We start from the raw sequence: 52,711 nt of genomic DNA, 5'->3' as shown, positions 1-52,711 counted from the left end.
GATGTACGGCCGGGCCAACTTCGACCTCCTGCGACGCCGCATCCTCCTGTCACCGTGATCAACAAGAAGGAACCCCTCAATCAGCGACAGAGCCCGGAAGTTGAGCCAGAACCACGAGTCGTGAACAAAGCCAGCGTCACCGTTGTCCGGGGCCGGCACCTGCGAGCGGGCTTCCTCGATCAGCTTCCAGAACTGCTGGGTGTCCATGGCAGCTGAGCATGCCACCGTCCCCTGACAGACCGGTTCGAACCGCGGTCGACGGGCGGACGCGCGCCGGCCGGAGGTGTCGCGTTGCGTGGCTCAGGTTGAGGCCGCGGGGGCTGCACGGAGTTAGGGCAGACATCTGGTCGACAGGATGATCCGCCGTCTTCCCAGGTCGACAGCGAGGATCCGTACACAGACCTCCTGACCTTCCTGGACAGCCTGCCCGGCCTCCTTCGCGGGCGAGCCGGAAGGCTCGGCGGAAGACATGACTCCACCCAGACCCTGCGGATCCTGCGGGGCGACACGACGTGACCGTCCCCGGGGCCTGGCGCGACGGGAGCAGGGTCCGGCACTGCCGGCGGGCTCCCACGCTCCACGGCCCGGAGCCGCGTCCGTGCGGTCCTCCCGCCAACGGTCAGTACACCGCCCTGTACGTGTTCCGCACCGCAGGATTACCAGTGCCTCCGACATCACACGATCAAGCTCAGTACCTGGCAGCGTTCCCGCCAATCTCACCGCCCTCGAAGGCGGGCTTCGCGTGGCGCTCGAACGTGCGAACCTCCGCTTCCCGTGCTCGCGCACGCTCCCGCTGCTCCCACTCGTGGAACCACACCTGCTCCTCGGTAAGGCCGTACTTCGCATCCACGGCAGCCACCAACTCGCAAATGGTGTCGAAGTCGCCATCCGGATACTCCTCCCGCCGGTGACTCGGCCGGTTAAAGAGCGACCTCAGGGCCTGGTGTATGCCCGCCTCCTGGGAACGGGCATCGAGGAGTGGGTCGAGATCCAAGCGTCGGTGAGTCCGTGCCCGTTGCAGTGGTACTCGTTGAGGTGAGTGCGGATGCGGCTGCGAACAGCGCCCGCCGTCCCGACCTTGACCCGCCCGTGCGTCCCCGCGACAGAGAGGACGTAGAGCCGGCTCCCCACGGACTCGCCCGGGACTCGGGTACGGGCCCATGCGCGTGCGAGAACGGCCTCCTCCACGGCTGACGCCAAAGCTGGGAGCCCGTAAGGGGAAAGCTGTCCAGCTCGAAGAAGGCGCACGTACTCTTCGCGCTGCGCCTCGAGTTCAGGTGAGAGCGGTTGCTGTTGAGCCCCGGCCCCATTCTCTCTGCGGCGTGTGTCCCGCGTCCGGTAGACCACTGACAGACCGTCACCATCTTCATCTCGGACACCGTCTTCCGCGTCCTCGACGGAGACGTCGAGCTGTCCGCTCACCCCCCGCGAACCCACCGGTCCGATCTCCCGCCTCCGGCCCCTACCCGAGCAGCGGGGCAACGGGCACTGAGCGCGGTCAGGCGCACATCGAAGGCCGACCGCGGCCCGGCCGAAGAGCAAGCAAGTCCTGCGGCTCAAGCCTCCTCGAGCAGCCCGCAGGCGAAGGAGAAGGTCTCCAATCGTCGATCACTCCCGGCAATGGCTCGCCCCTGACACCCAGAATCTCCTCACAAGGGCTGTGACGTTCAGTAGCGGTGCCGGAGTGAGGTGGATCTACTCGCGGCGGTTGAAGACGCGAGTCCACCAGTATCAAGTCAGTGCCCTTGAGGGCCTCGGCTTCCCGCTATCCGGGATGTGGTGCGACGGGTTTCCGCCTGGCGGTCTCTTCGCTCGCCCGACCGACCACAGCGTGGAGGCCTGGCGTGTTCTCTACCTAGCGTGCAGGCAGGACACCGGACACTCGCGATGTCCGCCGTCCCTCATCGGGAGCCTGGCCGTTCTACCGGGCTCCGTCCGGCCCTCCGGCCACCCTGCTCGTTCACCTGCCCGTCTCCGGCACCCGCCACGGTTTCCCGACCCGCCGCCTTCGAAGGAGTCCTTGTGATGTCCCGCCTCGTCCTTGATCCCACGGGTTACAGCCGCGACGCCGAGGCCGCCGTCCTCCACAGCGCCCCGGCGACCCGCGTCGACATCCTCGGTGTCCAGGCATGGGCCGTCGCCGACCCGGCGGTCCTCAAGGCCCTGCTCATGGATTCCCGCGTCTCCAAGGACGCCCGCCAACACTGGCCCGGGTTTCCCGCGGCGGCCACGACGTGGCCGCTGGCGCTGTGGGTCGCGGTCAGGAACATGTTCACCGCCTACGGCGCCGACCACCGGCGCCTGCGCCGCCTGATCGGCGGCGCCTTCACCACCCGCCGTGTACAGGCGCTGAAGCCCCGGATCGAGGAGATCGTCCAGGACCTTCTCGACCACCTCGCCACCATCCCCGAAGGTGAACCGGCCGACCTGCGCGAACATCTCGCCTCCCCACTGCCCCTCCGCGTGATCGGCCACCTCATGGGACTGCCCGCCAATATGCGACACCAGTTCCGCGCCACCGTCGACGGCCTCTTCGACACCACCCGCACCCCCGAACAGGCCCAGGCCAACGCCACCACCCTCTACGCCATACTCGACGAGCTCATCGTCGCCAAGCGCACCACGCCCGGCGACGACATGACATCCCTGCTCATCGACGCCCGCGACACCGAAGGCGACGGCGACGCCCTGACCGAGCAGGAACTGCGCGACACCCTCCTGCTCGTCATATCCGCCGGCTACGAGACCACCGTCAACCTCATCGACAACACACTCACCACCATGCTCACCGACCCCGACCAACTCGCCCACGTCCACGCCGGCCGCGCCACCTGGAACGACATCGTCGAGGAGAGCCTGCGCCACAACGGTCCCGTCGCCTACCTCCCCCTGCGCTTCGCCATCGACGACATCGAACTGACCGACGCCATCACGATCCTGCGGGGCGAGGCAATCCTCGCCGCCTTCGCCGCCGCCGGCCGCCACCCCGACATCCACGGCGAAGACGCCAGCACCTTCGACTCCACGCGCACCATCAAGGACCACCTCGCCTTCGGCCACGGTGTCCACCACTGCCTCGGCGCACCCCTCGCGCGCATGGAGACCGAGACCGCGCTACGCCTCTTCTTCGACCGCTTCCCCACCACCACCCTCACCCCCAACACTCCGCTGCGCCCGCTGCCGTCCTTGATCTCCAACGGCCACCAAGAACTTCTAGCCGCCCTCGGCCCTCGCGACGGCACGACGGCCCCTGCGTAGTCGACCCGCCTCAACCGGAGCTGTTCGTGCGAACCGGCGGCCGTGAACAGCCCTGCGACTCAGCGCTTCCGAGCCGACACGGCGGCGGTCTTCGGCGCCGCGCTCGCGACTTCGGCGTGGACGCCTTCGTCCACGTTCTCAAAGGCCTCGCGCCACTGGGCGGCCGTCCCCGCGAGGGCAGCCAGGGCCGCGTGCAGCCCGGCGTCGAGGGCGGCGGGTGACCACGGCAGCGAGGTGTGGGGCGGGCAGACGGTGGCGGACAGCACCCGTGGGGCGCCCCGGGGCGAGCCCGCAGCGGGGCGCCTGCTCATCCGGCCGCCTCTCGGCGGCGGGCCGGCCGGACGCCGTGGCGGCGCCGAGCTCCATGATGAGCAGAGTGAACTCGCGGTCCAGGTATGTCGAGGAACTGGGTGACGCCGCTTTGAGCCAGCATCCTGGTGGTGCGGTGCATGAAAGCCCGGTTGCCGCAGGCCGCGACGGGGTATTGGGGGAACCCGGCGAGGGCCTGTTCGGTGGCCACCCGATCCGGTTCGAAGTTGGTCATCCCGCCGGGAAAGTCGTACATCCCCGCTGAGTACGGCCGGCGGATGTCGAGCGCCACTTGACCCCGGGTTCGTCGCACCCTGTCGTGGCCTCGGTCATCCACACCCCCAGCCGCCGTTCCCGACAGCACGCGAGCAAGGCCGTGCGCAGTCCCCCGCCGCCGTGGCGGGGCCTCGGAACGCAGGTGTGGAGGAGGGCGAGCACAGCTACGCCATGCGCTGCCGGATGCCAGACACGGCGGCGCAGCCTCTCGTGACGGTTCTGCTCACCCCGGCCTGGCAGGGCTGGCCCGGGCATACCGCAGACGATCCCCAGCCCGGACGGAGCGGGGCGGCTCCGAAGCCGCTGCCCAACTGGCTCCCAGCATCTCGCCGCGTCAGGAAGGTTCTGTTCAGCGGACAAAGTCGGCCGGAGCGCACCACCGGACCACCGTCCCGTTGGTGGTCCAGCCGGCGCCGAAGGCGGCCAGGAACACGAGCGCGCCCGGGGCGAGGAGGCCGGCGTCGATCGCCCGAGCGGCGGTGATCCCTACAGAGGCCGAGATGGTGTTGCCGTAGTCCTGGACGGTGGTGCATGTCCGTGATATCGGCACGTCCAGGATGTCGAGGACCCCTTCGATCAGCCGAAGATTCGCCTGGTGCAGCAGGATCAGGTCGGCGGCCGCGACGGGCGTCCCGCTGCCTTCCTCCAAACGCCCGAGGAGGGCGGGCACCTCGCGGAGCGCGAAGCGCTTCACCGCCCGCGGATCCATGGCGAAGCTGTGGATGTCGGTTCCGTGAAGAGCCAGGCCCTCGTTGCCGGCAGGGTCGGTCCGGGTCGCGTTGAAGAGGATGCCCGTACCGTCCCGGCAAGGACGAAGGAGCCAGCAGCACGCGCCGTCGCCGAAGATGGTCGTCGGCAGGGCCTCTCCCCTGCGGACGTCGTGCAGCCGCATGAGGCTGCTGCTCGCCTCCGACTGCACGACCGCGACAGTGCCGACGCCCGCTTCGACGAGCCGCGCACCCAGGTGTAGGAGCCCCACCGCGCCGGCGCAGCCCGCACCGACCACGTCGACCGGAGTCATGGCCAGGTTCAGGCCGGCGTCGGCGATCAGGCGCACTCCAAGCCCGGGCATGACGCCCGCCGGGGTACTGGTGGACGTGACGAGGGCGTCGATCTCCCCAGGATCGATGCCGGATCGTCGGCAGGCGTCCATGAGGGCGTGGAGTGCCATGTCCGCTACCGGCTCGCCGGTAGCGCAGTGGCGGCGCTGCTCGATTCCCGTCTTCTCCCTGACCCAGGTGTCAGTCAGCCCGGTCAGCTCTTCCAGATCACTGTTCGACACAACGTTCTCGGGCACATGGGCACCGACACCGAGGATCCCAACGTTCATCGCGCTTGCTCTCCAGTCGTTGGCGGTTCGGGTGACGCGCGGTTGTCAGTGGGCGAGGCCGCACCGGGGGCTGGACCGAGAACCTGGGGACCACCGGACCGTCGAACCGCGGAAGAGGCTGTTGGGCGCCGGCAGAGTTCCTCGCGTGGTGTAGGCGGTGCCGGCGGGCCGGGCTGCCAGTCCGCCCGGTTACAACCGGGGGTGTCCGTCGGGGGTCAGGAGGACGACGCTCTCCTGTTCGTTGGGGTCGGTGCGTGCGAGGACGGCGCGCACCGGTTCGCTGGCGCTGAGGTTGATGGCCTGGTGGGCCATGCCCGCCGGTATGTACACGAAGTCGCCGGCTGCGGCGATGGCCTGGTGGGCGAGGCCCGATCCGTAGCGGGTGGTAGCGGTGCCTTCGAGAATGAACAGGGCGCTTTCATGGTCGTGATGGAGGTGAATCTCCCCTCGCGCGCCGGGTGGGATCGTGACGAGGTGCATGCACAGGCGACGGGCACCGACGGACTCAGCGGAGATTCCGGCGACGATGTCGGCGCGTTGCCTGCCCTCATAGCGTTCGGTGGCGGTCACGACGTGCACGTAAGACTGGGTCTGCGCCCTGGCGGGTGTAGTGGCCATAGCATCTCCTTCGCTGGCAGCGGCTGGTGGGGCGGTCAGGCCCAATCGGCGTCGCGCAGGCGCTGAAGGGCGACCTGCTCGACGTCGAGAGCCGCCCGACGGTCTACGGTTCGGGGGTGCACTGGCAGCCGACGTCATTGACGGCCTGGGTGATCCCGGCCACGTCGGGCTTCTCCTGGTCGATGGGAGGCTAGGTAACGGAGGTGCGCCACTCAACGTTTCCGCCATGGCGGCACGCGAAGTGACCGTCAGCCGGGAAACACTGTGTCGGAATCCCGGTCGACGGGATCGTCGTGAGGAGCGTGCGCCCGCCAGAGCCGGTCGAACGGGCGTTTCCGGCCTAGCCTCGCCACCGGGCGCGGGCCAACCCGGCTGGCCGTCAGCTCACTCGGGCCGTCGGCCCGCTACTGCAGGCGCTCTGTGACTGGAGCGGTTCGGGCGCCGCTGCCCGCCGGACGGCGAGTCACCTGGCTGAGCCCCCCGGCAGCTCGCCGTTTCGCGGTGGCCGACCAACCCCGACGTGTCCTCGACGAGGTCTCCCTCGTACCCGCTTGCGCATCTACGTCGCCTCCAGGAGGGGGACTCTGTGTCGGCTGAGCTGGCAGGCCCAGTCGGCTCCGACCAGCGGGCCGGGGGCCACGGCATCTGCCGTGGCCCATCCGGCCCCCCGTGTGGGCGTTGATCGAATGTGGCCACCCGGGGGGAGGTTTTCGTCTTCCGGCCGACCGATGAACGTCGGCCTTACACACCGAATCCGACTGCGGTGACGTGGGTGTAGCTGTCGTAATCGCTGTCGAGCTCACCGCCGAGACGCTGAAGCCGCCCGCGGCGGAGTTCTTCCACGTCTTCGGCGAGAACCTGACGATCGCCGAAATCGTCGCCCGGCCCGAGTGCGTAGTGGGGAAGGCAACCCTGCGTCAGGGGATCAAGGACGGCATGGACCCGCCGAGAGCCCGCCACCATCATCAAGGCCAGGAAGCCCCAGCCCGCTGAGACCTTCCACGTCCTCGGGGAGGAGCTGACGATCGCCGAGATCGTCGCCCAGCCCGAGTGCGTGGTCAAGCACCAGGCCCTGCGGTCCCGGATCAACACCGACATGGACCCGTAGGAAGCCGCCACCACCCCATCGCGCAACCAGGCCTCCTCCCCCACGGCCAGGTACCACCGTACGCGGCCGGGCGATAACATAGGGTTGCCGAATGCTGACCTTCCCCCGCTCCCCGGCGCTGCGGCTGGCGGCCGGCGCGCTCACCGTGGCCTCCCTACTCGGCGCCGAGGCCGCCGGGGCGCGGCCGCGCGGTCCGGAGGACACCCGGCCGATCATCACCGCGCTCACCCCCGGGCAGCGCGCGGACCTCCAGCACGTGGTCGACGAGCAGCTCGCCGGCGGCCGCGGCGGGTACCAGAGCGCGGCGAACGAGATCACCTACCCGGACGGCGCGGTGGTGGTGCTGCCGCTGCCCGGCGAGGCCCGTGCCCCGACCTGGAGCGGCGACGTCCCACGACGTGCCGCCGCGGACGCGGACTGGAAGGGCTGCCCGCACGACCCGACCTACTACTGCTTCTACCAGGACATCAACTGGGCCGGCCGGCGCCTGCAGTTCGCCGCGGTGTACGAGGAGAAGCCGGTCAGCTTCACCGACTACGGCTTCCAGGACCAGACCTCGTCGTGGGTCAACACGACCCGGAACCTGTCGGTCATCGTGGACAAGTACGGGGGCGCCACGACGTGGCGGATGCTGTGGAAGGAGACGCCCGGCTCGTTGTCGGCGTCCGTCCAGGAGCACGACCAGGCGGACCGGTTCTGGGCGGTGCGCGAGTGAGCGCCGCGCCCGGGTCGTCACGGCGCGGGCGCGGCCGGGCTGGGGGTGGCGGCGGGCGGTGCCGTCGCGGCGGGACTCGGCGGCACGGTGACGTACGTGGGGGCGGGAGCGCTCTCCTGGGCGTCGCGCAGGTAGTAGCCGCCGGCGCCCGCCAGGAGCGCGATCAGCAGGGCGGCCAGGGCCATCGTGACGTACTGAAGCTTCATGAGTGACAGCGTAGAGTGCCCAGACGAACTCCCAGCGTAGTCATCCGTGTTCCGGCCACCGTCCCGGGACGGTGGATCCTGCGGCGACACCGACCCCACGCAGGCCCCCGCCGGTACGACTACTTCCCCGGCACGGGTGAAGCCCCGCCGTGGCGCGGGCCGCCCGAGTCCGCTCCCGCTCGATGATCACCACGACGGTGATCATCGAGCGGGAGGAACGGCGGGATGGGACTCGGACGAGCGGGGTGGCGGGCGGCCGCGGTGGGATCGGTGGCGGTACTGCTGGCCGCGGCGGCGGGGATGCCGCCGGCCGTCGCGGCGGCGCCGGCCCGGCCGCTGCCGATCCGCGCGGCGGCCGGCGAGACGCTCACCGCGCGGTTCACCGAGCTGATCGACGCGCTCCCGGTCGCCGCGGAGGACCGCACCGGCTACGTCCGTACCGCGTTCAGGCACTGGAACGCCGGCCAGGACCCGGCGGACGGGTGCGACACCCGTCGTGAGGTGATCCGCTCCGAGGCGCTGGTGGCACCCGAGGTCGGCCCGAAGTGCGCGCTGGCCGGCGGCGTGTGGTTCAGCCCGTACGACGATCTCACGATCACCGACGCGGCCGGCCTGGACGTCGACCACCTGGCACCGCTCGCCGAGGCCTGGGACTCGGGCGCCTCGCGGTGGAGCGCGGCCGAGCGGGAGGCCTACGCCAACGACCAGGGCGACCCGCGCACATTGATCGCGGTCTCGGCCCGCTCGAACCGGCAGAAGGCCGACAAGGATGTCGCGCAGTGGCTGCCGACACGAAGCTACCAGTGCCAGTACGTTCAGGACTGGACCGCGGTGAAGACCCGCTGGGGTCTGTCCGTCGACCCGGTGGAACTGGCCGCGCTGCACCATGTCGCGGCCGACTGCGAGGACGTCCCGATCACCGTCACCCTTGCCCGCTGACCCGTCCGGCCGGTCAGGTCAGCTCGGCGCGGGCCGGCCGGAATGGGTGACAGCGCCGGCCGCGGCCCCTACTGTGGCTTCCCCTGATCGTTCGTACCCAGGAGGCCACCGTGACCGCTCGCCCCGCCCGCGCCCGCCGCGATTCCGTCTGGGGTCTGACCCGTGACTCCACCTGGGGCGCGATGCCGGACACCATCTGGGAGGCGACCGGGGACAGCAGTTGGGGCACGACACCACGGTGACCCCCCGGGGGTCCCGCACGCCCCGACACGGCGCCGGCCCGGCCGCCGGTCTGCTCGCCCGCGGGGCACTGCGCCGCTCGGCGGCATCGCGTTCCGGTATCGGCCGATCTGGTCGGATGCTGGAGGTATGGCCTCCTCCCGAGGATCCGCGCAGGTCCGGCTGCCGCACATCGAACCGATGCTGGCGACGACCGGGCCGCTGCCGTCCGGGCCGGGCTGGTGGGCCGAGGTGAAATGGGACGGCGCCCGGGCCATCGCCTACCTGGAGGACGAGCGGGCCCGGCTGGTCGGCCGCGCGGGCACCGACTACACCGACCGCTTCCCCGAGGTCGTCGCCGCGCTGGCCGGCGTACCCGGACCGCTGATCCTGGACGGCGAGCTGGTGGTGATGCGGGGCGGGGCGCCCTCGTTCGCCGCGTTGCAGGGCCGCGTCCACCGCACCCGCCCGGCCTCCGTCCAGGCCGGCGCCCGCGCCGCCCCCGCGCTGTTCGTGGCGTTCGACCTGCCGCACACCGACCGGCCGCTGCTCACCGAGACCTACGAGCGCCGACGCGCCGTGCTGGAGGGCCTGGACCTGGACCGGCCGGGACTGCGGGTCCCACCGACATGGACCTCGGTCACCGAGGCCGTCGCGTGGACCCGCGAACAGGGCCGTCGACGCCTACCGGGAGTTCGCCGCCGGGTCCGACGGCCTGTGGCACGTGGCCGTCCCGCTCGCCCGGCTACTGGTCAGGAACGGACAGGCCGGCGAGGCAATCGAGGTGATGCGCGGGCTCGCCGACCTCCCCGGCGGCGCGGAGAACTGGATCGTCGGCACGCTGTGCACCCTGTACGCCGACCACGGCCGGGCCCACGACGCTCTGGCCTACCTCGATGCCCTCAGGGCACGCCGCGGCGGCGAGGAGGAGTGGGAGTTCTTGGGGCCGCGGCTCGCGCTCATGGCCGGCCTCGGCCTGGTCGACGAAGCGCTGGAACTGGCCCGGGCCCACCCCGAGGGCTCCACCTGGTACGCGGCCTGGAGCGTCTCCGAGATACTCGCCGAGGCCGGGCGCACCGCGGAAGCGGTGGCGGTCCTGGAACGCGATGCTGCCACCGCCGGCGCGCGGCTCGCCGGGTACCTCATCGACCTCGGCCGCGTCCAGGACGCGGTACAGATCCTGCAACGACCGCCCGTGCCCGCCGCACCGACGCCGTCCTACTGCGAGGAGCCGCCGTTCTGACGGCACCTCCGAGGGTGGGCTGGCGCGGTCGTCGGCCCCGCTGCCCGGGCCGACGCCGGTCAGGACGACGGTGGTGAAGTGATCCATCAGCGTCTCCTCCGGGACTGTGAGCAGGTCTCGGGTGCTGCCGGCGAAGGCGCGGGCCCGGTCGGAGACCGGTGTGGTTGGGCATGGCTGAGCTCACCCGGGCCGACCTGTCCGAGGACAGCGACGAGCTGGCCGACGTCTTCACCGCAGCCTTGCGCGACGGCCGGGAGCCGGCCGCCACGCACGTACCGGCACCTGCCGACGACCGGAGTCGGGGCCGGTGTTCTCGTGGACCTACCCGTGCTCGGGGAGGTCGACCGCCAGGGCCACGTTCTTCCCGTGCTTCTCCGTAGGTTCCGTGAACGGTGCATCGCCTACGTTGGTCGATCGCCGCGGGTGACCGGCAGGAGCGGGACGAAGAAGAGGGTCCTGTGGCGCCGTCCTGCGGTAGCGGGTCGCCCAGCGTGCGGCGGTGGTGTGGCTGACCTGGAACCGTTCCGCGGCCCTGCGCAGGGGCCAGCCGTCATCGACGACACAACGCGCCAGCCGCAAGCGGCCGGTCTCGGTCAGCGGGGCATTACGGTGGGGCACGAGGGCCTCCTGAACTCGGTCGAGACGTCGCAATCCCCACCGAGCCAGAAGGCCCTCACCTGTTCAAGCACCAACCCCGCGTGTCACCAACGTCCCCGAACAACACACCTAGCGGCGCATGTAATCGGCTGTGACGGCGCGGCGAAGCCGGTCGAACGGCACGGACTCCACCGGGGGCAGCATGTAGGCATCGATGGGCAGGTGCAGGGATGCGGTGCCGTTGGCGATGGTCGGGGTTGCTGCTGGTGAAGCCGGTGGCGAGTCCACCGGGCTGCTGGCGCAGCTGCTCAGTGCCGTGAGAGCGACCAGCATGGCGATCACAGGGCTGTGGCGACACCGGCAGCCGACATGGCAGCCCCCGGGGCGGTGGAGGTGTTGCTTCCGCTCCGTCTGCGAAATGCGAGCCTCGGACTTGTGGCACCGCCTGGCCCTCAAGGAGCCGGCGGTACTACGGCGACGAACGTGCTGTGCCTCGCGTAGTGGGTCTCAGGTGGGCGGGCGGCGGTGGACAAGAGCGCGGCGCGAGTCCTTGTCCGTCGTCACGGGGACGGGCAGGTTGTTCTCCTTCAGGAGCTCCTTCGCCCTGCTCTGATGCAGGCGTTTCCCGCCGGGGAAGGTCCTGACCTCCACTTCGAAGCCGTTGGCCTCGTATCGGCCCGGGCGGGTCCGGCCGAGCGCCGCCAGGTGGTATAGCTTCTCTCTCTTCCACTGCCTCTCCTGTACGGCGGCTTCGGCGTAGCCGAGGGCGTGGGCGACGATGTCGGCGTCGGTACGCACCTCGGCGGCCTGGGCCGGCTCGGCACCCGGCCAGCACATCGACATGAACGGGCAGAAATCACAGGTGAGATCCAGGCCAGGGCCTCGGTGTGCATCGCGCGGCGCGAACGCGGGCGCCTTGGCATGCCGCAGCAGGTCCCGCACCCGAGCGTCGACGAGGGCCTCCTGCTTGGACCCGAACTCCCCGATCCACACTCCGGAGGTGCCACCGTGAATACGCGACATCGGCAGCACCGCCACCGCCTGGATCACATATCCCATCAGGCGCAGCGCCATGGCGTAGCCGTAGACCTGCAGGAGGCGCGCGCGCGAGGGTTCGTCGCCGTCGTCGCCCTGGTCGTAGCCGTGGGTCTTGAGGTCGACGAGCAGGCCGTCGCCGATGGCGAGGGTGAACAGGTCGAGTCGGCCCGGGATCTGCAGGCCGCGCGCGGTAAGGGTGACGTCGTGTTCGACGAGGGTGAGGTTGTGGCCCAGTTGGGCGGCGAGGCGGGGCAGGACCCAGTCGTGAACGGCCTGGCCGAGGTGGGAGGCGCGGTGCTCCTGGTGGGAGTGGTCGTTGGTGGGGGTGGTGTGGGCGAGTTGGTAGGCGGCGCAGCGGGTGCATCCACCGAGGCCGGAGGTGGAGAGGACCGCGGGGTCGTGGTGGTTGGTGGCGGTGGCGGTGCGGAATACCGCTGCCAGCGCGTCTTCGAGCTTGCGGCGGTGCCCTTCGAGTTCGGGTCGGTTCACTGTGCGGCGTCCGGGCAGCTGTCGCGGTGGTGGTCGACCGGGGTGTCGTCGCAGTGGCACAGGTCGGGCATTTCCGCCCGGGGGGCGATCCGGAGTGGGGTCGGGGGGCTCTGGTCGGGTTCGGATGTGGAGGGTGCGGTCGGCTTGTACAGCTGTCGGTAGATCGCGTGGGAGGAGGCCCCGAGGGTCTTCTGCGCCTCGAGGATGAGCTGTTCGTCGGCGTCCGTGAGTATGCCGTTCGCCTTGTCCTTGGCGATCTTCTTCGTGTTGCCGAGGAGGATCTGGTAGACGCCGTTCGGCTTGAGTGCGTCCGCCATGTCGCGGAGGACCTTCCAGGCGGCCTGGCGGGGTTCCGGGCTCTCGGGCGTGGCCGTCTTCGCGTGTTCGGACTGGCGGGGGGTGGGGTGGGCCCCGTCTGTGTCGGGTTGTGGGGCGGCTGGCGGCGTTGCGAGAAGCGCCGGCGTGGTGCGCTCCGGGATGGCCGTGTGGTCGTCGTGCTCGTTGGTGTCGGTCGGGTTGGTTGTGGGTCGCGCGGTGGGCGTGGTGTCCGGTGGTGTCAGTGCCTTGGTGGGTGTGGAGGCGTCGGCGGACTGCGGCGGGTTGGCAGGAGGAGTCGGATGGATGGGCGCGGGCGTTGAAGTGGTGTCACCGTGCGGCATGGGGGCTTCGTCGCCGAGTTCGGGTGTGGGAACCGGGTCCTGAAGGGGTCGCTCCGCGGTCGGGGCGCTGTTCGGGGTGGGTTGCGGGACGGCTCCGGGGGTCGCGATGGGCAGGGGGGCGGGGTCGGCGGCGAGGAGGGTGCCCCAGCCGCGGGGGGCTCCGCGTACGACGTGCGCGGCGTGGGTGTTGACGGTCAGGCTGGTGACGCGGGCGTAGAGCATCTGCTTGGGGTAACGCCGCCAGAAGTCGGCTCTCGGGCCGCTGGTCAGCTCCGCCACCAGGGCGTCGTGCATGGTGTAGGTGGTGAGGAGCTCGTTCTGGTCCGGCCTGTTCGGGTCGGTGACGGCGACGACGCAGCGGTCTTCGGTCGCTTCGACGATGCGCCAGCCCCAGCCGGCGCGGTGCAGGAGGGCCCGCTGCGTGGAGGCGTAGAGGGCCAGCCCACTCTCCTCGCTGTCGTCCGGGTAGAAGCTGTTGATGGCCTCCCAGGTCGTCAGGCCGAGGTCCTGTCCGGCCAGCAGGACGAGCACGAGGTCGACGGCGTTGCCCTTGAGCCAGCGCGGTAGTCCCCTGGCGTGCGAGAGCATTTCGGCCCTACGGACATGGCGTGCGAACTGCGGGTCGTCGTCGAAGAGGTCGGCGACGTCGGACAGCGCGGGGAACGGTGACGTGATTGTTGCGCTCATGACAGCCTCGTTTCTCGTGTTGCGCTCCGCGGACGGACCGCCGCCGGGCGGAGTCAGCAGCGTTGTCGGGGTGGATCGGGGGTCAAGCCCGCCTTGTTGAACGGGCCGCGGCGGTCAAGCCGCTCTCGCGAGGAGGCGCGCCACGCACGCCACGGCGGGTGCCTTGAGGGTCGGATGCGCAGAACCTCAGGAGACGGATTCCGGGTCACAGGGTGAGAACCAGGGGGCCTTCGATCACCGGGCACCGGCTGGCGATGAGCTCGAGGAACTCGCCGTACCCGTCGAGGTCGGCGACGGCGACGGCGTCGCCGTAGGTGATCTGGACACCCTGCTGGCTCCAGCACGTCCCGTCACTCGCGACGGGGAAGACCAGCGCGGAGGCGAAGCGGCCGTCATCGGCTCGGCCCTTGGGGTGGCCGTGGAAGTGGCCCCAGATCTCGGCTCGGAGTAGGGCCAGTTCCGGGTCAACCGCGGGTCCGTCGTCGCATCGAAGCGGGCCGGCCCCCGGCATCTCGGTGGCCTCCCGCTCCAGGCCGGCGGGCACGGCCTGGCCGAGCAGGACGTGAGAGATGACGTCGACGACCCGGTGTGGTTCGCACAGAGGCGTCAGCGGAAGGGAAACGGGGGTGTTGTTGGTGCCATCGGGACGAAGGGCCGCGGCCTGCCATCCGTGAGTGGCGGTCCAGGTGGCGACAGCGCCATGGGGAAAGCGCTCCGGGTCGAGCCTGGAGTGGCCGGCCGGCCAGGCCAGGACCGCCCCGGGGGGCGCGGTCACGCTGCCGTCGGCGGGCTCGTCGGTCTCGCCCACGGTGAACTTCCCGGGGCGCAGGCCCTCGAAGGTCAGGGCGCCGTCGACGCTGTCCAGGTAGGCCTGCCCCTTCAGGCTGCACCTCCCCAAACGCTGGCGGCTTGACGGGGCTGGCGGCAGTTCTGCCGCTCAGGCGACCCAGACCCTGCAGGACCTGTTCACCGCTCCGGAGGCCTCTGGCCAGTAGCGTTCCGTCGGAGCACTGGGCCCGACGCGCGCACGCGGGCCGAGGTCTCGTCAGCGACAGCCGGGACGGAAGCAGCCGGCAAAGCCCTCGCCCCGGCCGCGGGCCGGGGAGCACCTTATGGTGAGCAATCGTCAAGAGTTGTGGATCGGTTCATTGTCCGCGATCGCTGTCCAGAGCAGTTGGGCAAGCACCTCGGCGGGGAGGCTCCCGTCTACGATCAGGTCGCAGTGATCGCGCAGGGGTTCGATGTGCTGGTCGTGGGCAGCGCGTCGGTGGTTGAGGTAGTTCCGCAGGAGGACATCGAGGGGGAAGCCGTCCCGTAGGCACTTGCGCTCGATCTTCCGGGCCAGGCGAAGATCGGCGGGCAGGTCGACGAAGACATCGAAGCGCGCCCTTGTCGTCCGCGGGGTGACGTGGCGGGCGAACAAGCCGTCGACGATGACGACGGGTGAGTCGGCCAGGGCGGCATCGGTGTCCTCGGCGAGGCCTTCGAGGTCCAGCGAGCGGGGGTCGCCGACATCCAGTCGTTGGACCCCGGACTCATCGGGTACCCACACCCCGTGCTCGGGAGTCCGGAAGTAGTAGTCGTCGCCGTGGAGCACCCGTGCGGGTGCCTGGGGTGTGGTGGCCACCAGCGCCGCGGCGAGCGTCGTCTTCCCCGCTCCAGCTCCTCCGGTGAGCGTGACGAGCATGATTCCTCCGTGCCATCGTTGTGACAGCGAGAGGATCGCATACGGCGTGGTGCTTCATGCCACGAGGTCCGAGGAGCGCTCCGCGGCCGTCGTCCTCGTCCTGGGCGTGGTCGGGGCGGTCGGGGTGCTGGGCGAGGGCGGCGAGCAAGGTCACGCCGGCCTGCCACGCCTCGGCATGCGCGACGGGCTCCGGGACGCCGCTGCCCGGGCGTGCGCCGACAACGATACGGCCGTCCACCAGGGCCACCCAGGCCGTCGACGTCGCGCTCCGGTCGCACTCCGTCCAGCCGCGGGCCAGGCCGGCGCCGTGGTGGAGGGTGCGTGTTTTCACCGGGGTGAAGTAGGGTCTGACCCAGGTTCTGTGAGTCGACTACTCCCTGTGACTGCTTAGCCAGTCCTTTGCCAGATCGGCTCGTTCGGCCAGTTGAGCAGGTCATGCATGTCCTGGTCTTTGCCCGACAAGGCATGGACGAGGAAGGCGACGAAGCGCATGTTGTACCGTCGCCACGCGTCCCCCAGGTCTTTCCCTCGGAACCACGCCACCACCGGCCACTCCATGGGGTCTGGGCCGCTGGTGAGCCAGAAGAACTGGTCGCCTTGTATGGTGCCGCCCCAGTTGAGCAGTCCCCCCGGCTCTGGCAGGAGCGGGTACGGGCACAGGGCCGGGTCCTCGTTACGCATTTCCCGGAACACCGGACCAAGGTCATCGATGGTCCTCGACGTGAAGACGCGGAAGATTGCCCCGTCCTGCGATGTGCCCGGCCATGGCCACGGAGCGTTCACACCCAGGTAGCTGCGGACCTCTCCTGGCCCGAACTGGTCGATGAACTCGCGGTAGTCCGCGGGGAACTCAACTCCGCATGCGTCGCGCGACCGCTCCCACGGTAGCGGTGGCCCGACCGGCTCGGCCGCCAGGTCGGCCAGTTCAGCAAACTGCATCATGTCCGTGCGCATGACGTCACCTCCTTGCGGATCATGCCATCTGTCGCCGACACGTGATCAAGGGGCAAGGAGGACCCTCTTACGTAGCAGACTGAAGCCAGCGCGGCCGTACATTTGACGCTTGATCATTTTGATCCTGTTCACGGCGCCCTCGACGTGACCGGAGTTCCAGTGCGTGGTCAGTCCAGCGTGGACGGCAGGGTAGTCGCTGTTCAGGCCGTTCGCGAAGGTGCTGATCCCGGGCAGTCCCGAGGCTTTGGCTTCGGCGATCCACTCGGGCAGGCGGTCCCCGTCGAGGAGGGTGAGCATCTCGGCGAACGTGGTGACCAGGTGGGCGGTGGTGTCCAGTTCGGGGCAGTGGGCCAGGAGGGCCTTGCGCCGGATGGCATTGTCCGCCGTGAGGCCGTCGGGGTGGCGGGTGAGCCAGTCGGTGGCCTCGCGGACCGTGGGCGGGCGCGGTGGCGGCGGGCCGTCCGGGAGCAGTTCGCGCTGCTTCCATGTGGCGAGCTGGGTGTATCCGCCGCGGTAGCCCCGGGCGGTGATCTCGCCGAGCAGTGTCATGCCGCTGATTTTGCCGCCGGTCTCCTCCCATCGCCGCAGCATGTAGGGCTTGTAGACATCCGATGGGGTTTGCGGGTCAAGCCGCGATGGCCAGTTCGAGTTTGGGCGGGGCGGGGAAGGCGGTGCTCTCGCTGTAGAGCGTGCCGGTGGCCAGGCAGTGGTGAAGGCAGCCGAGGAAGCGGTTGTAGAGGTTGCGCTGGGCGGAGGTGTGGCGGTCGCCAGCCTTGCGTCGGCGGTCGTAGTGGGCTCTGGCGCCGGGCGAGGCGGTGAGGGAGGCGAAGGCCCAGACGTAGCCGACTGCGGCCAGGCGCTGGTTCTTGACCCGGCGGACCATGACGGCATGGCTCTTGCCTGAGGCTCGGGTGACGGGCGCCGATCCGGCGTAGGCCTTGAGGGCCTTGGCGTCGGCGAAGCGGTTGCGGTCGTCTCCGATCTCGGCGAGGACCCGGGCGCCGCTGAGCGCGCCGAGGCCGGGGAAGCTGGTGATGACCGCGGCGTCGGGGTGCTGCTCGAACAGCTCGAACGAGGCTTCGGCGAGGTCGTCCGCGGCGGTGCAGGCGGCCTCGAACTTGCCCAGCAGGGCCAGGGCCTGGCGGCCCATCGCGGTCTCGACCAGCGGGAGCTGGCGCATCTGCGGGACGCGCAGGGCGGTGTGCAGGCGCTCGACCTCGGCGTCGATGCCGCGCTGGCGGCTGGCGCGCTTGAGCACGGCCTTGAGCTGGGTGCGGGTGAGGCGGGCGGCTTGGCCCGGGGTGGGGGCGGCGGCCAGCAGGGTGCGGGCCAGCGGCGCGTTGAAGCCGCCGGTGATCGGCTGGACGGCGGCGAGGTAGCCGGGGAAGTACTCGCGCAGGTGCGAGCGGAGCTTGTTGCCGGCCTGGGTGCGGTCCCAGACGGCGTCCTGCTGGGCGCGGGCCAGGACGGCGACGGCCTGGGCGAGTTCGCTGTCGGCCGGTAGTGCGCGGTGAGCGTCGGCGTCGGTGCGTAGGATGTTCGCCAGCACCATCGCGTCGAGGTGGTCGGACTTCTTGCGCGAGACGGTGTGCCGCTCGCGGTAGCGGGCGGCGGCCATCGGGTTGACCGCGTAGATGGGCCGGCCAGTCGCGCGTAGACAGGCGACCAGCAGGCCACGGGAGGTCTCGATCGCCACCGGTATCCGCTCTCCGGGGTTGTCGCCGTGCTCGGCCAGGAGGTCGAGCAGCTGCTGCAGGCCAGCCGCGTCGTCTCCGATCCTGGCCCTGCCGAGGAGCTTGCCATCACCGTCGACCACGGCAACGTCGTGGTGGTCGCTGGCCCAGTCGATCCCGCAGAACACCTTCACGGGCGCCTCCCCTGTTCTTCCGTCCGATGTGCATATCCGCTGGTCGAAGACCTGCGCGGAGGCACGCGACTCCCTAATGGAAGGGCTCTGGGCCCGTCATCCGATTGGTCGTTCGTGACCCCAGCTGACCGCAGGGGCCTCGGTCTGTGCAGGAGCTCGGAGGCGTCCCGGAGAAGTGAGAGGTGCACCCTGCTGCGGGCTCGGACCACGGACATTCGATCACCCGCTCGACAGCGGCCGTGAGGGTGCCGGGCGCCGGGGCCCGCCGATCTCTTGCTGGAGGTCAGGGCCTCGTGTGTCTGTCAGGAGTGGCCCCGACGCTCGGCACCTTCACGGTCGCGTTCCTCGGCGGCGGTCAGCTGGCGCCCGGGGCCAACTCTCATCCGAGTGCTCAAGGCGCTGGGAGCCATACATGGCTCCCCGGGCGCCAGCTGATCACCGCCGAGATGAAGCCGGCGGCCGCGCTCTACAAGTAGGTCTCGGTGGACCCGGGGTCGAGAAGTGGTCCACCGGCTTCGATCCCCATTAGGGGTCGAGGATGCTGGTGCGTCCCGTCCAGCGGCCGACCAGCAGCTCGTCGGGATCTTTCGCTCTGGCCAGCCGGCGGACGGTGCCGCGGGCCAGGCCCAGTTTGCGGGCGATGACGCGCAGGCTGAACCCGTCCTGCCTGAGTGCGTGGACGGCGGCGTGCTGTTCACGCACCCGGTCGGACAGGCGTCCGGTCCGGCGGGGCTCCGCGGCGATGGGAGGCAGAACAACAGCCCTGGCAGGGCTGGATGGAGGCTGTGGTTCGGGCAGTAGGGCCCGATGCTGGAGCACGGTCTTCTCCACTGCGTCGGCGAGGTTCTGCCACAGGTGGAAGCGGTCGGCAACGTGGATCGCGTCCGGGGCGCCGAGCCGTGCGGCTTCGGCGTAGGAGGCTGAGCGGTCGCGCCAGACGATCTTCACGCCCGGGTGGTCGGCCAGCCAGCACCGGACGCTCTCGACCGTGCGGTCGGGAAGCAGGTCGACGGGGCGGCGGGTCTCGATGTCGACCAGGATCGTGGCGTAGACATGTCCCTTGCGCAGGGCGAACTCGTCGATGCCCAGCACGCGCGGCACCGCCGGCGCCGGGTCGGGAAGGGCACGTATCAGCCGCAGAAGCGTGGAACGGCTCACAGGGACCGCGAAGGTCTCGGCCAGGCGGGAGCCGGCCCGGCCGGCCAGGGCCAGGGCGAGCTGCTGGAGCGCGGCCTGCAGACTCTGAGCAGCTGGGTGACATCGTGCCGGTTGCCGCCGGTCAGAGTGATGGCGAGCGGGATGCCGTGAGCGTCGGTGATGACATGGTGCTTCGAGCCGGGTCGGGCACGGTCGACCGGGCTCGGGCCCGTTTTGGGCCACCCCGACGAGCCTGATGGTGGGAGCCGTCGATCACCGCCCGGGACCAGTCCAGCTTCCCCGCACGGTGCAGCTCGGTCAGCAGGACCTGGTGGAGCCGGTCCCACACCCCGGCCTCGTGCCAGTCCCGCAGCCGGCGCCAGCAGGTCATCCCGGAACCGAGGCCCAGCTCCCGCGGCAACCACTCCCACTGGATCCCGGTGTGCAACACGAACAGGATCCCCTGCAGACAGCCGCGATCATCCAGCGGCAACCGGCCTGGATGTCGAGACCGCCGCTGCCTCACCGGCAGCAGCGGCTCGATCCGAGCCCAGAGGTCGTCCGACACCACCCACGGCGGACCCTTCAGCTTCCCCACGGATGGACCAACGAGCAGACCGACGAGAAGACATGGCCGAACAACGGCTTTGTGTTAGCTCCTCTAAGTACCCTGCGTCCGAAGTTCTGTATGGACAGCTCGGCTCCTACACCCTCAACGCCTACACCGACGACGCGCCGCTGCACGCCCCTGGCGCTGTCAGGGGCGGAGTGGGCAAAGATCGACTGGGCGCGCTCGAACGGTGGGGCCGGCGCGGCCGCGAAGGTGACCGCCGCCGCCGTCGCGGAGGCGATCCTGGCCACGGAGACGACCCGGACACGGCCCTCGCCCGCCTGGGCGCTTCTGGGAAGAATCGCACCCCCGAGTCGGTTCTGTGACCGGCGTGGTTCGCCAGGTCGGACCGGCCCGGGGGTGCGACGGGCTCAGCAGCGGCGCTCAGCCGCGGGTTTATGTCTGGGCGAGTGTCGGGGCCGGGGCGGTCTTCTCAACGGCCGAGGGGCGGCGCAGGTAGACGGCCCAGGTGAGGGCGAAGCAGAGCGCGTACGCGGCCAGGAAGGAGGCGAAGGCGGCCGTGCCGGTCTTGGCGGTGAGGAAGGACTGCCGGAAGGCCAGGTTGATGAACAGGCCGCCGAGCGCGCCGACCGCGCCGATCACGCCGACCGCCGCTCCGGACATCTTCCGCGACCAAGCGGTGGCCGCCTCGGCGCTGTCACCTCCGGCGATCCGGTCCTGGGCCTTGGCCTCGAAGATGCCCGGGATCATCTTGTACGTCGACCCGTTGCCGAGTCCTGCGAAGACGAAGAGCCCGATGAAACCGGTCAGGAAGATCGGGAGCGACTTGATCGAGGAGGCGTAGGTCACCACGCCCGCCGCACCGGCCATGGCGAGGAAGTTCCAGAGCGTGATCCGGGCGCCGCCCCAGCGGTCGGCCAACCAGCCGCCGACCGGGCGGATCAGCGAGCCGAGCAGCGGGCCGACGAAGGTGAGCTGGGCGGCCTGCAGTGGGGTGCGGCCGAACTGGTTCTGCAGCACCAGGCCGAAAGCGAACGAGAAGCCGATGAAGCTGCCGAAGGTGCCGATGTAGAGCACCGACAGCAGCCAGGTGTGCTTCTCCCAGACGATGGCCGACAGCGAGTTGGTGTCGTTCTTCATCGGTGCCAGGTTGTCCATGAACAGTGCCGCGCAGGTCGCCGCGATGACGATGAGCGGGATGTAGATGCCGAGGACGAGCCGGGGGTGGGAGGCGCCGGCCCAGGTGATGACGCCGAGCGCGGCCAACTGGATCACCGGGACACCGATGTTGCCGCCGCCCGCGTTGAGGCCGAGCGCCCAGCCCTTGCGGCGGCTGGGGTAGAAGGCGTTGATGTTGGTCATCGAGGAGGCGAAGTTGCCGCCGCCGAGTCCGGTGAGCGCCGCGACCAGCATGAACGTGCTGTACGAGGTGCCCGGGTGCATCACGTACGCGGCGGCTAGGGCCGGCAGCAGCAGAAGGGCAGCGGAGACGACCGTCCAGTTCCGGCCGCCGAAGCGGGCCACCGCGACGGTATAGGGGATCCGGACGAATGCGCCGACCAGGGTCGGCAGGGCCACCAGGAAGAACTTCCCGGCCGGGTCGACGTGATAGTCCTTGCCCATGAAGAGCACCATCACCGACCACAGGCTCCAGATGGAGAAGCCGACGTGTTCGGAGATGATGGAGAAGACCAGGTTGCGGTTGGCGATCTTCTTTCCGGTCCGCTCCCAGAAGCCCTCGTCCTCCGGGTCCCATTCCTGGATCCAGCGTGCGCTCGTTCTCATCAGTTGCTCCTTGCCGGCCGGTACCCTGTTGTCAGCCGAGAGTAGGAGGCCGGGGTCTCCGTGGAGGTTCGTCCTGTGACGTCTGCGAAACCTTCCCCGCACGCGGCCCGGCGAGCGGTTGTGAGGCGTCGCTCAGCTCGAAGGTGATCGGCTACCTGACTGACCACAAGGGCGGCACCTGCCATCCCCGAGTCGCCCGGATCACACCGCGGCCGAGTGGTCGCCGGGCGGGTTGCCCTTTCTGCCTTTGGCGGTTCGAGGTGGTTGGCCTGTTTGTGCAGCTGACTGACGGTGCCACCCGAGAGCGCCAACGGACCAGAGAGGGCTTCGACGCCTGGCGGATCGGCCCGTACGAGCACAGCAGGCATCCGGCCGTCCCGGGACGTCCCGCCTGGATTCCCCGACACGCGGATCGCTGACCCCCGGGCCGAAGGTGGTGACCGTCGGAAGACGGCCGCGCGTGACTGCTGCCCCAGCTGACCCGGCGCCCGGCCGGCGCGGACTTCTCGCAGGACTGGTCCTGGTCCCTGGTCGGAGGCCTGCCCGCTGGTCACCGCCCTCGGGTGGCTCGGCTACCGCGGCGGCCGTACCCGCACTCTCCGCGCCCCTTACCGGCTGTCTCCGCCAGGATCAGCGACGCGGCGCAGTAGCGGCCATTGGCGCCGTGGCCGACTTCGGCACCGATGCTGCCTGCGTCCTGGAGAAATCCACCCGCTCGCCGACGTCGAGGCCCCGGACCGTCCGGCCCCGGGTGCTCGACCTCCCAGCGTCGCCACGTTCCGGACCGTCGTGATGTGCTCCGGCATCCATTCCTCCACGGGCCGACCCACTGGACGACACGCGATGAAACCAGATCCACAACCACACGCGCAGTCACCACGACTCACCGTTGGGAGTCACAACCTCCTTTTCTTCACTGCGAGTTGACTTCGAAGGGAGCCCAATCTAGTTCGGCCAACGGGACATCCGCCGCACCGTACCCCCGATCGCTTCCAGGAGCGCCGCCTCGCCCCGCTGCCCGTCCGGGCCGGCGGCCTCGGCGAGCATCGCCGACCCGGCCGGGACCGCCGGCACCGCCGCGGTATCCACCGACGCTGGCGCGTCCAGGCCCAGCCGCGCCCTGCGCTCGGCCAGCACCCCACCCGGGCTCCGCGGCACCCGCAACACCGCCGGGTCCGTGCGCCGGTCACGGGGTGCTGATCAGGCGGGGAGGCCGATGGGGCGTTCGCCGTTGCGGCGTTGCTGGATGACGACGGCGACGACGAGGAGGGCGCCTTGGGCGACGTTCTGCCAGAAGGAGTTGATGCCTTGGACGGTGAGGCCGTTTTCGAGGGCGCCGAGGAGGGCGACGGCGAGGAGGGTGCCGCCGATGCCGCCCTTGCCGCCCTTGAGGGCCGCGCCGCCGAGGGCGGCGGCGGTGATGGCCTTGAGTTCGAGGCCCTCGCTGCCGGAGACGGGCTGGCCGGAGCCGGTGCGGGCGGTGAGCAGGATGCCGGCCACGGCGGCGACGGTGCCGATGAGGGCGTAGACGGCGATCAGGTACTTGTTGATGTTGATGCCGGCGAGCCGGGCGGCGGTGTCGTTGCCGCCGATGGCGTAGAAGTTGCGGCCGATGTCGGTGTACTTGAGGAGGAGGTGGACGGCGGCGGCGGTGAGGATGAGGATCCAGACCATGACGGGGAGTCCGGCGATCTTGCCGCGGCCGAGGAAGATGAAGATGTCGTTGTTGAGGACGTAGCCCTGGGCGCGGCCGTTGGAGATGAGTTGGGCGAGGCCCTTGTAGGCGGCGAGTCCGGCGAGGGTGGCGATGGTGGGGTTGACGCGGCCGTAGACGATGATGAGGCCGTTGAGGATGCCGATGAGGATGCCGGTGCCGATGGCGGCGGCCATGCCGGTGAGGGCGTTGGAGCCGGCGGAGGTGAAGGCCATCGCGGAGACGACGGAGGCGACGCCGGCTTGGGAGCCGACGGAGATGTCGAGGCCGCCGCAGATGATGACGACGGTCTGGACGACGGCGAGCAGGCCGGTGATGGTGGCGGCTTCGGCGATGACCTGCATGTTGCCCAGGCTGAGGTAGTTGTCGTTGAGGACGCCGAAGAGGGTGAGCACGACGACCAGGGCGCCGATCAGGCTGAGGTTCTGCCCACCGACCGAGGCCAGCAGCGTGCCGCCGGTCTCCTTGCGTCGATGCGGGACGCCGTTCTTCGTGGTCGGCGGGGTACTGGTGGCGGTGCTCATGCGGAAGCTCCAGGAGTGAGGGTGGCGGCGATGTCGTCGGCCATGGCGAGGTTGAGGATGGCTTCCTCGTTCGCGTGGGCGCGGTCGAGTTCGCCGGTGATGCGGCCGTTCTGCATGACGAGGATGCGGTCGGCGAGGCCGAGGACTTCGGGGAGTTCGGAGGAGATGACGAGGACGGCGACGCCTTCCTTGGCGAGGTCGGCGATGATCTGGTAGATCTCGGCCTTGGCGCCGACGTCGATGCCGCGGGTGGGTTCGTCGAGGATGAGGACCTTGGGTTTGCGGGCGAGCCAGCGGGCGAGGACGACCTTCTGCTGGTTGCCGCCGGAGAGTTTGCGGACCTCGTGCTCGATGGACGGGGTGCGCACGCGGAGGCGGTCGGTGTATTCCTGGGCGAGTTCGCGTTCGGCGGCGCGTTTGACGAAGCGGAAGCGGCGCAGGCGTTCCAGGACGACGGTGGAGGTGTTGTCGCGGATGGAGCGGTGGAGGAAGAGGGCCTGGGCCTTGCGTTCCTCGGGGGCGAGGCCGAGGCCGGCGCGGATGACGGCGCCGGGGTCGCCGGAGGGCAGGCGTTGGCCGTCGAGGGTGACGGTGCCGGTGTGGATGGGGAGGTCTCCGGCCAGGGCGAGGGCGAGTTCGGAGCGTCCGGCGCCGATGAGTCCGGCGAGGCCGACGACTTCGCCGGCGTGGATCTGGAGGTCGATGTCGTGGACGGCGTCGGTGGTGACGCCTCGGACGTCGAGGACGAGGCGGTCGGTGGCGACGTGTTCGCGGGAGAACATGGTGGTGAGGTCGCGGCCGACCATGAGGCGGACGAGGTCGCCCTCGGTGGTGGTGGCGGCGTTCTGGATGCCGGCGAGGGTGCCGTCGCGCAGGACGGCGATGCGGTCGGCGAGTTGGAAGATCTCCTGCATGCGGTGGGAGACGTAGATGACGGCGACGCCCTGGTCGCGCAGGCGGCGGATGAGGGCGAAGAGTGCGTCGACCTCGTGCTCGGAGAGGGAGGAGGTGGGTTCGTCGAAGGCGATGACCTTGGCCTCGCCGGTGAGGGCGCGCAGGATTTCGACCAGTTGGCGCTGGGCGGGGGTGAGTTGGGAGCCGAGGAGGTCGGGGTCGAGGACCTTGTCGAAGCCCAGGCGTGTGAGGTCGGTGGTGATGCGGCGGCGTAGTTCGGCGCGGTCCAGGCGGCGGCCGGTGGTGCGGGGCAGTGAGCCGGCGTAGACGTTCTCGGCGACGGAGACGTGCGGGATGATCTCCGGTTCCTGCGGAATGATCCGGATCCCCGCCCGGCGGGCGTCGGTCGGCGAGGACAGCGCGAGGGGCCGGCCGTCGATCAGGACGTGACCCTCGGTGGGCTGGTGGTCGCCGGTGAGGATCTTGAGCAGGGTGGATTTGCCGGCGCCGTTCTCGCCCATGAGGGCGGTGACCTGGCCGGCGGGGAAGTCGAGGGTGACGCCGCCGAGGGCCTGGACCGCGCCGAACCGCTTGGTGACCTGGTGGACGCCGGCGCTGCCCGCGGGGGTCGCGTCGGTCGGCGGGCGGTGGGGGATCCTGCCGCGGTCACGACGAACAGGTGGGCGAGAATACGGGTTGGGCTGCGCTCGGCTCATGGTGGTCACCTTGAAGGGTTTGCAGAGGTTGGTGTGAGGTGGTTTCTCAGGCTGGCGGGCTCGGTTGGGAGGCAGCGCGGGTGGTGCCGGCCGACTTCGCTGGCCACTGGTGGGGCTGCTGGGTTCGCGGGGGCGTCGCGTGGCACCGAAGGCTGTTCGCGGATGTCAGGCGCATCCTCAGCGATTCGCCGGATCCTGCGCTGGTCGGTCACAGTGCAGCTTTGCGGGGCGCGCGGGCGTTCCGCCCTAACTCGTGGTGTCAGGGGCTCGTCGTCCCTGGTCGGGTAGACGGGAGGTTGGCCTGGCCGTCCGAGGATGTCGAGGTGAGCGTTGTGACCGTGGGCGGCGCCACCGGTTTGTTGGATGCAGCGTCGACGGCCTCGGCAGGAGCCCGCCATTCGACGACGCCTGGGGTGTCACGGCCGCCGTTGGGTGGGTTGAGTGGACGGGGTCGCGATCCGGCAGGGTTGGTGTCGAAGATCGTCCATCGGGTGGGAACGGGCGGTGTGGTCACGAGTACGAAGTGTTTCGCCCGGGTGGGAGGAGCGCTGGATACCTGGGTGAGAGGGACATAGGAAGCTCTGCCTGTCGGCCGGGTGGTCACGGGCCAGGCCGAGCGGTGCCCGGTGGATTGCCCGGGAGGGAGGGGCCAGCTCCGTCCGATGTCTGTCGGGACGTCCGACGGAGCTGCCCCGGGAGTCTCCAAGACCGTGGTGTTCGGGTCGTGGGAGGTGTGGGTTGGTGGGGTCAGTTGCAGGTGGCGCCGCTGGCCTTGAAGGTCGTGGGGTCGACCATGGTGGTGGGGGCGAACGCTTCGGCGGGCATGTCCTTGCCGTTCTTGAGCTTGTCGTAGAGGGTTTGGACGGCCAGGGCGCCGACGTCCTTTCCGTTGATGAAGAGGGCGGCCTTCATGCCGGTGGGCTTGCCGCTGTTCCAGTTCTTGCACGCGAGGTAGGCGCCGAGGCCGACGCCTATGATGTTGTCGGCCTTGAAGCCGGCGTTCTCCAGCGCGGTGACGCCTCCCTGAACGTTCTCGTCGTTGCATCCCCAGACGATCCAGTTCTTCACGCCGGGGTTGGCGGTGACGGTGGCGGCGATCTTGTCCTGGGCTCCGGTGGGGGTGTTGTCGGTGGCGACGTCGATCTTCTGGACGCCGGCGCCGGCTCCGGTGGAGAAGGCTTCCTTGGCCGCGTTGACGCGGTCAGTGCAGACGGTGACGTCCTGCTTCCATGCGGCGATGATGCGGGTTTCGGCGGGACTCCAGCCGGCCTTCTGGTACTCATCGGCGGCGCGCTTGCCGACCTCGCCGCCCATTTGCGCGCCGGAGAAGCCGATCCGGGGAACGAGGTCGGTCTTCGCGCACCGGGCCGGGTCGGGGCCGCTGGTGCAGATCTGGTCGTCCGAGGTGAGCAGGGCGACCTTGGCGTCCCTGGCCGCCTGCACGATCTGGGGGCCCACTGCCGGGTCCGGGACGACAACGATCAGGCCGTTGGTCTTCTGGGCGATGGCGGACTGGACCTCGCTGACGGTCTTGTTCGCGTCACTGCCCAGGTTGACGACGTTCAGCTCCACGCCGAGTTCGGCAGCCTTGGCCTTCGCGCCCGCCGCCTCTCCGATGAAGTACTCCTGGTCGCCCTGCTTCTGCAGGTAGGTCATCGAGATCTTGCCGCTCGCCGGGGCGACCGACGCCCCCGCCGCTGAGGACGAGGAGGACTGCTGGCCGGTGGAACACGCGGCCAGCCCGAGAGCAGCTGTCGTTGCGATGGCGACGGCTGCCATGGCTCTGGAGGTGCGTGAAGGGCTCATGGATGGCTTCCTTAGCATCTTCGGCTTGTCGAACGAGGTGCGCCGACGAAGGCGGTGGGCGGGAGACCTCGTGGGGGATCGAGGCCTGCTGGGGGCCTGGAGAACGGAGCGGACTCCGGCGGTCGATGGCCCGGCCCGTAGCGGGGCCACGGGTCCTTGGTAGGCCTGGACCGATGCTGATACTTAGCAGCTATGCTGTCAAGCGATCGGGGTGGATCGTGCGGATGCCTACTGCGACGCGGACAGAGAGCCCCGGACAGTGCCCTGAGACCTGTGAGTGGGACCGGGAAGAAGGCGCATGGCGAGGGGGCGGAGCTCCTCCTGCACCGGGCAGACCTCCTTTCGGCATGCTCGCGGGATGGGTGCTGCTCGGAGGTGTCGCGGACCCCGGCGTGAGGCGGGCTGTTCAAGAACGGTCGTCGAGCCGATGGCGGAGCTGGCACCGGATCAGGCGCGCGCGAAGCTGCCGCGCGGTGACCGCGAAGCCGAGTTCCTCACAGGCCTGCCTGTGCTACTCGCCGATCCCGGTGAACGCGAGGGACGTTGGTCGGGTCGTCGGTCAGCGTGGTGTGTAGGCGGCTGCTGGTGGTGCCGCGGTGTCGACGGTGGTGCGGAGGACGCTTCCCGACAGGCTGGGGTCGGTGGTGAGGCCGTACCGGGCGGTGGTGATGCAGAGGGTGCCGGTGGGGGTGGGGCAGACGGAGGTGGGTTGGGGGGCGGGGCCGGGGGGTGTGGAGGAGGCGTCCGGTGAGGATGTCGGTGAAGGTCAGGCGGTTGTCGACCCAGCGGGCGCCTTCGGCGAGTTGGTGGGTCCCGCGGGCCCGGACGGTGACGGTGTGGGACACGGGGGTCCTCGGGTTCAGCGCAGGGTGGTGCCGGTGGGGGTGTCGAGGAGGGTGAGGTCGGTGCGGGTGGGCAGGCCCTCCCAGTCGCCGCGGGTGGCGACGGCGAAGGCGGCGGTGTCGGTGGCGCGGTGGAGGCGTTGTGCGGTGGTGAGGCCGTCGAGGAGTGCGGAGAGGTAGCCGGCGACGAAGGCGTCGCCGGCGCCGATGACGTCCACGACGGGGACGGGGCGGGCGGGGGCGCGGGCGGTGGTGTCGGTGGTGGTGACGGAGGCTCCGGCGGCGCCGCGGGTGATGACGATCTCGCGGGTGCCCCGGTCGAGGAGGGCGGCGACGGTGTCCGCCTCGTCGCGGGTGGGGTCGTCGGCGACCAGGTGGAGTTCGTCGGCGGAGGCGATGAGGATGTCGGCGGTGCGGGCCAGTGGCAGCAGGGTCCGGCGGGCCCGGTCGCCGGTCCACAGGCGGGCGCGGTGATTGATGTCGAGGCTGACGGTGATGCCGAGTTCGCGGGCGCGGGCGGCGGCGGCCTGGACGGTTCGGGTGGCGGAGGGGCCGAGGGCGGGGGTGATGCCGGTGAGGTGGAGGACGCGGACGCCGGGGTGCAGGGCGGGCAGGACATCCTCGGGTGTCAGGGCGGATCCGGCGGAGCGCTCGCGGTAGTAGTGGACGCCGGCGAGGTCGCCGATGCCGTCCTCGCGTACCAGGAGGCCGGTGGGGCGGCCGTCGGTGTCGACGTGGGTGTGGGTGGTGTCGATGCCTTCGGCGCGCAGGGTGCGCAGGACGAGGGTGCCGAAGGGGTCGGCGCCGATGCGGCCGACCCAGCGGGCGCGGTGGCCGAGTCGGGCGAGGCCGATGGCGACGTTGGCCTCGGCTCCGGCGACGGACAGTTCCATGGGTGGGGCGAGTCTGATCGGTCCGGTGGCGCGCAGGGCGGCCATGGCTTCGCCGACGGTCACCACTTCGGGTGCGGCGGTCACGGGGCCACCACCGCGCCGAGGGTCCTGCGCCAGTGCGCGGCGCGGGCGCGCAGGGCGTGCTGGTCGCCGCCGTCGGGGGCGTCGCCGGTCAGGGGCGAGCCCACGCCGACGGCGGCGGCTCCGGCGTTGAGGTGGGCGAGGGCGGTGGCGGCGTCGATCCCGCCGACGGGGATGAACGGGGTGTCGGGGAAGGGTGCGCGAAGTGCGGCGAGGTGGGCGGGGCCGCCGAGGGAGGCGGGGAAGAGTTTGACGGCGAGGGCGCCGTGCCGGGTGGCTGCCATGACTTCGGTGGGTGTCAGGGCACCCATCAGGACGGGCGGGTGTCCGGGGCCGTGGGGCAGGTCGGTGACGAGGCCAGGGGTGACGAGGAAGCCGGCTCCGGCTTCGGTGGCGCGGGCGGCGTCCTCGGCGGTCAGGACGGTGCCGGCGCCGAGGTGGGCGTCGGGGCCGAGTGCGCGGCGGGCCTGCTGGATCACCCACAGGGCGTCGGTGGTGGTGAGGGAGACCTCGCTGGCGGTGAGGCCCTCCTCGGCGAGGGTGAGCACGGTGCGCAGGGCGGCGTCGCGGTCGGTGCCGCGGACGATGACGAGGGTGCGGTACGGCAGTTCGGTCGGATTCACTGGAATCTTCCGGGTAGTGGGGTAGCCACAGGTACGGAAAGCGGAGAGCCGGTCGCGCATCGTCGTCGTGCGCTCCGCTGGCTCCCTATTTATAACTACCTCGCAGCCTAGCTGCCAAGTAGCCGGGACGACTCTCGGGGAGCTACTGCGAGCGCCACCCTTCAGCGGTGCAGGGGTGCGCCACTTTCCAGTGGGCGTGAGAGCGCGGTCGGAGGCGCTCCGTCACGGGCGCGGACCTGTGCGCCGGAGGGAGGGAGATCGTGCACGGCGAACCTGAGCGCTGCTTGTCCGCCGGAGTTGGACCAGCGTGCTGTGCAACTGGCTGGCGCCTCACGGGCCTCACCACCGTCCCGCATGGCGCCCGGTCCGGCGGCGGTCTCACTTCCAACGCCAGGGCCGGCCGTCGGCATGGCCGGTCCGGGCGTGGCCGGGCCGACCAGTGGTGCGTGACCCCGGGATCGCCGGTCAGCCTCGTGCCGACCGGCGATCCCAGCAGGTCGAGCGCCGTCAGAGTCCGAGGTCGTGGCCGGTCTCCTCGACGTGGTCGGCCATGGCCCGGGCCGCACGTTCGGGGTCGCCTGCGGTGATGGCGTCCAGGATGCGCCGGTGCGCTTCGATCGTGGCGTCCTGACCCTTGCCCCGTTCCTCGCGGCCGCGGTAGCTCGCGCGGCGTGCGTCGAGCAGGGCGCCGTTCATGGCCGTGAGGATGAACGAGAAGACCTCGGACTCGGCGAGGTCGGACAGCGCCTGGTGGAAGGCGAGGTCGGCGGCGATGAACGCCTCGGGGCTGCCGTTTGCGCCGGACATGATGTCCAGAGCCCGTTCGGCCTCCGCGGTGGAGCCGTGGCCGGCGGCGACCCGGGCCGCAGCGCGCCGGGCCAGTTCGCACTCGATCACCCGACGGGTATCGAGCAGGTCCCGGAGATCCATGGACTTCTGACTGAGGCGGAATTCGAGGATCTGCCTCAGAACGGCGGGTGATGGAGTCGCCACTCGGGCCCGCTTGCCTTGGCTGGAGACGAGGACACCTCTGGCGACCAGCGTGCGGATCGCCTCGCGCACCGCGAGGCGATTGACCCCGTACCGCTCGGCGAGCTCGCCCTCCGCGGGGATCTCGTCGCCTGCGCGGAGCCGACGCTGCTTGATCTCGTCGATGATCTCCCGCGCCACGGTGTCGCTCAAGGTTGCGCGCTCGATCGTCATGCCACCCGCCCCGCTTCAGTGACGCGCCCCACGAGGCCGGCCTCCGGGACAGAGGGGGATACGGTCGGTGGCAGCGCCCGAAATAGCTGCCACGGAAGGAGATGGTCGGCGTTCATCGGCGCCATACTGCCACGATCGGCCCCGGGGGCGGTCGCCAGAAGGCCGAATGGCCCGCCGTGCTCCCCGGTCCATGACGCCTCCGGTATGCGGACCGCTCTGCGGCGCGTGTTCATGGGCCCCGTCCTCTCCTCGACTGGCAGTCAGATTCCTGCACTCGTGACTTGACAGCATAGCTGCTAAGTAACACGATCGTGCCCTGACCCACCCACGGCGGGCACCCACCACCCCGGCCTCCCCGCCGACGAGCCACGACACCCCGCCCGCAGGAAGTGGACCCGACACCGAGAAAGTGGAGACCATGTTCAAGCAGCCCGCCGCAAGATCCGCCGACCCGGCCATCGAGGGCGGTGCGGGATGAGCCGCCTACGGAGTTCGACGTGGTGGGACGACCCCGCCAAAGCCGGCTTCATCGCGCGCCACCACATGCGCCAGCTCGGCCTCACCCGTGACCAACTACGTGGGAAGCCAGTAGTGGGCATTTGCAACAGCTGGTCCGAGCTGACACCGTGCAACGCCCACCTGCGGGTCTTGGCCGAGTCCGTACGCCGCGGCATCACCGCCACCGGCGGACTCGCCCTGGAGTTCCCGACCATGTCCATCGGCGAACCGCTGATGCGGCCCACGTCCATGCTCTTCCGCAACCTGATGAGCATGGATGTCGAGGAGACCGTCCGCGCCAACCCCCTGGACGCGGTCGTCCTGCTCGGCGGCTGCGACAAGACCCTGCCCGCCCAGCTGATGGGAGCGGTCAGCGTCGACCTGCCCACCATCGCGCTCTCCGGCGGCCCCATGCTCACCGGCCGTTTCCGCGGCGAAACCGTGGGATCCGGAACCGACATCTGGCGGATGAGTGAAGACCGGCGCGCCGGCCGCATCACCCAGGCCGACTTCGACGAGTTCGAAGGCTGCCTCGCCCGCTCCGCCGGCCACTGCATGACCATGGGCACCGCTTCCACCATGGGCAGCGTCACCGAAGCCCTCGGCCTCTCCCTGCCCGGCGCCGCCGCCCTGCCGGCCGCCGACGCCCGCCGCGCACAGCTCGCCGAACAGTCCGGCGCCCGCGCCGTCGAACTCGCCCGCGAAGGCCTGCGCCCCTCCCACATCCTCACGCCGACGGCATTCACCAACGCCATCACCGTCAACGCCGCCGTCGGCGGCTCCACCAACGCCGTCCTGCACCTCCTCGCGATCGCCGGCCGCGCCGGCGTACCGGTCACCCTCGACGACTTCGACACCATCGGCCGAAACGTCCCCCTACTCGCCGACCTGATGCCCAGCGGCCGCTTCCTCATGGAGGACTTCGCCTACGCCGGCGGCCTGCCCGCCCTCATGACCGAACTCGGCGACCTCCTCGACCGCACCGCGCTCACCGTCACCGGCCGCACCCTCGGCGACAACCTCGAAGGCCACCGGACCTGGAACCGCGAAGTGATCCGAACCATCGACAACCCGGTCCAGCCCGCCGACAGCGGCACCGCCGTCCTGCGCGGCAACCTGGCCCCCGGCGGAGCGGTCGTCAAACAATCCGCGGCCTCGCCCCACCTACTGCGCCACCGCGGCCCGGCCCTGGTCTTCGACAGCATCGAGGACTACCTGACCGCCGCCGACGACCCCGACCTGCCGGCCGACGCCGACACCGTCCTCGTCGTCCGCAACCTCGGCCCCCGCGGCTACCCCGGCATGCCCGAACTCGGCAACCTCCCCCTTCCCGCCAAACTCCTCACCCAGGGCGTCACCGACATGGTCCGAATCTCCGACGCCCGGATGAGCGGCACCGCCTACGGCACCGTCATCCTGCACGTCGCGCCCGAAGCCGCGGCCGGCGGACCGCTCGCCCTCGTCCGCACGGGCGACACCATAGAACTCGACACCCCCGCCCGCACCCTGCACCTCGATGTCGACGACGCCGAGCTCACCGCCCGCCAAACCGACTGGACGCCACCCACCCGTCCCGCAGACCGCGGCTGGACCCGCCTCTACACCGACCACGTCCTCCAGGCCGACCAAGGGGCCGACCTAGGTTTCCTGGTCGGCGGCTCCGGAGACCGCCCCGCGAAGGCGCCCTTCTGATGCGAACCGACCCAGCCCACGGCCTGGCCGACGGCTCCGGAGACCACCCCACGAAGACACCCTTTGGCACCGACCTGCTCCACGGCGTCATTCCGGTCCTCGAAACACCCTTCACCACCGACGGACGCCTCGACCTCGACGGCTTCGAACGCGTCGTGAGCCACGTCCTGACCACCGGCGTCAGCGCGGTCATGTTCCCCGGCTTCGCCAGCGAGTTCCACAAACTCACCGACCACGAACGCGCATTGCTCACCCGCCTCCTGCTCGACCTCACCACCACCCGACCCGACATCGCCGCCGTCCTCTCCATCCCCGACCACGCCACCCGCCTCGCCGTCGAACGCGCCACCGCCGCCGTCGCCGCCGGCGCCGACGCCATCAACCTCCTGCCGCCCCACTTCCTCGGCCCACCCCCCACCGAGGTACACCACCACATCACCGCCGTACTCACCGCCGTCGCCCCCACCCCCGTCATCCTCCAGTACGCACCGGCCCAGACCGGATCGTCCTTCAGCCCGGACACGCTGCGCCGACTGGCCGCCGAGCACCCGAACCTGGCCGCCGTGAAGATCGAGACGGCACTACCCGGCCGTCTCGCCGAAGACCTCGCCACCGGAACACCCCCGCTGCGGGCCTTCATCGGCTACGCCGGCCTGCAACTCGCAGACGGCCTGCGGCGAGGCATCGCCGGAGTCCAGCCCGGCTGCTCGTTCACCGAGATCTACCAGCGCATCTGGCGGCTCTGGCACGACGGCGAACGCGCCGCAGCCCTCGCTCTGCACACCCGCCTGACCCCTTATCTGACCTACTGGATGCAGGACGTCGAACTGATCATCACGGCGGAGAAACTCATCTCCGCCCGCCGTGGCCTCATCGACAACCCGCACTGCCGTCACCCCGCCCGCAGCCTCGACCCCCAGGAAACCGCTGCCGTCGACCGGTTCCTGCTGGAGTTCGACGACATCCTGCGGCCCGATCCGAACCGGAGCAGATCATGATCGACCTCACCGGCGACGTCGTCCTCGTCACCGGCGCCGCGCGCGGCATCGGCGCGGCCATCGCCGAAACGGTGGCCGGCGCCGGCGCCCGAATCGGACTGCTCGACGTCGACACCGACCGCCTACGCCGACAGGCCGACCGGCTGGGCACCGCAGCAGCCTGGGCCACCTGCGACATCACGAGCGAGGACGAGGTGTCCGGTGCGGTAGCGGCACTGCGCGAGAAACTCGGCCCCGCCACCGGGCTGGTCAACAACGCGGGACGCAACGCCTACGGCGACCCGGTCGCCATGACCGTCGCGCAGTGGGACGAGGTCTTCGCCGTCGACCTCAAGGGTGCCTGGCTGACGGCCCGCGCAGTCCTGCCCGACATGCTCGCCGACGGTCACGGATCTATCGTCAACATCGCCTCCATGCACGCCACGCTCACCTGCCCCGGAATGTTCCCCTACGCGGCCGCCAAGTCCGGCCTCGTCGGCCTCACCCGCTCACTCGCCCTCGAAGTCGGACCACAGGGCGTGCGGGTGAACGCCGTCAGCCCCGGCTACATCGAAACCGACCTGCTCACCGAGTACTTCGACCGGCAACCATCACACGTTCGCCAAGCCGCCACCGACAAGCACGTCCTCGGCCGCCTGGGCTCACCCCACGATGTCGCAACTGTGGTCGCGTTCCTCCTCTCCGACGCGGCCGGCTTCGTCACGGGCGCTGACTGGGCCGTAGACGGCGGTGTCTCCGCCCGCTTCGCCTGACCACCAACCTGCCCGGCGACCTCACCTGGGGTCGGCCCAGCCGCCCCGCCGGGACAGGCCAACCCGTTCGATGACCGCCATGACCCACCCGACCCGGCGCCCCCGCTGCGCACCCGGCACACCCCGCGTGGCCGCGGAAGCCGCAGCGACGGGCCAGTGCTCATGGGAGTCGGTGCGGCTGCGTACACGTGCGGTGTGTCAGCCGGAAAGCCGGCGAAGTCGCCGGGCTCCAGGCGGACGGGCGCCTCCTGGAGCCGGTGTCTACCTGGCCGCTGATCACGTACATGTGTTCGCGGGTGCCGGGGCGGTGTGCCTTCGCATGGTGGTCGGCTCCGAGGTGGAGGAGCAGTTCGTAGGTGTCGACGGTCATGCCGAGATGGCGGGAGCGTTGCAGCAGCCGGGTGTCCAGCGGCCGTCTTCGACGAGCTGACCCGCGGTGTCTTCACCGAGGACTCACCCGCCCAGTACCGCAGGTCATGGAACAGCTGGCCGCCCGGGGAGCGGACGCGATCATCCTCGGCTGCGCCGGGATCACGCAGCTCATCGACCCACAGGACCTCCCCTCACTGCCCCTGCTGGACTCGACCGCCCTGCGCGTCGAAGCCATCGTCAACGCCGGCCTGGACTCCGCCGCCCCGCGAGCCCGAACCTGATCCACTTCTGCGACCCTCGCCCCGATGCCCGTTGCCCTGGCCCGACAGGTGACCCCACCACCGAGCGCTAAGAGCCGAAGAAGACGGCCTACAGCCACAAGACCGAGTACCAGCTGCGGGTCCGGGTGCAGATGGTCCTGCACCCGGCGAGGGGACGCTCCAACGGGGGGTGGCCAGGAAGCGCCTACGCTCACACCGGCGTCGATGGACTGGGCGCACGACCGCCTGGTGGAAACCTCTGACAAGGTCATCGCCAGAGTGCCCCGGCCCCAGGCCAGCGGACCCGGGGCAGCGGAATCGTGGCGGAACTGCGCCGACCCGTCCCGGGCGCACAGGTCGATAATCAGCCGGTAGACAAGCGGTGGAAAGGCCAGAAATACGGATGGGGCGGATAACAGAACCGAACGGACGGAACGCCCGCGCACCCCTTGGCGGCGACCATAATTCCCGGATGTGATCCGAAGACATCAATTCCGTGACGCTCGGTTCAGGCGGCCTACCTTTGCTTGACGTCTGGCCAGAATTCACGACGTGAAAGCCGCCCGATCCGTAAGCGGCGCGACCGCCGGATCGCGTGGGGAGGAACCGGCCCACTCAAGGCGGCTACATCGCCAACGCCCGTCATTTCATGCGCGCCAAGGCATACCCCAATGGCAGGGCGACCCGCTGCGCCGCCGCACCCGCGGCCCGGTCCCGGTCGGCTGACCCGGTCGGCCTTGAGCACCTGGAGAGCTGAGGGCCTGCCGAGGCCGGTCGGATCGGCGGGCCCGAGGGTCCGGTCAGGGGGTGTTCGGGTGGGGGGTACTGGGTGTGGTGTGGCAGGTGGGGGTTGGCTCCGTTCGGAGCGGGGAGATGGCGGGGCCAGCGGCCTGGGCGGATTCGGCGGGGGTGTCGGGCGGGGTGTCGTCGTGGAGGGCCCGTGTCTCGGCCTTGAGGATACGTAGGGACTTGCCGAGTCCGCGGGCGGCTTCGGGGAGCTTCTTGGAGCCGAAGAGGAGCACGATCACGGCGAGTACGACCATGAGGTGCCAGGGTTCCAGACCGTTGCGGAGCATAGGCGTCTCTCCTTGACTGTCGAAGGCGGAAGGTCGAGAAGGGTCATCGGGGTGAGCCGCGCACGTGGCCGAAGAAGACTGCACCCCGGGGGTGTTGATGCCGAGACCGGGTCTGGTACGCCGGGCGTTCGGCCATCGATCGGTTGAGCAGGTGCAGCCCTGAAGACAGCTCACCTACAGGCAGAGCGGGCGCTGGATTGATGCTGGTGCCCTGATCGCGAGGATGACCGTTGCTGTCCGTGGCCAGGTCGGAGCCGGGCGCGCCGCGAGACCCGGGCTCTTGTCATGACAGCTAGGCTGCTATGTCAATCTAAGGGCGCCCGGTGCGCATGGCAATACATGAAGCGAGGCTTCGCGAGCGCCATCCCCACCCCTTCGTGCGAGCGGCACAGTCGTCCGACGCCCCGGTTGCGGCTGGGCGGCGGGAAGGGATGAGTGCTCCGCCTTCAGTCTTTTCGTCCGAGGTATTGCGCCGCCCGGCTCACTGGCTTATATCTACCTAGCAGCTAAGTTGCCAAGGAGGTAGGAATGAAGCCACACCGCCGTACTCCCCTCACTCAGCCGGACACCTCTCAGTCCGATCAGGGATTCTCCCGGCGCACCGCGCTGAAGGGTCTGGCCGCCATCGGCCTTGTGGCCGCCGGTCCGGGCCAGGTCTTCCTGGCCGCTCCGGCCTACGCCGCCACGACGACTGCTACTCCGGTGGTGCCGCCGTTGCCCGAGACCGTCTCCGGTGTGAGCAGCCCGAAGGTCCCCATCGTCTCGGGCTGGCGCTACACGTCCCGCCCGCCGGTATCCTTCTGGAGTGCCGGCACCAACACCTCGTCCTGGTCATCGATCCAGGTGCCCGGCGAACCCGCGCTCCAGGGACAGAACGTTCCGTCGAACGCGGAGTGCGCCTACCGGACGACGATCGCCGTACCCGCCGACTACGCCGGCAAGACGATCCTGCTCCGGTTCGACGGGGTCTACAGCTACGCCCGTGTGTGGGTCAACGGGACTCTGGTCCGCACCCACGACGGTGGCTTCACCACCTGGTACGCCGACATCACCTCGTCCGTCACACCTGGCCAGCAGGCGACACTGACCGTCGGGGTCACCGACCGGCCGGACAGCATCGCGGGCCAGTCGGCGTACTCGAAGCACACCATCGGCGGCATTCTGCGCGATGTGACCCTCGTTGCTCTGCCCGCCTCGCACCTCACCAGGCTTCACGTGGACACCACGTTCGACGCCACCTACACCAATGCCACCCTCACCGTGACCGCGGCCGCCGCTGGGCTGGCAGCGGGTGCGAGTGGCACGGTCTCGCTGTCCCTCACGGACCCCGCCGGACGACAGGTCGCACTCTCGCCGTCGACGATCACCCTGACCGGCGCCACGCCGCAGGCCGTGGCGGCCATCCCGGTGACGGCACCGTTGAAGTGGGATGCCGAACATCCCAACCTCTACACCCTGCGGAGCACCTACCAGACCCAGGGGCAGTCACAGACGGTGAGTCAGCAGGTCGGCTTCCGGCAAGTGAAGATCGTCGGGAACAAGCTGCTGGTCAACGGCAAGCCCGTAACCCTGCTCGGCGTCTGCCACCACAGCATGACCGAGGCCTTGGGCCGGGCGACCACGCCGGCCCTGGAGGAGCAGGCCCTGAGGCTGTACAAGGAGGCGAACTGCAACTTCGTGCGCACCACGCACTATCCGCCGACAACCGCACTCCTGGACTGGGCCGACCGGATCGGCCTCTACGTCGAGGTCGAGGCACCGGTCTGCTTCCAGGGCGGCACAGTCGACGACCCCGCCTACGAGGGCGTCTACCTGGCGCAGTACGCCGAGATGCTGGAGCGCGACCGCAGCCGCGCCTGCGTCATCGAATGGGCGCTGGGCAACGAGAGCGGTGTAGGAGGAGTGAACTTCTACGCCGAGCGCGCCTACTCGCGCCAGACCGACCCCTCCCGTCCGACCGTTTTCGAGGACCGGCGCTCGGACAGCGGCGGGCCGCAGGCCGACATCTACAGCGGCCACTACCCGAGTGTCGGTGGCCCCGGCAACGCGAGCCAGCCGATCCAGTACGGCGAGTTCGCCCACGTCGCGTGCTACAACCGCGAAACCCTGCGAGTCGACCCGGCCGTACGCGACTTCTGGGGCAAGAGCATCGCCAAGTTCGCCACATGGCTCCGCACCACCGACGGAATCGTGGGCGGTGCCATCTGGGCGGCCATCGACGAGGTGTTCAATCTGCCGGCCGGCTCTGTCGGCTACGGAGAGTGGGGCATCATCGACCTTCACCGTCGGCGCAAGCCCGAGTTCTGGCTCACCCAGAAGGCCTTCTCGCCGGTGCAGATCGCCGACGGTACGCTGGCCGGTCTTACCCCGGGTGGCGCCGTGCCGGTGAATGTGACCAACTGGTACGACCACTCCAACCTCGGTGAGCTGGCCATCGCCTGGCGGATCGGCAGCAGGAGCGGAACGCTGGGTGGCGTCAACATCGCGGCTCGGCAGAGCGGCACACTGACAGTCCCTGCCGGCCCCTGGTCGGCGGGAGACGTCCTCCAGCTCACCTTCCGCCGTGGCACCGCCGTCGTCGACGACTACCGGCTGTCGCTCAACACCCCTGCGACACCGGCGTTCACGCCCGTCGGCGGTACCACGCCGACGGTGCAGGAGACTGCGAATCGCATCATAGTCACCGGCGTCGACAAGCCGTTCACCGTGGTGTTCGACAAGGTGACCGCGCGCCTGGTCGAAGCCACGGTCAGCGGCACCAGGGTGCTCACCGGCGGCCCCGACCTGATCATCTCGCGGCTCTCCCCCGGTCCGTGGACCGGCGTCTCGACCACGGTCACCACCAGTGGCGGCCAGGCGATAGTGACACTCACGGGCCGGTTCGGCACGATCAACACCTCGATCAAGGTGGCCGTGGACGGCCGGGGCCTGCTGACGACGACGTACACGATCGCCAACCCGCCCGGCGACCCGGTCACCGACGTTGGCCTGGCCTACATGATGACCGGCAAGACCGATACCCTCACCTGGCAGCGCGACGCCCAGTGGACGGTCTACCCGGCTGACCACATCGGGCGCACCGCCGGCACTGCGGTCAAGTGGCGCGCCTCGGGAACGGACGGCTACCGCACCCAGCCGACCTGGCCGTGGTCGCAGGACACCCACAGCTACGACCTGTTCGGGAAGAACAGCGCAGCCCACTGGACCAATGACTTCCGCGGCACCAAGATCAACGTCCGACTCGCCAAGGCCACGGCAGGGTCAACCGGACCCGGCGCACAGGTCGAGTCGGGCGGAACCGATGCGGTACGCCTGGCACCGGTCAACCCGCCGGTGATCGACAACGCCTCACCACAGGTGGTCTACAACGGCACGTGGACCAAGAAGGCCTCCGCCGGAGGGGCCGTGGACGGCCGGTTCGGCACCGAGGCCATCTCGAACGTCACGGGAGCCACGGCGCAGCTGACGTTCACCGGCAGCGGGGTTGCGCTCTATGCCTCCCCCCGGGACGACCTCGGCATCGTGAAGATCTCCATCGACGGCGCGGTGGCAGCGAGCGTGGATCTCTACGGGACGGGCAAGGCGCCGGCCCAGCTGGTCTTCCGCAGCGCGCCACTTACTTACGGCCAGCACACGATCAGGGTCGAGTGCACCGGCACCAAGAACGCCGCGTCGAGCGGAACATCCGCACTCGTCAACGCGTTCCGGGTGGTGAACCAGATCATCGACGACGCCGACAGCCGAGTCCTCTACACGGGGAACTGGACCCACGACGGAGCCAATCGAAGCTCGACCACCAGCGACCTCGGCCGTACCGAGTCCTACAGCAAGGAGGTCGGCGCCACAGCTACCACCGCCTTCTGGGGCGCCGGAGTCCGCGTCATCGCCCCCAAGGGGCCGAGCGAGGGAATCGTTGAGGTCTCTGTCGACGGCGGGGTGCCGACCCGGGTGGACCTCTACGCCGCGAGCAAGCAGTCCCAGCAGAACGTGTTCGAGCGCACCGGTCTCGTTGAGGGCGAGCACACCGTAACCGTCCGGGTCACCGGACAGAAGAACTCATCCGCCACGGACACCTTCGTCTGCCTCGATGCGTTCGAGGTGCTTATCGCGGACCCGTTCACACCGTACGATCCCGGCGTCAATCTCATCACCAGCGCCAGACTCGCTTACACCGACCTCGATTGGGGCAACCCGCCGGACAAGGCGATCAGGCTGAGCGCCAACTACACCGCGACCACCCGTATGAGGCTGGTCGGCGGCTGACAACCAGAAGGCAAGGGGGCGAGCAGTCGAACAGGAACGTCTGAGCCGGTCGGCCTGGGTGCTTGATTCCGGCCGACCAGTCAAACAGGTGAGGTTCCCGGGAGGCCGCCGTTGAGGGGTACGAACAAGATAGTCCGTACCCCTCAACGGCGGACGGCACACCGACGACGTCGCCGCGCTGCGCCTCGACCGGCACAGCCGGTCGGCCCTCGGTCTGGTCGAGGATGACGTCGCCGCGCAGGAGCCGCACGACGGCCTCGGTGATCGGCATCTCCACCCGGTACGCCGGGCGAGTGCGTGAAGGGCCTCGGAGGTCTTGACGCCCTCGGCGGTCTGGGAGAGCGCTGCGGCGGCCGTGCCGACAATGGAGTCGCGGCCCAGGTTCTCGCCGAACGACCTGTTGCGTGAGAGTGGGGAGGAGCAGGAGGCAACCAGGTCGCCCAGGCCGGCCAGCTCGGCGAAGGTGTGCGGGTCCGCGCCGGTCGCGGCGCCGAGCCGGAGGGTCTCCGCGAGTCCTCGGGTGATCAGCACCGACCGGGCGACACCGCAGCGCCCCAGCTCAAGCCCCAGGGCTGCCCGTCCGAGACCGCCGGATCACGCATTCGAACTGTCGGCGCAGCCGCTCGGGGTACGGCCCGTGCTACTGAGGTTTTCAGGGTGGGGTCGGTGGTGTGAGAGTCAGACCGGTGGCGGTCAGGCATCCGTCGATCAGGTGGGGGCGGAGTTGGATTCGGCGTAACTCGCGGCGGAGTGTGCGGTCGAGGTCGTCGGGCGTCCCGAAAGCGGTGTTGGCCATCGCTCTGCGCACGAGTGACCAGACGGCCTCGACGGGGTTGAGGTCGGGTGCATAGGGCGGGAGACGGACCGTGGTGAGCCAGTCGTGTTCGGCCTCGTACCGTTTCAGCCCTGCTGACAGGTGGGTGTTGAGATTGTCCCAGACGACCACGATCGGTCCGCCGAGTTGGATGTGGGCCCGGACGAGCAGGTCGCGGTAGTCCTTCCAGGAGAAGCTCTTGCGGGCCCCCTTGAGGAGGAGGTGGCTGCGGGGCTGGTAGATCAGCCTGCTCTCGCCCAGCCGGTAGCAGCACAGGGCGGCGATCGAGGTCCTGCGCCGGGATCTGCCGCGGACCCGGACGACGGGAGTGTCTCTGCGGCGACCCCAGGTGCGGGCGCGGGGCGGCGTCATGGAGAAGCCGGCTTCGTCCTCGAAGACGATCCAGCCGCCACACGCCGCCCCGATGCTTTTACCCGTGGCCACACCTCCTTCTTCCACAACTCCACGGCGTTCGCGTCGCGTTCGAGGGCTCTGCGGGCGGGTGCCTGCCAGGACCAGCCGTGCCGCTTCAGCAGCCGCCACACCGTCGGGACCGAAAGGCTCAGGTGCAGCCGACGGTGGATCACGCTCTGGACCCGGGCCAGCGTCCACCGCTCATCCCCGAAGCCATGCGCGGTCGGCCCCTTGCCGAGTTCCTCCTCGAGCACGGCGAACTGGGCGTCGGTGACAGTCGGGGAGTCGGCCGGCCCTGCTGAGCGCAGTGCCTCCATCCCGCCCTCGCGCCAGGCACGGCGCCAGCGTTCCACCGAACGCACACTCACCCGCAGATCCTTCGCGATCACCGTGGTCTTCTCACCCACCGCGAACCGCATCCCGGCCTGGAACCGGATCCCCTCACGAAACGCCCGACGCTCAGCGGTCAGGCCCCCACCCTCCGGATACCTCACACCAACGGCATACCGCAGGAATCATGAACCGTCACTACCCGACGACAACCCGAAATTCTCAGTAAGCGCGCTGCCGCCGGTCGGGTCGCCCACGGGCGACCCGACCGGCCCGCGCCGGAAGGTCAGGGGCTGTCGCCGGCCCAGTCCCAACGGCGCGGGTCCGTCGGGCGGGGTTCGTAGTGCGCCCGGCCGCCGGGCCCGTACGAGCCGATCTCGGTGGCCAGCGCGACGCCGTCGGCGAGCTGCCCGGCGTCCCAGCCGGTGACATCGAGGAGGAGACCGTCGAGGGGGCCGGCGACCAGCTCCCGGTAGGCGTGGCCCGGCCGCGGCCCGGGGTCCGGGTCGTCGTGGTCGGCTCCATAGACCCGGCCCCGCATCAGCGCCTCGTCGTCCATGCCCGCCAGCATCCCAGTGACGACCGACATCCTGGCCGGCTTGGGGAGAAAACGTCAGCGCTGCCGGGCCGGGCGCCCCAGATGCGGGCACCGCCCACGCGCGCAGTGACCGCCCCAGCGTGGTGAGTCCGGCGAGGATCTGCGGGCCCTGCTCCTGCCAAGGCCGGCCCGCCACCGCGGGGCCGCCGACCGGCACGGGTTGCACACCCATGGGCGGGCGGGAACGGCCGAGGACGACTTCGCCAACGCTGCCTGGCCTCTACGGCCGGACACCGGTGGCGAACACCAGTGAGGCGGCCAGGCCCAGGTGGGTGACAGTCAGCAGCCCCCAGTCCAGGGGACTCATCCGCCAGCGGCCAAGGGCCAGGAGTCGCCACTCGTAGGCCGCGCAGCCGACAGCGAGTACCAGAAGTGGCGTCCAGAGGCAGGCCCGCCAGGACCAGGCCGGGCCGGAAGCGAGCACGGCGTTCAGCGCGCCGGTGAGCGCCGCGGCGAGAAACCACCCGGGCTTCTGGCGCGTCGAGGTGGCCTCCGTGGGAGGTGACAGGGTGTTCATCGCAGGGTCCTATCGGGATCGTGGTCGGGAGACCCCTGGGGGGACGGGCCGCGACAGCCCGTCCCCCCAGGTCAACCGGAGCTGGTTCGCCTGTCAGTGGAACAGTTCCCAGATGGAGTAGAGGTTGCCGCCGACGTTGGCGGCGGTCAGCGGGGCCTTCCAGTACCAGGGCAGGCCCTTGTACCAGTCCACGAACGAGCCGTACGTACCGCCGACGGCCTTGAAGAAGCCCGGCACCTTGTTGAGGAGCTTGAGGATCCCGTCGAACTTGCCCGTGAGGGCGGTCGTGCCGGCGGCGATCTCCTGGAGTTCGGCCCGCTCGGCCTCGCTGTACTCGACAGGGGAGTTCAGCAGGGCGACGGCCAGCGATTGCACCGCCTGCTGCTGACCCGCCGTCACCGTGACGGCGGGGGCGGGGGCGGCGGTGCTCGCCTGGGCGACACCGCCTCCGAACGTCAGGGTCAGGGCCGCGAGCGCAGCGACACCACCGACGCGTACCGTGTTGCGGTTCAAGTACTCTTCCTTTGCGTCATGCACAAAGGGGAGTGGAGATCAGGTGCTGCTCGTGGAGCCGTCGGCTTGGACACTTTCGGCCCCGAACCAGACCTGGCTCCGCCCCCCGTGCGAATTGGCCTTGTCAGCGGATGCGGACGGCTTGATCAGGACCGGCCACCGCCGCTTTACCCGACCATAACCGGCCGTTCGATCGGACTCCAACGAATTCGCACAGGCGGCCCGAGGTTTCCGGCCAGGCCACCCAAACCGGCGGATCGCCCCCAGCCCGCACCAGCGAACGCTTCGACCGGCATGCTTCCCATAGGACAGTACGGCAGGACCCGAACCACACGGCTCGCACTCCCACCCATCAGACGTCCGATCTTGTCCATAATCGTTCGATCGTGTCGAACTGAACGGGAGTCAACCAGGCCGGCGGCCACCGGACGGACCCCCGACAGGTCACCCAGCGCCTGCCGGCGACCCGTCGTCAGGGCGCGGCGCTCGAGTCCGGCCTCCAGGCTCGGCGGCACGCCGGCCCGGATGGCCCGGGCAAGCCGGGGGCCGAGGTAGGAGCAGGCTCCGGTACGACTTGTTTGCCCGTCGGGGTGAAGCCCGGCTGAGCGCCTTTCATGATCCGCGCTGCGGGCAGTAGGAACGTGCACGACACGTCGTCGACGAAGGAGTGCACCGTGCGAATCACCTCACTGGCCAGGGCGGTACTGGTCACCTCGACAGCGGCGGCGCTGGCCACTACGGCCGCCGTCCCCGCCCAGGCCGCCGACCACTCCGAGCAGCGTGCGCCAGGGGTACACCGCGTGGCCGGCGAAGCGGCGACCGTCCCCCTGCGGGAGGCGATCGAGGCACTCCCCGTCGCCGAGGAGAGCAGGGCCGGCTACGAGCGCACCAAATTCAGGCACTGGATCGACGCGGACAAGGACGGCTGCAACACCAGGAAGGAAGTCATCCTCCGGGAGGCCATCGTCGCGCCGCAGATCGGCCCGGGCTGCTCGCTGACCGGTGGCCTCTGGTACTCGATCTACGACGGGGTAACCGTCACCGACGCGTCCGCCCTTGATGTGGATCATGTTGTGCCGCTCGCCGAAGCTTGGGACAGCGGAGCCTCCACCTGGAGCGCGGCCGAGCGCCAGGCCTACGCCAACGACTTGGACGAGCCCCGCGACCTGGTCGCCGTCACCGCCCGCTCGAACCGCCAGAAGTCCGACAAGGACATCTCCGAATGGCGCCCGGTCGAGACCGAGACGTGCGACTACCTCACCCGCTGGACCGTCTCCAAGACCCGCTGGGGCCAGAGCGTCGACACCACCGAGAAGAACGTCCTGCGTGACCTCGGCGCCACCTGCCCCAACGACACCCTGACCATCACCCTGGCCCGCTGACCGCCATACCCGGCCCCGCCAAGCCAGCCCCTGACCGCTCCGGCCGCCGCCCCTCAATCCCGAGGGCGGCGGCCGCTCGCGTGCTCCGACCTGGTCGAACCCCGTTCCCGGCACGGGGTTGACCGGCCGTCTGGGCGGTGTATCGTCTGCCGGTTCGCCACCCTCACCGTGCCAGTTCCGTCGGCGAAACCAATGCCCGAACCCTCTTGACCCGCCGTCTCCCAGGCCTAGCGTCCGGCACCACGGACCGCCGGAAGCGGGCCCGTGGCGCCCCGTTACGTCCCGGCCCGCCCGCGGCCCATCCACCGCAGACGACGCAGAAGGAGATGGGCATGAACGAGACGAGGCCGCGCGTCGAGGAGCCGGGCGCGGCGGGGTGGGACGGCGTCGACCGTCGGGCACGGCCGGTGGCGGATCCGGCCCCCGTGCGGCCGCGGGGCGGGGCCGCGGTGTTGCCATCTGGTGTTGCCGGCCCGGCAACGGAGGCGCAACACCGGTCGCACCCTCGATGCTGTGACGCACCGTCAGGTCGATCCGGTCGGCGGGCAGGTCGTGGCGGCGAGGGCCGTCACGGATCGAGGAGGTTGATGGTGCGGCGTGCGCTGCTGTCGCCGAGGGCGGCCCTGGTGCTGTTGGTCGGCGTGCTCACGGGAATTGGCGCGGGGGTCCTGACCGCCGCGGGGGGCGCGCACCTGGCCCAGTGTGTCCTCTACGGCGTCGGCGCGTTCGGTGCGAGCGTGTCGTTCGTGAACCAGCTCGTCGCCGAGCCCCGAGAGGAGCCGGCGGAGAAGGAGATGGCCTGATGACACTGGCCACGGCCCGGGTGTGCCGGTTCCCGGGCCGCGGCCGACCCGATACTGCGAGGATGGTGGCGCCGTGGAGGCCTACGAGACACCGGGGGGTGGCCGGGTGGGCGACCTGCGACCGCTGAGCCCTGACCTGAACACCGAGTGCCGGGCGTTCGCCGAAGCCCTGCGCAGCCTGTTCGCGGGCCTGCGGCCTGCGGTGTCGGTGCGCCGCTACGGCGCGCGCCGGCACGTGAGCGCGGGAGCCGTCTCCCGTTACCTGTCCGGGCAGCGGATCCCGCCGTGGCAGTTCGTCCAGGACCTGCTCACCGACGTCGGCACCGACCGCGGCAGCGTCGCGACCTGCGAGACGGTCGAGTTCTTGCGCTCGCTGCACGCGGCGGCGCAGCGCACCAGTGTCTCGGTCGGTCACGCCGTTCAGCAGTTGCAGTTCCAGTTGGCCGAGGCCGACCGGCTCTCCCGGCGTTCCGCCGCCCACAGCGATGTCCTGGGCGAGGCCCTGCTCGACAGGAACCAGCGGATCGCCGATCTGGCGCTGCGGCTCAACCAGGTGGAGAGCGATTGGGCCCGCGAGCGTGCCCGGGCGGACGAACTGGTCCTGTTCGCCGGGGACCGGGAGGAGTTGTTGCGCGAGCGGCGCCGTCTGGAGTCGGAGGTCGCGCGGCTGACGGCCGAGCTGGAGGAGGCCCGGCGGCGCCAGGTGGCCGCCGAGGCGCGGTGCGAGCTCCTGGAGCGCCAGTTGGTCGTGGCCGAGCAGCAGGCCGGCGAGGAGGTGCCGCTGTCCGAGCCGCCTCGGCTTGCCCGGACCGGCGCGGTCCGGGCGCGGGTTCTGGTGGTCGACGACCCGCCCGCGAACCTGATCGCCCTGGAGGCCGTCCTGGCCGCCGCCGACTGCCAGGTGCTGGCCGTGTCCTCCGGCGCGGACGCGTTGAAGGCTCTGCTCCAGCACGACGACGTCGCCGTGATCATCCTGGACGTGCAGATGCCCGGCATGGACGGCTATGAGACCGCCGCCCGTATCAAGCGCCGGGCCCGGACCCGCAACATCCCGATCATCTTCGTCACCGCGATCGGCGCCGACGCCGAGAACCTGCTGCGCGGCTACGACGCCGGAGCGATCGACTTCATCACCAAACCGTTCGAGCCCTGGATGCTGTGTGCCAAGGTCAGCGTCCTGACCGAGATGCACATGAACTACCGCGGCACCCCTCGCCCCACGCCTGCCACCCACCCCACGGACGACACCACCAGCTGGCTCCTGCCCTCGATCTCCCCGCAAGACCCGCTCCGGACGGCGGGTCAGGATGACCGTGTTCGTGGCTGATCGCCCGTAGGCGGTGGGGGCGTCGGCGACCGGGTCCCGTGGCGCCGCGGCCCGCCGTCGGACCCCGGCGGGTGCGGCACGGAGGTCTTCGCGCGTGGTGCGCAGGTGGTCGATGGTGTCGAACACCGACGTACGGCAGCGGATCCGGCTGGGCGGCCGGCTGGCGGTCGTCGGACCGGTTGCCCGCCCCGATCGTGCTCGAAGCCGCCGACGGGCTCGGTATGAGGGGCGGCTTGGAGCCGTTGCGGCTCCTGTCCGCTTCATCGGGCAGGGTGCCCCCGGCAGGTGCGGCCGCCACAGCCTGCCCGGGGTCAGGGTGTGTCGCCGGCCCAGTCCCAGCGGTGCGGGTCCGTCGGACGCGGTGCGTAGTGGGCCCGGCCGCCGGGCCCGTACGAGCCGATCTCGGTGGCCAGCGCGGCACCGTCGGCGAGCTGCTCGGCGTCCCAGCCGGTGACATCGAGGAGGAGGCCGTCGAGGGGGCCGGCGACCAGCTCCCGGTAGGCGTGGCCCGGCCGCGGTCCGGGGTCGGGGTCGTCGTGGTCGGCCCCGTACACCCGGCCCCGCATCAGCGCCTCGTCGTCCATGCAGCCAGCATCCCAATGGCCACTGACACGGTCCGCCTGGTCGGCTTCCGGATCCGGGGCGGCCAGGCGGTGTCACGGCGGCTTCGGGCCCGCCGTCGGTCAGGTGCCGGACGGGGCCGGCGGGTGGTGGCGGGCCGCCCGGACGGAGCGCAGATGCATGTGGACGGTCGCGGGGTCGGTTCCGGTGAGTTCCGCGACCTCCGTTTCGGGCAGTTCGAGGACGAGGTGCAGGACGACAACGTCCTGCTCGGGGTCGCTGAGGTGGGCGACGGGCTTCAGTGGCCCTGCGAGTATCCGCACGCGTCGGCGCACGACCTGCCAGGCACAGGCGGCGGGGCTGCGGGCGGCCAGGACGTGGGGCCAGGTCTCGGTGAGTTCGTCGAACGCCTCCTTGATGGCAGTGCAGGCGTCGGCGGCGGGCAGTAGGGCGGCGGCGTACTGGAGGTAGCGGTCGTAGTTGAGGTCTCGAAGGGCCCAGGGCCCGACCGGGTCGGGCCGGGTCGGCCTTCGCGGTCGGTGCCCGTGCCGGGTCGGCGGCATGCTGCTTCCCAGAGGGACGGGGATGGACGGAGCTGGCGTGAGCGGCCGTGGCACGGGTGCGCGGCGCGGCCGCGGGGTCAGAAGGACTCGGCGCGCAGGGTGGTGACCTCTGTCTGGGACCCGGAGGTGGGCGGCAGCGGGTTCTCCGGCGTCCACTCGGGGTTGGCGGCCAGCTGGAGGCACTCCCACAGGGGCCGGATGACCTCGGGCCGCCCCTGTAGGGCGGTGACCACCACCTCGATGTCCGGCCACGAGGACAGCTCCCGGCCGCCCAGGACGTCGCCGATCCTCGTGGCCGTCAGACGGTGCAAGGAGCGCTCGGCGATGAACTGCTCCGTGGGCCGGCCTGCCGCGAGGTGGAGACCCTGGAGTGCGGACGCCAGCTGGAACTGCGCCTCCGGACGTGCCTTGGGTCGGCCGGCGAAGAACGGCCGGGTCGTCGCCTTGCCGTTGGCCTCCTCCCAGAGCACTCGCAGCTGCGCCGGGTCGGCGCCGCAGGATCGGGCGAACGAGACGATGACGTCCCAGCGCGGCATGCGTTCCCCGCTGAGCGCACGGGAGATGTAGGAGGTGGAGACCTGGGCCTCCTTCGCGATCTCCCGCATCGAGCGGCCCGAGGAGCGCTGAAGGTGCGACAGCGCGCTGGCCAGCCGCGGCTGGGCGTCGATAGCGCCGCCGCCGGAGCGCCGGCTGCGGGATCCGCCCTGACGGGGCCCGGATCCGCGCGGCCGGGCGGTCTTCCTTCCCCGTTCGCGGCGCCGCGCCAGCAGCCGGGCGGCCTTCGCCTCCTCCCAACGGGTCCGCGCGGTCTCCGTCCCGACGCCGAGGATCTCGGCGATGGCCGGCCAGCGGACCTTGCGCAGGCGCGCTTGGAGGACGACCGCGTTGAGCAGCTCGTTGTACTCCTTGCCGATCTCGGCGGCGATCCTGAGTTCGGCGAAGTCGCCGAGCGCGGGCTCCGCGGACTTCGCCACGTTCTGGAGCCGGCGGACGGACGCCGTCAGGCCGGCCGCGATCTGGATGACCATCGGATCGACCGACGGCACTGGAGCCGATGGCGGCACCTTCGCCTTGCGATACGCGGCGGAGCGGCACTTGTCGGTGCAAAAACGCCGCCGCCGCCCGCGAGAGCTGGGCGAGAACAGATCGCCGCAGTGGTCGCAGGTCTGATTCGGCTCGGTCAGCTCGGTCATGTCCCGTTCCTCGAGGAAATTCGGGATAGCGCGAACGGGTGACCCCAGCGAGGAGATTTCGTTCGCGTTTGCCCGGTGATCCAGAACAGCGCGTACGGATTGCACTTCGCCGCGCGATGGCGGCACGGGGTCCCGCCCGCCGCCGCGGGGCAGCGAATCGGGCGGGACGTGACGCGCTGTCAGCAGCGACGGCGCAGGTAGCTGACGTGGGAGGCGTTGGCGACTGCCCCAGTGGCACACAGGAAGCCCAACAAGCCGAACCCAGGGGCGACCCCGGTGCCGAGGGCGACGAACGCGCCCGGAACGGCTACGAGCAGGCCACCTTTCAGATGTACCCACATGGCAACAGCGGCCGACGTTTCCCCGGCCTGACGCGGAGGCATGTTAGGTTCGGTGTCACGGTCGAACCGTCGCAGGGCGGCCAGGTACCGAATGCGGTCGAGGCTCACAAAGAGCTCCTTGATCGAGTGATGTTGTTGCGTAGAGCCCCGGCGCTATTGGTTTCTCAGGCCTGCCGGGGCTCTCCGTATTCGCGACACTACAACGCGACCCGCCCGGCGCGTTAACGGCTCATCTGCTTAACGGTCGCACCCCGAAAAGAATTCGAACGAACCGATCAGAAGCGAAATCGGACGATCGAATAGTGACTATGGAGATGCCGAAAGTACTCGATTTAGGTCGACTTACCCGGCCACTTGAGCGCACCAGGGTCAACGAAACGCAATCTCCGGTGCTCAGGACACGTGCCAGCCGACCCACGGGGGCTTCGCACACCCCCAACACCCCTGCTGTCAGCGCCTGCCACTCGCGGGCACCTCACTGAACGCACTGTTGCCAACACCATCAGCAAGGCGATAGGGCAACTCCGATCACTACAGGCGCGCCACCGGGAAGGGCCTGCGCTCTCCGCGAGGACCCCGTCCGGACATACTCCCGCCTCGCCTCGCCGCCGAGGAAGGACCCGCTTCCGATCACAGTGACACGGCAACCGGACCATTCTCAGGCAGACCGACAGCGGCCACCTCCGGCTCCACCACGCTGACGAACCCAGACACGTCCGGCAGCCACAAGTCCGCGTCCCGCGACCGCGCCGCCGACCCCCGCCCGAACACTGTCACCCGCGCCCGCCGGCCGGTCAGCTGCCCGTGCCCTTCACCCAGCCCCGACCACCGCCGAGCGGTCACCTCCAGGCTCAGTTGGGCGCCGGGCCAGGGTCCGGGGGTGATCAGGACGGTGCCGGTGCGGCGTAGGTGGGCGGCGAGGCGGTCGAGGGCGCGGGGGGCCAGGTCGGTGGGTGCGGCGGCGAGGACGACCGGGCAGGCGGCGGCGAGCGCGGTGACTACCTCCGCGAAGTGATCACCGGGGCGGTCGGCGACGACGAAGCGCTTCAGGTCGATGCCGTAGCCGGCGGCCGCGGCGAGGCCGAGGTTCGGGAGGCCGACGGCGGCGGTCCAGGCGTAGCGGTCCGCGGTGGCCGGGCCGGCGGCGAGGGCCAGGAGCAGGCTCATGTCGGGGGCCTCGGTGACCGTGCCCTTGGCCAGGCCGCCGTGCGGCAGCAGCCGGGCAAGCGGTCCCAGGACGGGCAGGACGGTGGCCTGGGCCTGGCGGGCGCGGGTGGCCGGGGAGGTGGCGTCCAGCAGGTCGGCGAGCCGGCCACGGTGCTCGGCAGCGAGATCGGCAACGGGCACAGGGGCGGGGATGGGGGCCAGGTTCACGCGGACTCCCCCGGGGTGGCCGGTGTCGGCGGCGCGACAGGCGCCGCGGGCGTGTCCGCCTCGGTGTCGGCCGCCGGCTCGGACCGCTGCAGCGGGCGCAGGGTGATGCCGTCGGCGATCACCCAGGCCGCCTGCTTGTCCTCGCCCCAGCGGGCGTGGGCGATCCAGGGGAGGTCGGGTCCGGGTCGGCGGCGAGCGGTGACCAGGACCGAGCGCCACGTGTCGTCCGCGCGGAGCCAGGCCAGGCGCCAGCACCGCTCTCCCGGACCCGTTCCGGCCGGGCCGGCGAGCTCGGCGGGCACCCGCACCGCGTCCCGCCACGTCCCGAGGTAGGGGGTGGTGGCCGGGGCCGGGTCGACGGGCTCGGGCACGGGGCGGATCCGGTCCGCCTCGTAGAGGAACCAGCCCCAGGCGCCGGTAGCCTCCGGGCCCCAGGTGACGTGGACGACCCAGACCGCGCTCCCGGGCGGGCGGCGCCACACCGTGAGCATGCCCGGGATCCACCGCCCGCCGAGCCGGATCTCGACCAGGCGCCAGCGCCGCTCGTCCCGGTAGAAGCCCGGCAGGGACATCAGCTCCCGCGGCGCCCGCTCGGCGTCACCCGGCCGCTCGGGCGAGCGGACAGGGGTGGGGCGCGGGACGAAATCGGTCATAGAACTATTGTTCGATAAGCTGCCGTAGTGATCAAACGTCAGCTGCGCAGCCGCTGTGGCTGCCAGCTACATGGCAGCCGACCTGCGCGTCTGTGCAGTTGGCGAAGCAATGCGCGACGGCGGCCGGCCATCGGCCTCGCCACCCTAAGCCGGGTCCTTCGGCGGGTAGAACTGCCGGGCCCAGAGGCGGTACGCGCCGAAGGGGGAGTCATCTCCGTTGATCTTGGGGTGCTGGAGATACTCCCTGCGGCGCCAGACGCGGAAGTCCTGAGCGACGTCACGACGTGAGTAGTAGCCGACGAGACGGCTTGTGGCTGATGCCATCAGACCGGTTGCGACGCGGCTGACGGGGGGCGGGAGTCCGGGCAGTTCGAACGTTGCCCCGGTCACCATGTGAACGCGCATCCGGCGCGGTGCGATGGGTGTGCC

The 52,711-nt window shown here is 70.3% G+C and carries 52 protein-coding genes and 4 pseudogenes; 15 read left to right on the top strand and 41 right to left on the bottom strand.

Going from position 1 to position 52,711, the window contains the following annotated elements; genetic code table 11:
- On the bottom strand, positions 1-207 hold a 207-nt coding region (locus ACFXHB_RS30305; protein WP_380577860.1), incomplete at its 3' end, for a hypothetical protein.
- 481 nt (positions 208-688) lie between these two features.
- Entirely contained in the window at positions 689-994 is a 306-nt protein-coding gene (locus ACFXHB_RS30300) for a hypothetical protein (RefSeq protein WP_380577859.1), read from the bottom strand.
- A gap of 1,031 nt (positions 995-2,025) precedes the next feature.
- Here ACFXHB_RS30300 and ACFXHB_RS30295 point away from each other — a divergent pair.
- Positions 2,026-3,258, top strand: coding sequence for a cytochrome P450 (locus ACFXHB_RS30295; RefSeq protein WP_380577858.1), 1,233 nt, complete (start codon positions 2,026-2,028; stop codon positions 3,256-3,258).
- A 59-nt stretch (positions 3,259-3,317) separates the two neighbouring features.
- On the opposite strand, the gene ACFXHB_RS30290 is transcribed toward ACFXHB_RS30295, so the two are convergent.
- The 5 genes from ACFXHB_RS30290 to ACFXHB_RS30270 form a co-directional block, all read right to left on the bottom strand.
- The gene (locus ACFXHB_RS30290; RefSeq protein ID WP_380577857.1) at positions 3,318-3,569 is read right to left on the bottom strand and encodes a hypothetical protein; all 252 of its coding nucleotides are present in this window, start codon (positions 3,567-3,569) and stop codon (positions 3,318-3,320) included.
- Positions 3,566-3,859 (bottom strand): SAM-dependent methyltransferase, encoded by a 294-nt coding sequence (locus ACFXHB_RS30285; RefSeq protein WP_380577856.1) that lies wholly within the window; start codon positions 3,857-3,859, stop codon positions 3,566-3,568. The genes ACFXHB_RS30290 and ACFXHB_RS30285 overlap by 4 nt, the downstream gene beginning before the upstream one ends.
- A 333-nt stretch (positions 3,860-4,192) precedes the next feature.
- The gene (locus tag ACFXHB_RS30280) at positions 4,193-5,173 is read right to left on the bottom strand and encodes a 3-oxoacyl-ACP synthase III family protein (RefSeq protein ID WP_380577855.1); all 981 of its coding nucleotides are present in this window, start codon (positions 5,171-5,173) and stop codon (positions 4,193-4,195) included.
- 189 nt (positions 5,174-5,362) lie between these two features.
- Positions 5,363-5,743: a cupin domain-containing protein gene (locus ACFXHB_RS30275; protein WP_380577854.1), complete on the bottom strand. Its 381-nt coding sequence runs from the start codon at positions 5,741-5,743 to the stop codon at positions 5,363-5,365.
- A gap of 789 nt (positions 5,744-6,532) precedes the next feature.
- Positions 6,533-6,925 (bottom strand): hypothetical protein, encoded by a 393-nt coding sequence (locus ACFXHB_RS30270; RefSeq protein WP_380577853.1) that lies wholly within the window; start codon positions 6,923-6,925, stop codon positions 6,533-6,535.
- A 65-nt stretch (positions 6,926-6,990) separates the two neighbouring features.
- Between ACFXHB_RS30270 and ACFXHB_RS30265 the strand changes: the two genes are divergently transcribed.
- A complete protein-coding gene (locus ACFXHB_RS30265) occupies positions 6,991-7,614 on the top strand; it encodes a peptidase inhibitor family I36 protein (protein WP_380577851.1) in 624 nt (207 codons plus the stop codon).
- Positions 7,615-7,631: 17 nt separating this feature from the next.
- On the opposite strand, the gene ACFXHB_RS30260 is transcribed toward ACFXHB_RS30265, so the two are convergent.
- Positions 7,632-7,820 (bottom strand): hypothetical protein, encoded by a 189-nt coding sequence (locus ACFXHB_RS30260; RefSeq protein WP_380577850.1) that lies wholly within the window; start codon positions 7,818-7,820, stop codon positions 7,632-7,634.
- A gap of 225 nt (positions 7,821-8,045) precedes the next feature.
- Here ACFXHB_RS30260 and ACFXHB_RS30255 point away from each other — a divergent pair, with 225 nt between their 5' ends.
- The 4 genes and pseudogenes from ACFXHB_RS30255 to ACFXHB_RS30240 all read left to right on the top strand — a co-directional run bounded on the left by ACFXHB_RS30255 (position 8,046) and on the right by ACFXHB_RS30240 (position 10,221).
- Positions 8,046-8,759 carry an HNH endonuclease family protein gene (locus ACFXHB_RS30255; protein WP_380577849.1) on the top strand — a complete coding sequence of 238 codons (714 nt, stop codon included), beginning with the start codon at positions 8,046-8,048 and terminating at the stop codon, positions 8,757-8,759.
- Positions 8,760-8,869: 110 nt separating this feature from the next.
- Positions 8,870-9,001 carry a hypothetical protein gene (locus ACFXHB_RS30250; protein ID WP_380577848.1) on the top strand — a complete coding sequence of 44 codons (132 nt, stop codon included), beginning with the start codon at positions 8,870-8,872 and terminating at the stop codon, positions 8,999-9,001.
- Positions 9,002-9,128: 127 nt separating this feature from the next.
- Positions 9,129-9,554, top strand: a pseudogene (locus ACFXHB_RS30245) (ATP-dependent DNA ligase); the annotation flags it as partial.
- A gap of 148 nt (positions 9,555-9,702) precedes the next feature.
- Positions 9,703-10,221: a tetratricopeptide repeat protein gene (locus tag ACFXHB_RS30240; protein WP_380577847.1), complete on the top strand. Its 519-nt coding sequence runs from the start codon at positions 9,703-9,705 to the stop codon at positions 10,219-10,221.
- Positions 10,222-10,688: 467 nt separating this feature from the next.
- Here ACFXHB_RS30240 and ACFXHB_RS30235 read toward each other — a convergent pair.
- The 9 genes and pseudogenes from ACFXHB_RS30235 to ACFXHB_RS30195 all read right to left on the bottom strand — a co-directional run.
- Positions 10,689-10,839: pseudogene (locus tag ACFXHB_RS30235) on the bottom strand (helix-turn-helix domain-containing protein); the annotation flags it as partial.
- Positions 10,840-10,947: 108 nt separating this feature from the next.
- A complete protein-coding gene (locus ACFXHB_RS30230; RefSeq protein WP_380577846.1) occupies positions 10,948-11,160 on the bottom strand; it encodes a hypothetical protein in 213 nt (70 codons plus the stop codon).
- Positions 11,161-11,325: 165 nt separating this feature from the next.
- A complete protein-coding gene (locus ACFXHB_RS30225) occupies positions 11,326-12,345 on the bottom strand; it encodes a PD-(D/E)XK nuclease family protein (RefSeq protein ID WP_380577845.1) in 1,020 nt (339 codons plus the stop codon).
- On the bottom strand, positions 12,342-13,691 hold the full coding sequence (locus ACFXHB_RS30220) for a hypothetical protein (protein ID WP_380577844.1): 1,350 nt from the start codon (positions 13,689-13,691) through the stop codon (positions 12,342-12,344). The genes ACFXHB_RS30225 and ACFXHB_RS30220 overlap by 4 nt, the downstream gene beginning before the upstream one ends.
- Positions 13,692-13,896: 205 nt before the next feature.
- The gene (locus ACFXHB_RS30215) at positions 13,897-14,589 is read right to left on the bottom strand and encodes a hypothetical protein (RefSeq protein ID WP_380577843.1); all 693 of its coding nucleotides are present in this window, start codon (positions 14,587-14,589) and stop codon (positions 13,897-13,899) included.
- Between the two features lie 228 nt (positions 14,590-14,817).
- Positions 14,818-15,378, bottom strand: coding sequence for a uridine kinase (locus tag ACFXHB_RS30210; RefSeq protein ID WP_380577842.1), 561 nt, complete (start codon positions 15,376-15,378; stop codon positions 14,818-14,820).
- A gap of 387 nt (positions 15,379-15,765) precedes the next feature.
- Positions 15,766-16,332: a hypothetical protein gene (locus ACFXHB_RS30205; RefSeq protein ID WP_380577841.1), complete on the bottom strand. Its 567-nt coding sequence runs from the start codon at positions 16,330-16,332 to the stop codon at positions 15,766-15,768.
- 45 nt (positions 16,333-16,377) lie between these two features.
- Positions 16,378-16,881 (bottom strand): transposase, encoded by a 504-nt coding sequence (locus ACFXHB_RS30200; RefSeq protein ID WP_380577840.1) that lies wholly within the window; start codon positions 16,879-16,881, stop codon positions 16,378-16,380.
- A 76-nt stretch (positions 16,882-16,957) separates the two neighbouring features.
- Positions 16,958-18,199 (bottom strand): IS110 family transposase, encoded by a 1,242-nt coding sequence (locus ACFXHB_RS30195; protein ID WP_380577839.1) that lies wholly within the window; start codon positions 18,197-18,199, stop codon positions 16,958-16,960.
- Between the two features lie 293 nt (positions 18,200-18,492).
- Between ACFXHB_RS30195 and ACFXHB_RS30190 the strand changes: the two genes are divergently transcribed.
- The gene (locus ACFXHB_RS30190; protein WP_380577838.1) at positions 18,493-18,675 is read left to right on the top strand and encodes a hypothetical protein; all 183 of its coding nucleotides are present in this window, start codon (positions 18,493-18,495) and stop codon (positions 18,673-18,675) included.
- Positions 18,676-18,724: 49 nt separating this feature from the next.
- On the opposite strand, the gene ACFXHB_RS30185 is transcribed toward ACFXHB_RS30190, so the two are convergent.
- The 10 genes and pseudogenes from ACFXHB_RS30185 to ACFXHB_RS30140 all read right to left on the bottom strand — a co-directional run bounded on the left by ACFXHB_RS30185 (position 18,725) and on the right by ACFXHB_RS30140 (position 30,988).
- Complete coding sequence (locus ACFXHB_RS30185) at positions 18,725-19,357, bottom strand: transposase (RefSeq protein ID WP_380577837.1); 633 nt, start codon at positions 19,355-19,357, stop codon at positions 18,725-18,727.
- 86 nt (positions 19,358-19,443) lie between these two features.
- Positions 19,444-19,925 (bottom strand): annotated as a pseudogene (locus tag ACFXHB_RS30180) (IS5 family transposase); the annotation flags it as partial.
- 417 nt (positions 19,926-20,342) lie between these two features.
- Positions 20,343-21,692, bottom strand: coding sequence for a nitrate/nitrite transporter (locus tag ACFXHB_RS30175; RefSeq protein ID WP_380577836.1), 1,350 nt, complete (start codon positions 21,690-21,692; stop codon positions 20,343-20,345).
- Between the two features lie 945 nt (positions 21,693-22,637).
- The gene (locus tag ACFXHB_RS30170; protein WP_380577835.1) at positions 22,638-22,850 is read right to left on the bottom strand and encodes a hypothetical protein; all 213 of its coding nucleotides are present in this window, start codon (positions 22,848-22,850) and stop codon (positions 22,638-22,640) included.
- A gap of 42 nt (positions 22,851-22,892) precedes the next feature.
- Positions 22,893-23,930, bottom strand: coding sequence for an ABC transporter permease (locus ACFXHB_RS30165; protein ID WP_380577833.1), 1,038 nt, complete (start codon positions 23,928-23,930; stop codon positions 22,893-22,895).
- The gene (locus ACFXHB_RS30160) at positions 23,927-25,540 is read right to left on the bottom strand and encodes a sugar ABC transporter ATP-binding protein (RefSeq protein ID WP_380577832.1); all 1,614 of its coding nucleotides are present in this window, start codon (positions 25,538-25,540) and stop codon (positions 23,927-23,929) included. Before ACFXHB_RS30160 ends, ACFXHB_RS30165 begins: the two co-directional genes overlap by 4 nt.
- A gap of 747 nt (positions 25,541-26,287) precedes the next feature.
- Positions 26,288-27,346 carry a substrate-binding domain-containing protein gene (locus tag ACFXHB_RS30155; RefSeq protein WP_380577831.1) on the bottom strand — a complete coding sequence of 353 codons (1,059 nt, stop codon included), beginning with the start codon at positions 27,344-27,346 and terminating at the stop codon, positions 26,288-26,290.
- 859 nt (positions 27,347-28,205) lie between these two features.
- Entirely contained in the window at positions 28,206-29,165 is a 960-nt protein-coding gene (locus tag ACFXHB_RS30150; protein ID WP_380577830.1) for a sugar kinase, read from the bottom strand.
- A complete protein-coding gene (locus tag ACFXHB_RS30145; RefSeq protein WP_380577862.1) occupies positions 29,162-29,791 on the bottom strand; it encodes a bifunctional 4-hydroxy-2-oxoglutarate aldolase/2-dehydro-3-deoxy-phosphogluconate aldolase in 630 nt (209 codons plus the stop codon). The genes ACFXHB_RS30150 and ACFXHB_RS30145 overlap by 4 nt, the downstream gene beginning before the upstream one ends.
- Before the next feature lie 501 nt (positions 29,792-30,292).
- On the bottom strand, positions 30,293-30,988 hold the full coding sequence (locus ACFXHB_RS30140; RefSeq protein ID WP_380577829.1) for a FadR/GntR family transcriptional regulator: 696 nt from the start codon (positions 30,986-30,988) through the stop codon (positions 30,293-30,295).
- 474 nt (positions 30,989-31,462) lie between these two features.
- Between ACFXHB_RS30140 and ACFXHB_RS30135 the strand changes: the two genes are divergently transcribed.
- From ACFXHB_RS30135 to ACFXHB_RS30120, 4 genes are all read left to right on the top strand, one after another.
- Positions 31,463-33,178 (top strand): IlvD/Edd family dehydratase, encoded by a 1,716-nt coding sequence (locus ACFXHB_RS30135; RefSeq protein WP_380577828.1) that lies wholly within the window; start codon positions 31,463-31,465, stop codon positions 33,176-33,178.
- Positions 33,178-34,176 (top strand): dihydrodipicolinate synthase family protein, encoded by a 999-nt coding sequence (locus tag ACFXHB_RS30130; protein WP_380577827.1) that lies wholly within the window; start codon positions 33,178-33,180, stop codon positions 34,174-34,176. The genes ACFXHB_RS30135 and ACFXHB_RS30130 overlap by 1 nt, the downstream gene beginning before the upstream one ends.
- Complete coding sequence (locus tag ACFXHB_RS30125; RefSeq protein WP_380577826.1) at positions 34,173-34,928, top strand: SDR family oxidoreductase; 756 nt, start codon at positions 34,173-34,175, stop codon at positions 34,926-34,928. The genes ACFXHB_RS30130 and ACFXHB_RS30125 overlap by 4 nt, the downstream gene beginning before the upstream one ends.
- Positions 34,929-35,404: 476 nt before the next feature.
- A complete protein-coding gene (locus tag ACFXHB_RS30120; RefSeq protein WP_380577825.1) occupies positions 35,405-35,581 on the top strand; it encodes a hypothetical protein in 177 nt (58 codons plus the stop codon).
- Positions 35,582-36,360: 779 nt separating this feature from the next.
- Here the strand turns inward: ACFXHB_RS30120 and tatA are convergent.
- Entirely contained in the window at positions 36,361-36,636 is a 276-nt protein-coding gene (gene tatA / locus ACFXHB_RS30115; RefSeq protein ID WP_380577824.1) for a Sec-independent protein translocase subunit TatA, read from the bottom strand.
- Positions 36,637-37,164: 528 nt separating this feature from the next.
- Here tatA and ACFXHB_RS30110 point away from each other — a divergent pair.
- The gene (locus ACFXHB_RS30110; protein WP_380577823.1) at positions 37,165-40,899 is read left to right on the top strand and encodes a glycoside hydrolase family 2 TIM barrel-domain containing protein; all 3,735 of its coding nucleotides are present in this window, start codon (positions 37,165-37,167) and stop codon (positions 40,897-40,899) included.
- A gap of 333 nt (positions 40,900-41,232) precedes the next feature.
- Here the strand turns inward: ACFXHB_RS30110 and ACFXHB_RS30105 are convergent.
- The 6 genes and pseudogenes from ACFXHB_RS30105 to ACFXHB_RS30080 all read right to left on the bottom strand — a co-directional run.
- Positions 41,233-41,430: pseudogene (locus ACFXHB_RS30105) on the bottom strand (NAD(P)H-dependent glycerol-3-phosphate dehydrogenase); the annotation flags it as partial.
- Positions 41,431-41,551: 121 nt separating this feature from the next.
- A complete protein-coding gene (locus ACFXHB_RS30100; protein ID WP_380577861.1) occupies positions 41,552-42,085 on the bottom strand; it encodes a transposase in 534 nt (177 codons plus the stop codon).
- Positions 42,082-42,621: a winged helix-turn-helix domain-containing protein gene (locus tag ACFXHB_RS30095; protein WP_380577822.1), complete on the bottom strand. Its 540-nt coding sequence runs from the start codon at positions 42,619-42,621 to the stop codon at positions 42,082-42,084. The genes ACFXHB_RS30100 and ACFXHB_RS30095 overlap by 4 nt, the downstream gene beginning before the upstream one ends.
- 122 nt (positions 42,622-42,743) lie before the next feature.
- Positions 42,744-43,046 carry a hypothetical protein gene (locus ACFXHB_RS30090; RefSeq protein ID WP_380577821.1) on the bottom strand — a complete coding sequence of 101 codons (303 nt, stop codon included), beginning with the start codon at positions 43,044-43,046 and terminating at the stop codon, positions 42,744-42,746.
- A 229-nt stretch (positions 43,047-43,275) separates the two neighbouring features.
- Entirely contained in the window at positions 43,276-43,572 is a 297-nt protein-coding gene (locus ACFXHB_RS30085) for a hypothetical protein (protein WP_380577820.1), read from the bottom strand.
- Between the two features lie 93 nt (positions 43,573-43,665).
- Entirely contained in the window at positions 43,666-44,085 is a 420-nt protein-coding gene (locus ACFXHB_RS30080; protein WP_380577818.1) for a hypothetical protein, read from the bottom strand.
- A 674-nt stretch (positions 44,086-44,759) separates the two neighbouring features.
- Between ACFXHB_RS30080 and ACFXHB_RS30075 the strand changes: the two genes are divergently transcribed.
- The 3 genes from ACFXHB_RS30075 (at position 44,760) to ACFXHB_RS30065 (ending at position 47,597) form a co-directional block, all read left to right on the top strand.
- Positions 44,760-45,467, top strand: coding sequence for an HNH endonuclease family protein (locus tag ACFXHB_RS30075; protein ID WP_380577817.1), 708 nt, complete (start codon positions 44,760-44,762; stop codon positions 45,465-45,467).
- Positions 45,468-46,054: 587 nt separating this feature from the next.
- Positions 46,055-46,270, top strand: coding sequence for a hypothetical protein (locus ACFXHB_RS30070; protein ID WP_380577816.1), 216 nt, complete (start codon positions 46,055-46,057; stop codon positions 46,268-46,270).
- Between the two features lie 73 nt (positions 46,271-46,343).
- A complete protein-coding gene (locus ACFXHB_RS30065; RefSeq protein WP_380577815.1) occupies positions 46,344-47,597 on the top strand; it encodes a two-component system response regulator in 1,254 nt (417 codons plus the stop codon).
- A gap of 311 nt (positions 47,598-47,908) precedes the next feature.
- Here ACFXHB_RS30065 and ACFXHB_RS30060 read toward each other — a convergent pair whose 3' ends face one another.
- The 7 genes from ACFXHB_RS30060 to ACFXHB_RS30030 form a co-directional block, all read right to left on the bottom strand.
- Positions 47,909-48,181 (bottom strand): hypothetical protein, encoded by a 273-nt coding sequence (locus ACFXHB_RS30060; RefSeq protein WP_380577814.1) that lies wholly within the window; start codon positions 48,179-48,181, stop codon positions 47,909-47,911.
- A 99-nt stretch (positions 48,182-48,280) separates the two neighbouring features.
- Positions 48,281-48,721, bottom strand: coding sequence for a sigma factor-like helix-turn-helix DNA-binding protein (locus ACFXHB_RS30055; RefSeq protein ID WP_380577813.1), 441 nt, complete (start codon positions 48,719-48,721; stop codon positions 48,281-48,283).
- 77 nt (positions 48,722-48,798) lie between these two features.
- A complete protein-coding gene (locus tag ACFXHB_RS30050) occupies positions 48,799-49,749 on the bottom strand; it encodes a helix-turn-helix domain-containing protein (RefSeq protein WP_380577812.1) in 951 nt (316 codons plus the stop codon).
- 344 nt (positions 49,750-50,093) lie between these two features.
- On the bottom strand, positions 50,094-50,363 hold the full coding sequence (locus ACFXHB_RS30045) for a hypothetical protein (protein ID WP_380577811.1): 270 nt from the start codon (positions 50,361-50,363) through the stop codon (positions 50,094-50,096).
- Positions 50,364-50,885: 522 nt separating this feature from the next.
- Positions 50,886-51,629 (bottom strand): hypothetical protein, encoded by a 744-nt coding sequence (locus ACFXHB_RS30040; RefSeq protein ID WP_380577810.1) that lies wholly within the window; start codon positions 51,627-51,629, stop codon positions 50,886-50,888.
- The gene (locus ACFXHB_RS30035) at positions 51,626-52,282 is read right to left on the bottom strand and encodes a hypothetical protein (protein ID WP_380577809.1); all 657 of its coding nucleotides are present in this window, start codon (positions 52,280-52,282) and stop codon (positions 51,626-51,628) included. Before ACFXHB_RS30035 ends, ACFXHB_RS30040 begins: the two co-directional genes overlap by 4 nt.
- Positions 52,283-52,426: 144 nt before the next feature.
- Positions 52,427-52,606 (bottom strand): hypothetical protein, encoded by a 180-nt coding sequence (locus tag ACFXHB_RS30030; protein WP_380577808.1) that lies wholly within the window; start codon positions 52,604-52,606, stop codon positions 52,427-52,429.
- Positions 52,607-52,711: the final 105 nt, after the last annotated feature.

The sequence above is a fragment of the Kitasatospora sp. NPDC059327 genome, assembly GCF_042752535.1.
In the GTDB taxonomy this organism is placed as follows: Bacteria; Actinomycetota; Actinomycetes; order Streptomycetales; family Streptomycetaceae; genus Kitasatospora.
Note: the sequence above shows the minus strand (reverse complement) of the source record. Positions and strands in the feature narration are given on the sequence as shown.

Bases quoted from the DNA above. Each gene is read 5' to 3' on its own strand.
- ACFXHB_RS30295 (WP_380577858.1), top strand. From the start codon at position 2,026: ATGTCCCGCCTCGTCCTTGATCCCACGGGTTACAGCCGCGACGCCGAG.
- ACFXHB_RS30290 (WP_380577857.1), bottom strand. From the start codon at position 3,569: ATGAGCAGGCGCCCCGCTGCGGGCTCGCCCCGGGGCGCCCCACGGGTG.
- ACFXHB_RS30280 (WP_380577855.1), bottom strand. From the start codon at position 5,173: ATGAACGTTGGGATCCTCGGTGTCGGTGCCCATGTGCCCGAGAACGTT.
- ACFXHB_RS30265 (WP_380577851.1), top strand. From the start codon at position 6,991: ATGCTGACCTTCCCCCGCTCCCCGGCGCTGCGGCTGGCGGCCGGCGCG.
- ACFXHB_RS30260 (WP_380577850.1), bottom strand. From the start codon at position 7,820: ATGAAGCTTCAGTACGTCACGATGGCCCTGGCCGCCCTGCTGATCGCG.
- ACFXHB_RS30255 (WP_380577849.1), top strand. From the start codon at position 8,046: ATGGGACTCGGACGAGCGGGGTGGCGGGCGGCCGCGGTGGGATCGGTG.
- ACFXHB_RS30220 (WP_380577844.1), bottom strand. From the start codon at position 13,691: ATGAGCGCAACAATCACGTCACCGTTCCCCGCGCTGTCCGACGTCGCC.
- ACFXHB_RS30210 (WP_380577842.1), bottom strand. From the start codon at position 15,378: ATGCTCGTCACGCTCACCGGAGGAGCTGGAGCGGGGAAGACGACGCTC.
- ACFXHB_RS30205 (WP_380577841.1), bottom strand. From the start codon at position 16,332: ATGCGCACGGACATGATGCAGTTTGCTGAACTGGCCGACCTGGCGGCC.
- ACFXHB_RS30200 (WP_380577840.1), bottom strand. From the start codon at position 16,881: ATGACACTGCTCGGCGAGATCACCGCCCGGGGCTACCGCGGCGGATAC.
- ACFXHB_RS30175 (WP_380577836.1), bottom strand. From the start codon at position 21,692: ATGAGAACGAGCGCACGCTGGATCCAGGAATGGGACCCGGAGGACGAG.
- ACFXHB_RS30165 (WP_380577833.1), bottom strand. From the start codon at position 23,930: ATGAGCACCGCCACCAGTACCCCGCCGACCACGAAGAACGGCGTCCCG.
- ACFXHB_RS30160 (WP_380577832.1), bottom strand. From the start codon at position 25,540: ATGAGCCGAGCGCAGCCCAACCCGTATTCTCGCCCACCTGTTCGTCGT.
- ACFXHB_RS30155 (WP_380577831.1), bottom strand. From the start codon at position 27,346: ATGAGCCCTTCACGCACCTCCAGAGCCATGGCAGCCGTCGCCATCGCA.
- ACFXHB_RS30140 (WP_380577829.1), bottom strand. From the start codon at position 30,988: ATGACGATCGAGCGCGCAACCTTGAGCGACACCGTGGCGCGGGAGATC.
- ACFXHB_RS30135 (WP_380577828.1), top strand. From the start codon at position 31,463: ATGAGCCGCCTACGGAGTTCGACGTGGTGGGACGACCCCGCCAAAGCC.
- ACFXHB_RS30130 (WP_380577827.1), top strand. From the start codon at position 33,178: ATGCGAACCGACCCAGCCCACGGCCTGGCCGACGGCTCCGGAGACCAC.
- ACFXHB_RS30125 (WP_380577826.1), top strand. From the start codon at position 34,173: ATGATCGACCTCACCGGCGACGTCGTCCTCGTCACCGGCGCCGCGCGC.
- ACFXHB_RS30120 (WP_380577825.1), top strand. From the start codon at position 35,405: ATGGAACAGCTGGCCGCCCGGGGAGCGGACGCGATCATCCTCGGCTGC.
- tatA (WP_380577824.1), bottom strand. From the start codon at position 36,636: ATGCTCCGCAACGGTCTGGAACCCTGGCACCTCATGGTCGTACTCGCC.
- ACFXHB_RS30110 (WP_380577823.1), top strand. From the start codon at position 37,165: ATGAAGCCACACCGCCGTACTCCCCTCACTCAGCCGGACACCTCTCAG.
- ACFXHB_RS30100 (WP_380577861.1), bottom strand. From the start codon at position 42,085: ATGACGCCGCCCCGCGCCCGCACCTGGGGTCGCCGCAGAGACACTCCC.
- ACFXHB_RS30090 (WP_380577821.1), bottom strand. From the start codon at position 43,046: ATGTCGGTCGTCACTGGGATGCTGGCGGGCATGGACGACGAGGCGCTG.
- ACFXHB_RS30085 (WP_380577820.1), bottom strand. From the start codon at position 43,572: ATGAACACCCTGTCACCTCCCACGGAGGCCACCTCGACGCGCCAGAAG.
- ACFXHB_RS30070 (WP_380577816.1), top strand. From the start codon at position 46,055: ATGGTGCGGCGTGCGCTGCTGTCGCCGAGGGCGGCCCTGGTGCTGTTG.
- ACFXHB_RS30060 (WP_380577814.1), bottom strand. From the start codon at position 48,181: ATGGACGACGAGGCGCTGATGCGGGGCCGGGTGTACGGGGCCGACCAC.
- ACFXHB_RS30055 (WP_380577813.1), bottom strand. From the start codon at position 48,721: ATGCCGCCGACCCGGCACGGGCACCGACCGCGAAGGCCGACCCGGCCC.
- ACFXHB_RS30050 (WP_380577812.1), bottom strand. From the start codon at position 49,749: ATGGTCATCCAGATCGCGGCCGGCCTGACGGCGTCCGTCCGCCGGCTC.
- ACFXHB_RS30035 (WP_380577809.1), bottom strand. From the start codon at position 52,282: ATGACCGATTTCGTCCCGCGCCCCACCCCTGTCCGCTCGCCCGAGCGG.
- ACFXHB_RS30030 (WP_380577808.1), bottom strand. From the start codon at position 52,606: ATGGCATCAGCCACAAGCCGTCTCGTCGGCTACTACTCACGTCGTGAC.